This window comes from Psychrosphaera sp. F3M07 (assembly GCF_018860345.1).
GTDB classification, from domain to species: domain Bacteria; phylum Pseudomonadota; class Gammaproteobacteria; order Enterobacterales; family Alteromonadaceae; genus Psychrosphaera; species Psychrosphaera aquimarina.
The window spans coordinates 1-57,671 of sequence record NZ_JAHKPJ010000025.1 but is presented as its reverse complement, the minus strand read 5'-3'; the positions used below and the strand labels follow the sequence as shown (position 1 = coordinate 57,671).

Below are 57,671 nucleotides of genomic sequence, written 5' to 3'. Positions count from 1 at the left end.
TGTCTTTGGAATTGCATTTATGATCCATTCTCTTACTTTAAATAAGCTCAGAAGTAGAAAGATAACCCCAGATAAAAAGACGGCACCTAATGCAGTTTGCCATGAATGCCCCATGCCTAAAACGACGCCATAAGTAAAAAATGCGTTTAAGCCCATACCGGGTGCTAACGCTATTGGGTAGTTAGCGATAAAGCCCATGATAAAACAACCAATGGCTGCAGCTAAGCAGGTTGCAACAAAAACGGCACCTTTGTCCATACCAGCGTCCGCTAATATAGATGGATTAACAAAGATAATGTAGGCCATGGTTAAAAACGTAGTTAACCCCGCCATCATTTCAGTTTTAACCGTTGTTCCATGAGCTGAAAGTTTAAATAATCTTTCTAACATATTGTTATATCTCTATTTTTAAATGAAATGAAAGTGTAATAAATATTGCTGTTTTTTACACCAATAAATTGAAATTAAACTACATTTGTATAGAATCTCGGCGCTTATGCCCCAAATTACATACAGAGAGATAAACATGTTAAAGCGATTAATGGTTACATCCTTATTTTTAATAATCACAGCGTCAGTGAATGCTAAAACAGTTTGGTCTAATTACAGTATTAGTTACCTATTAGGAGATAGTTATGAAGTGGGAGACTCATCGAGGGAAGTCATAACTTTTGAATATGCGGCGGGCACAACTTGGGGTGATACATTTATGTTTTTTGACCGTTTGGAATCAAGTGATGGTTCTGTCGAGACCTACGGTGAGTTTGCCCCACGTTATAAAATTAAAGATTTAGATGGGTTTATTAAAAGTGTGTATATTGCCCCTGCTATTGAAATGGGACCGGGGACAAACTATTTGTTGGGTGTCGGGACTGATTTAGCGGTGCCTAATTTTAACTTTTTTCAATTAAATGCGTATATACGTGACAATGCTGATGGCGATATGAGCTTTCAAACTACAGTCGTTTGGGGATTACCTATCGGTCCTTTGACTTATGGTGGTTTTATAGACTTCGCGACCGGTGTTGATAATACGGTGTTTGGTGATACACAAGCCCAACTTAATTTTACCTCTCAATTAAAATATGACATTGCCGAGTATTTAGGCTCAGATACTAAAGTTTTTATAGGTGTAGAGTATGTGTTTTGGAATAATAAATTTGGTATAGACGGTGTAGATGAAAGAAATATGAATTTATTAATGCAATATCACTTTTAACGGCAGCGCCTTGTGATAGATCTTTGTTATTCACAGCAATTAAAGCTGAATTAATTATGAAATGGGTACGCAAGTTTTTAATTCTATTGCTATTATATAAGTAACGCTGTGTGAGCAGTTAATCAAAGCAGGGTTATTTTTTAGATGAAAATAACTGCAAAAATTGTAAGATGCTTTGAGTCTAGGTAGAATGAGAATCTTCGACCTAGTCGAAAATGGAGCTTTTTATAAAGCTATATATAAGCAAGTGGCATAAAAGGAGCTAATAATGCTTATACTAACTCGTCGTGTTGGTGAAACGTTAATGGTAGGTGATGAAGTTACAGTTACGGTTTTAGGTGTAAAGGGCAACCAAGTAAGAATTGGTGTTAATGCTCCTAAAGAAGTAGCAGTTCATCGCGAAGAGATATACATGCGAATTCAAGCTGAGAAGGGCGGTCAACCCTCTGACGCAGAATAGCGATAAACCGGCTTTAAGCCGGTTTTTTTCTTTTAAGGTCTAAAATAGTAAATCATCTAGGCAAAAAAGTGACAAAAATTGAACGTTAATTTAAATATTGGTTATTTTCGAATCAATCAGTAATTTAATTAAAGTTTTTATTTGACATATATTCTTAGATCATTACTATACACGCCACATTGATGGAGAGGTGGCCGAGTGGCTGAAGGCGCTCCCCTGCTAAGGGAGTATAGGGTTTGTAGCCCTATCGGGGGTTCGAATCCCCCCTTCTCCGCCATTCAATGTATTTTGTGATAATGCGCGCTCGTAGCTCAGCTGGATAGAGTACCTGGCTACGAACCAGGCGGTCGGAGGTTCGAATCCTCCCGAGCGCGCCATCATTACAAAAGAAGACTTATTGCGCGCTCGTAGCTCAGCTGGATAGAGTACCTGGCTACGAACCAGGCGGTCGGAGGTTCGAATCCTCCCGAGCGCGCCATATCTTCTTCTTACCTCAATAGTAAAAATCCACAAATCTAAAAAACATCCCCTTTTATTTTAAAATTTATAGCTATACTCATCTTGGCTTTAATTAATGCTAAATATCTTAATTTTGTTACTTCAAAATTAGAAGTTTTTGACATTTATCCAAATAATTATTCAAATTAAATTATTATTTATTCAATATTAATATACCCTGTAAGTTAAGTGTTTAGCTGACAATTAAGCCATATCATTAAAATTTTTCTTTCAATTAGAAACGTTTTTGTGTTACTTAAGAGCTAATACTCTAAATTTGATTTTCAGATCTGATGATCAAATAAAAATAAAATCATTTTCAAACGATTTGCAAATCAAAGATAAACAATAATAAACGGGTAGTTAAAATTTATGAACGTATCAGAGCTGCTAGCTGAGGCTGGCATACTTATGGCGGTAGGAATGTTAGTTGTATTCCTTTTTTTGTCGGTATTAATTGTTGCTATAAAACTGTTAACCAAATTTGCCGAAGCCTATCCAGATCCAGTGAAACTCACTCGCACACCAATTAACCCAATAAATTCTAATAAAACGTCGCCACAGGTGATTGCAGCTATCACTGCCGCCGTAAAACAACATAAAGCGCGAAATAAATAGAGGACGGAACATGAAAAAGCCATTGTTACTTACTGAGTTGGTGCTGCGTGATGCACATCAGTCATTACTTGCAACTCGAATGCGTCTGGAAGATATGCTTCCAATCGCGGGTAAATTAGATCAAGTTGGTTTTTGGTCAATGGAATCTTGGGGCGGCGCAACATTTGATTCTTGTATCCGATACCTAGGTGAAGATCCTTGGGAACGTATTCGTGCTTTAAAACAAGCTATGCCAAATACAAAACAACAAATGTTACTACGTGGCCAAAACTTACTAGGTTATCGCCATTACGCCGACGATGTTGTTCGTAAATTTGTTGAACGTGCACATACTAATGGTGTAGATGTATTTAGAATTTTTGATGCGATGAATGACATCAGAAACTTAGAAACTGCCGTCAAATCAGCCATCGATGTTGGCGCTCATGCCCAAGGTACTATTTCATATACGGTTAGCCCGGTTCATAACTTACAAATGTGGTTAGACATGGCAAAACGATTAGAAGATATGGGTTGCCACTCTATTTGTATCAAAGATATGGCAGGTTTGTTAAGACCTTATGAATGTGAAGAATTAATCACCAACTTAAAAGCAACAGTTGATTTACCAATTGCAATGCAGTGTCACGCAACTACCGGACTTTCAACGGCAACTTACCAAAAAGCGATAGATGCTGGAATCGATATGCTAGATTCTGCAGTATCGTCAATGAGTATGACTTACGGCCACAGTCCAACAGAGACGATGGTTGCGATCGTTGAAGGAACAGATAGAGATACTGGCTTAGATTTAGTGCTATTAGCTGAAATAGCAGCTTATTTCAGAGAAGTTAGAAAGAAATACGCTAAATTTGAAGGCAGCTTAAAAGGTGTCGACTCTCGAATTTTATTAGCCCAAGTTCCTGGTGGCATGTTAACTAACATGGAAAACCAACTTCGCGAGCAGGGCGCTGAAGATAAAATGGATGAAGTATTAAAAGAGATCCCTAAAGTTCGTAAAGATTTGGGGCAAATTCCTTTAGTAACACCAACGTCACAGATTGTTGGTACTCAAGCGGTATTAAACGTATTAACAGGTGAGCGTTATAAGTCTATCACTAAAGAAACCGCTGGTGTTTTAAAAGGTGAATACGGAGCAACTGCTGCTCCAGTTAATGCTGAATTACAAGCCAGAGTGTTAGATGGTGGTGAAGCAATTACTTGTCGTCCAGCGGATAATATTGAAGATGAATTAGTTAAATTAACTGACGAGCTTGACGGTATTGCCGCGGAAAAAGGGCTGAATCTTGCCGATGAAAAAATTGATGATGTATTAACCTATGCTTTATTCCCACAAATCGGTCTTAAGTTCTTAGAAAATCGTAATAATCCTTCTGCGTTTGAACCAGTCCCAACCGGTGAAATAGAAACTCCTAAACAAGCTTCAACTAATCCAGATGCGCCGGAAGCTTATAGTGTTTCTGTTGATGGTAAAGTATATGAAGTTGTAGTTGCCCCTTCAGGTGAGTTAACCAGTGTTGTACAGGGCGCTCAAAAAGATGAAGCTCACACTCAACATACAACGGTCACCGCAAGTGAAACTCTTAACGCACCTTTAGCGGGTAATATATTTAAAATCTTAGTGTCTCCAGGCAGCGTTGTGGAAGATGGTGAAGTAGTTATCATCATGGAAGCAATGAAAATGGAAACTGAGATTCGAGCTGCCTCTTCAGGCACAATAGCCTCAATCAATATCAAAGAAGGCGACGCTGTTTCAACAGGCGATGTCTTACTTACATTAGGGTAGAGTTCAATGGAAGGTTTACAAATGCTTTGGGCTTCTACAGCCCTTGCAAATTTTGAAATGGGCCAGCTCATCATGATGGTGGTTGGTTTATTATTACTCTTTTTAGCGATAGCAAAAGGGTTTGAACCATTATTATTATTACCAATTGGTTTTGGCGCTATATTAGCCAACATACCGTTAGCGGGCTTTAATGATGAAGGTGGATTACTCTATTATATTTACCATGTGGGTATTGAAACTGGGGTTTTCCCATTATTGATATTTATGGGCGTTGGTGCCATGACGGACTTTGGAGCGTTAATTGCCAATCCTAGAATGTTGTTATTAGGTGCTGCAGCTCAATTTGGTATTTTTGCTACCTTATTTGGCGCCATTTTATTAAACCTTATTCCAGGTTTTGAATTTAGCTTACAAGATGCGTCGGCTATTGCCATCATAGGAGGCGCTGACGGTCCCACCGCGATTTTCTTAGCTTCTAAATTAGCACCTGATTTATTAGGCGCTATTGCGGTTGCTGCATACTCATATATGGCATTGGTTCCAATTATCCAACCCCCAATTATGAAAGCTCTAACAACTGAATCTGAACGTAAAATTAAAATGGTTGAATTACGAACGGTAAGCAAGAAAGAAAAAATTATATTCCCTCTTGCAGTCTTATTCCTAACCGCTTTGTTTTTACCAGCTGCAACGCCACTTGTTGGTATGTTCTGTTTAGGCAACTTAATGAAAGAGTGTGGTGCGGTTGACAGATTAAGCAATACCGCTCAAAACGAGTTGATAAATATTGTTACTATCTTTTTAGGCTTAGCGGTAGGTTCTAAATTAAGTGCAGACAAGTTCTTAACCGTAGATACTTTGGGTATCTTAGGATTGGGAGCAATTGCATTTAGTATTGGTACTGCTGCGGGTGTATTAATGGCTAAGCTAATGGGTAAATTTAGTAAAGATCCAATTAACCCATTATTAGGGGCTGCGGGTGTGTCTGCTGTGCCTATGGCGGCCCGAGTCGTTAACAAAGTTGGTTTGGAAGCAAACCCGCATAACTTCTTGTTAATGCATGCAATGGGCCCAAATGTAGCTGGTGTATTAGGTTCAGCCGTTGCCGCAGGTATATTGTTAGCTTTAGTTGGTTAGACAATCTTAATCAAAGAGCAGGTTACCGCAAATGTAGCCTGCTTTTTTGCTATAATTTAAAGCTAAAATATCAAGAATAAATTGATATTCTGGATTGTTGAATTTGTGTGCGTTTGTTATACTTCCACCCCATCCTGACCACACATCCAAAAGCATTAAAAATTAATCGCAGAATTTCCATTCGTGTGATGTTTTTTTAGTTGTTATTTGTGATGGTACCAAGTTTAGCAGTCTAATTTTTTAAGGTTTGTATGACTACTCGATATATATTCGTTACTGGTGGCGTTGTTTCTTCATTAGGTAAAGGTATAGCTGCAGCTTCTTTGGCTGCAATTCTAGAAGCCCGCGGTTTAAACGTAACTATTTTAAAACTTGATCCGTATATTAATGTTGATCCAGGCACAATGAGCCCAATTCAACACGGTGAAGTATTTGTTACTGAAGATGGTGCAGAAACAGATTTAGATTTAGGTCATTACGAACGTTTTATTCGTAATAAAATGACTAAGAAAAATAACTTCACCCAAGGTCGAGTATATCAAGACGTCTTAGCTCGTGAACGTCGTGGTGACTATTTAGGTGCGACTATTCAGGTTATACCTCATATCACTAATGATATTAAAGCACGTGTTGTTGCTGGTGGTGAAGGCAGAGATATTGCCATTGTTGAAGTAGGTGGCACTGTTGGAGATATTGAATCTCAACCGTTTCTAGAAGCATTACGTCAACTTGGTACTGAAGTTGGACGTGATAATGCTATGTATATGCATTTAACTTTAGTGCCATATTTAGGTGCGGCTGGTGAAATTAAGACTAAACCAACGCAGCATTCAGTTAAAGAATTACGCTCTATTGGTATTCAGCCAGACATTTTAGTTTGTCGTTCAGATCGTGCGATTCCAGCAAATGAAAGAGCGAAGATATCTTTGTTTACAAATGTTGAAGAAAAAGCGGTAATCAGTCTTAAAGACGTCAGTTCTATATACCAAATTCCTGCTTTGTTAAAATCACAAGGTTTGGATGATTTAGTGTGTCGTCGCTTTCATATCGAAGCGCCAGAAGCTGATTTAGTTGAGTGGGAACAAGTACTTTACGCTGAATCAAACCCAACTGGTGAAGTTAATATTGGTATGGTTGGTAAATATGTTGAATTACCAGATGCTTATAAGTCAGTAAACGAAGCGTTGAAACATGCAGGTTTGAAAAAACGTTTAAGCATTAATATTCAATATGTCGACGCTCAAGATGTTGAAGTTAAAGGCGTTGGTATATTAAAAGATTTAGACGCGATCTTAGTTCCTGGTGGATTTGGAGAACGTGGTACTGAAGGCAAAATGTTAGCCGCGCAATATGCTCGTGAAAACAAAGTGCCTTATTTGGGTATATGTTTAGGTATGCAATTAGCGTTAATTGAGTTTGCTCGTAACGTAGCAGGCTTAACGGATGCGCATTCAACAGAGTTTAATCCAGATAGCCCGCATCCAGTGGTTGGTTTAATCACGGAGTGGTTAGACGCTGAAGGGCAAGTTGAAATGCGTAATGCTAAGTCAGACCTAGGTGGTACGATGCGTTTAGGCGCACAAAAATGTTATCTTAAGCCTAACTCAAAAGCCCGTGAAGTATATGGTAATGAGTGGATAGTGGAACGTCATCGTCATCGTTATGAAGTAAATAACAATTACATTGAACAGTTAGAAAAAGCTGGTCTAGTGTTTGGTGGCTTATCGGAAGATAAAAAACTTGTAGAAATGATAGAACTACCAGAACACCCGTTTTATGTGGCTGGTCAGTTCCATCCAGAATTTACGTCAACGCCTCGGGACGGACATCCTTTATTTGAAGGGTTTGTCGGTGCCGCTGGTGAATTTGTAAAAAATAAATAATAAATAATAAAACGCAGCCTAAGCTGCGTTCTTTTTTGATAAGGAATGGGAATGTCTCAAATAGTTAAAGTTATTGGCCGTGAGATCATGGACTCACGTGGTAATCCTACGGTTGAAGCTGATGTATATCTAGAATCTGGTGCGTTTGGTCGTGCAGTTGCTCCATCTGGTGCATCAACAGGTTCTCGTGAAGCGCTTGAATTACGTGATGGTGATAAATCACGTTATTTAGGTAAAGGTGTATTAACAGCCGTTAATAACATAAACGAAAAAATCGCACCTGCTGTTATTGGTAAAGATGCACAACTACAAGTTGCTGTTGACCAAGCTATGTTAGATTTAGATGGAACAGAAAATAAGTCTGTTTTAGGCGCAAACGCAATATTGGCAGTATCATTAGCAAATGCTAAAGCTGCGGCATTAGAAAATGGTATTGCATTGTTTGAGCACATCGCTGACTTAAACGGCACATCTGGTGAGTTTTCAATGCCTGTTCCTATGATGAATATCATCAATGGTGGTGAACACGCTGATAACAACGTAGATATCCAAGAGTTTATGATCCAACCTGTATCTGCGCCTTCATTCCGTGAAGCGTTACGTATGGGTGCTGAAATCTTCCATACGCTTAAGAAAGTATTGTCTGAAAAAGGCTTAAATACAGCGGTTGGCGATGAAGGTGGTTTTGCTCCGAACTTAGCATCTAACGAAGAAGCACTAACAGTTATTGAGTTAGCGGTTGAACGTGCTGGCTACAAATTAAACGAAGACGTTACCCTTGCATTAGATTGTGCATCTTCAGAGTTTTATTCTGATGGTATCTATAACATGAAAGGCGAAGGTAAAACGTTCGACTCTGCTGGTTTCTGTGATTACCTAGCAGATTTAAGTGATAAATACCCAATCCTTTCTATCGAAGATGGCTTAGATGAGTCTGATTGGGATGGTTGGAAATTATTAACGGATAAGATTGGCGGTAAAGTTCAATTAGTGGGCGATGATTTATTTGTTACTAATACTAAGATTTTGCGTGAAGGCATTGAGAAAGGTGTTGGTAACTCAATCCTTATCAAGTTCAACCAAATCGGAACATTAACTGAAACGTTAGAAGCTATTCGTATGGCGAAAGAAGCAGGTTATTCTGTTGTTATTTCTCACCGTAGTGGTGAAACAGAAGATTCTACTATTGCAGATTTAGCTGTTGGTACTGCTGCAGGTCAGATTAAGACTGGTTCATTATGTCGTTCAGACCGTGTCGCTAAATACAACCAATTGTTACGCATTGAAGAGCAACTTAGCAATGTTGCATACCGTGGTCGTTCAGAGATCAAAGGTCAAGCGTAAACCTTGTCCAATTAAAGGAGTGCATTTCGCACTCCTTTTTTATTGGGGCATTTAAAAATTAGGCGCTATAGTTAAATCGATGACAGATTCACGCGAACAAACTTTTTTATGGCAAAATAGAACGGGTCAGCAAATATTTGCTGAGTTATCGAATGCCTTATATGAAAGAGAATTAATGCGTTTATCGCAAGATGCAGATATAAGCGCAGAAGCATTAAAAAAACGATTAGGTTCAATGGCTTTTTACATTAAAAAAGCGGCTGAACATATCAGCGAATTATATACCCCGTTAGATTTAGACAGCCAGAATGGTTCTTGGATCAGCGCGCAGTCAGTGAAACCCCATTCAATAAAAGCCCAACCAGATAAAACACGTATATTTTATCTAGAACATGCCAAGATGGCATTAGTGGTTCCTATATCTGTAAGTCACTATGGAATAGAACAAATAGTATTAGATACGATTGATGAAATAGATTTAGACAATGATCAAATTCATTGTAATGAACACGGCTGGTTTACCCTAAGCGGACATGAACAATCCAAATCAACTATCTATACCAAGTCGTTATTAAAACCAAGTAAAGCAATCATGGCAGCTGCCTGCTGTGGTCATCAATGGTTAAACCAACGTAGGACATCACCAAGGTTATTATCTTTACGTGAAATGTTACTAGCGAGTCGAATTAACTGGCGACAATTTTCCAAATTATTAACCTTAAAAAAATAACCTTTAATCACCATCTATACCTTTCAATCTGGCTATATCCTTTGCATAATACAAAATCAAATCAGTTTTAAGTGATGGCATTGTGCGAATTGTTAATTTAGTTTTAATAATCATTTTTATTCTTATCCAATACCGTTTTTGGTTTGGGCATAATGGCCTGCAATTTTATACTGCCAATCGCACAGAAGTAACCAAACTTAAATCTGGCAATGATGAATTATTAAAGCGAAATATCTTATTAGAAGCCGACGTTAAAGACTTATCGGTTGGTCTTGAAGGTATCGAAGAAAGAGCAAGAAATGAGCTTGGCATGATCAGAGAAAATGAGACGTTTTTCCGCTTAGTACCAAACAATAAAGAGCAAAATTAAATGGTGATAGACCATATGTTTTCTGTGGTGATCCCCGCGTCTGGTATTGGTAAGCGCATGCAAGCTGAAATACCAAAACAGTATTTACCCCTTTTGGATAAGTCAGTGCTTGAACACACTATTGGTTGTTTTACCGATTTACCTTTTGTGGATGAAGTCGTGGTTGTCATTGCCCAGCACGATGAAATGTTTAATACCTTAAAGATAGCAAACCATCCCAAGATACATAAGGTCATTGGAGGAAAGGAACGCGCAAATTCGGTTTTTAATGGTATTCAGTATTTATACGAAAAAGGAACTCAGTGGGTCATGGTGCATGATGCTGCGAGACCATGTGTAGAGCAAGACGATATTGTAAATCTGGCACAGCATTGTTTCACTAATAAACAGGCTGGCATATTAGGTTCACCAGTAAGAGATACAATGAAACGTGCGGGTTCTAATTCCAATTTAATCGAGCATACCGAAGAGCGAAACGGACTATGGCATGCATTTACGCCACAATGCAGCAACGTTAGTCAGTTATTTCAAGCACTCAATAGCCAAATATCCTCACAAGGCGATATCAATCCAAGGGTAACAGATGAAGCATCAGCACTTGAGATGGCCGGTTTTCCTGTTGCATTAGTTAACGGAAGTGCAAAAAATATTAAAATTACTCAGCCTGAAGATTTAGCATTGGCCGAGTATTATATAAAGAGTAAAAAACAATGAGTATAAAAATTGGCTTTGGTTATGACGTACATACATTTGGTGGTGACGGCCCAATAACATTAGCTGGAGTAAAAGTACCTTATTTCCAAGGGTTTATTGCACATTCAGATGGCGATGTTGCTATACATGCTTTATGTGACGCTATCCTAGGGGCACTTGCACTAGGTGATATTGGTAAACATTTCCCTGACACGTCTGATCAATATGAAAATATAGACAGTAGAATATTGTTGCGTCATGTAGTGAATTTGGCACAAGAACAAGGGTTTAAGTTAGGCAACTGTGATTTAACTATAGTTGCTCAAGCACCTAAAATGGCACCGCATATTGAACAAATGAGAAGCGTATTAGCGCAAGATTTAAATGCAGATTTAAGCCAAGTGTCGGTAAAAGCAACGACCACCGAAAAGTTAGGTTTTGAAGGTCGCAAAGAAGGGATCTCTGTTCAAGCAGTTGTCTTAATGGAAACTATATAATGACAGAGACAACGACAAATAAAGCCCAAACGACGGCAGAAGAACCGAATACACCTGCTGAGTTTTTTAAAGATTGGTCCTTTGAGCATTGGGCATATTTGCATGGTAAACCAAAAGCCAGCGCTAAGTTTAAGACTTACCCTGAAGACTTTGTAGTGACTGAAAACTTAGGGTTTGATTTAACCGGTGAAGGCGAAAATGTATTTTTGCTAATCGAAAAAAACCAGTTAAATACGCAACAAGTATGTGAGTACTTAGCTAAATTTTTTGGTCGTCGATTACGTGACATTGGTTATGCTGGGTTAAAAGACAAACAGTCGGTCTCTCGTCAATGGTTTTCCGTTCAGATGAATGTGAAACAAGACGTGGATTTGTCTACATTAGGCACTGAAAACATTAAGTTAATTGAACATTCTCGTCATATTAAAAAATTAAAGGTTGGAGCGTTAAAATCAAATCACTTTGATATTCTTTTACGTGATATTACCGATGTTATAGATACTATTGGCCAGTTAGAGAAAATTATAAAACAAGGTGTACCAAACTATTTTGGTCTACAGCGTTTTGGATTTAAAGGTAATAATCTTAATTGGGCAGACAGAATGTCCAATGGCGAAGATATAAAAAACAAAAAGATCAAAGGCTTTGCGCTGTCAGCTAGCCGTTCTTATATTTTTAACCAAGTGGTTAACGAAAGGTTAAAACAAAATATATTTACTACGCCTATTAATGGTGACGTGTTTATTTTAAATGGATCTAATTCATTTTTTAGCCAAGATGTAGATGACGAAATTAAGCAACGTTTATTAGAAAATGACATTCATATCTCTGCGCCTTTATTTGGTAAAGGTGAATTTGAAACTAAAGGTCAGATATTAGAACTTGAGACTAAGATCGCTAATGAACATGCTAATTGGCAACAAATGTTAATCGAGCAAGGGTTAAAACAAGAGCGACGTAGTATCTTATTGAATCCTGAGAACTTAACTTGGCAAGTTAAAGGGAATGATTTGTTGATCAGTTTTGATTTAGCTACTGGCTGTTTTGCTACTTCTGTGTTGCGTGAGTGTGTTGATTTTATTCAGGAATATTCATGAACATATTATTAAGTAATGATGATGGTGTTTTTGCACCAGGATTAGAAGCCTTATACAAAGAGTTATGTAAGTTGGGTAAGGTTACCGTAGTTGCACCTGACCGGAACTTAAGTGGGGCTAGCAGTTCACTCACTTTAACGAACCCTTTAAGATCACAACAACATCCGAATGGCTTTTATAGTGTTAATGGTACGCCAACCGACTGTGTACATCTGGCAATAAGCCAATTAATGGATGTTACCCCTGATATTGTTGTAGCTGGTGTTAACCATGGCGCTAACTTAGGCGATGACACTTTTTATAGTGGCACTGTTGCAGCAGCAGCAGAAGGGCGTCATCTAGGATTACCGGCTGTTGCGGTATCGTTGACTAGCCACGATGACACTCATTTATCATGTGCAGCAAAAGTTGCTAAACAGGTAGTGGAAAACTTAATGACACACCCAATCCCGTCTGATCAGATATTAAACGTAAATGTACCTGATATCCCGTTTGAACAGCTAGAAGGTTTTGCAGTTACTCGATTGGGTAGTCGTCATAAAGCCGATTTAATGCAAAAACAACAAGACCCATGGGGGCGTGACATTTATTGGTATGGTAAGCTTGGGCAAGAACTCGACGCTACCGAGGGGACTGATTTCCATGCAATTAACAACAATAAAGTATCTATTACGCCATTAAAGATAGATATGACGGCATTTGAAAGTATTGAAAATGTTGCAGACTGGGTAAAGAAGTTAAGTAATTAATATGAATCAATTTGCAAAAAGCGGAGACAAGTTAGCGCAACAACTGAAGTTGTTAGGGATAACCAATCCAACAGTGTTAAATGCCATATCTAGTGTACCTCGTCATTTATTTGTCGATCAGATATTGGCTCATAAAGCTTATGAAAATACAGCCTTGCCTATTGGTCAAGGGCAAACAATTTCTCAACCATACATAGTTGGTAAGATGACCCAAATGTTAGTTGAGCATGGAGTAACCACTAACGTATTGGAAATAGGCACAGGCTCTGGTTATCAGGCTGCAATTTTAGGGCGTGTATTTGATAAAGTGAGTTCGGTTGAACGTATAAGACAACTGCAGTTTAATGCCAAACGAAAGTTACAACAATTAGACATATATAATGTGCAAATGAAACATGGTGATGGTTGGCAAGGGTGGCAATCTAAAGCGCCCTTTGATGCGATTATCGTGACCGCAGCCCCAGTTTCAATTCCTGAACAGTTAAAACTACAGTTAGCCGACGGTGGGATAATGGTCTTGCCTGTTGGAGACAAAACTCAAACCTTAGTTACTGTTGTACGCAAAGGTGATAGTTTTGAAGAAAAACACTGGGAAGCCGTGAAGTTTGTGCCTTTAGTATCAGGAGATACCTTGTAGTGAAAATTTTTACCGTTTTGTATGATAAGTGTATTACCTGGGCCAAACATAAATACGCCAGCACTTATCTAGCTTTATTGACGTTTTGCGAGTCTATATTTTTTCCTATCCCACCAGATGTTATGTTAGCGCCTATGGTGCTAGCTCGACCGCATAAAGCGTGGTGGTTAGCCAGTTTAACCAGTATTAGTTCGGTACTAGGTGGTATTGTTGGTTATTTATTGGGGGCGTACTTATACGAACCTGTAGTATTACCATTTATAGAGATGATGGGATATCAGTCCAAGTTTGCAACAATTACCAGTTATTTTAATGAATATGGTGTGTGGATCGTGTTTTTAGCCGGATTCACGCCGATTCCTTATAAAATATTCACTGTCAGTGCCGGCATGTTATCTATGGCCTTTTTTCCATTCTTAATAGCGTCAGCTGTCGGGCGTTCAATGCGATTTTTCCTTGTCGCTGGGATCTTATATTGGGGTGGTGAGAAAATGGAGCATAAAATTCGCCAGTACGTTGATATTATTGGCTGGATTGTCATTGCGTTAATTGTTACGTTTATTGTGTATAAACAATTTAATTAGATTATGAAATATTATTTAGCCTGTCTAGTTTCGTTAACTTATCTGTTGTCTGGGTGTACTTCTCGGCACACTCCTGCGCCAATTGTTAAGATTGGCAATGCCATGTCTATTTATGACAATTCAGCAAAAGGTAGCTTGAAGAGTTCACAATATGTGGTTCAACCGGGCGAAACTTTATATGCGATTGCATGGCAAGCTGGGATCGATTTTCGACATTTAGCAAGACTAAATAATATTAATGAACCATTTCAAATATTTCCTGGGCAGGTTATCTCTCTGCAGAGCAGTAAAGATAAAGGCTCAGATAATGGTACGAAAAAACAGGTAGTTACATCTGGAATTGGAAATGCAATAAATAATAAAAAAACTATTGCAAATGAAAATTCAGGGGAGTACCGTAAAACTCAACAGGATCGGAAAGTATTAATAACTAAAGAAAAAGATCCTTTCCCTACGAAGGTACGTCAATGGCGTTATCCGAGTAAAGGAAACATAATCGAGAAATACTCAACCAAAGAAAATGGTAATAAGGGTCTCGATTTTGGTGGTAAAATGGGTGATCCAATTATTGCTGCAGCAGATGGCAAAGTGGTTTACTCAGGTGGTGCGCTTAGAGGTTACGGAAATTTAGTTATTGTTAAACACAATAACGATTATTTGAGTGCTTATGCTCATAACCGGTCTATTAATGTCAAAGAACAGGACTGGGTTAAAGCTGGGCAAGTTATTGCAGAGATGGGTGATTCTGGTACGGATTCAGTGAAATTACACTTTGAAATCCGACACCGAGGTCGTTCAGTTAATCCTCTTAAATACTTACCTAGGAGATAAGAACTTATCGTTAAGCTAAGTGAACTATTAAGGTTAACTTAATAGCTCCAAATTGGAGTCGCCCATGAATCAAGATATCGTTGTAGAAATCACCCTTGATGCTGAAGATATTGATAATGAAATCAACGCTGCCGTTGAAAAAGAAATTATTAAAGCCGCAAAAAAGTCCACGAAAAAGGTACCATCAGCTGCCAAAGCTGAAACGATTGCAAGTGCCGAACAACCCAAAAACTTAGATGCCACACAAATATATTTAAGTGAAATTGGATTTTCCCCATTACTTTCCGCTGAAGAAGAAGTGTTCTTTTCCCGCAAATCATTAAAAGGCTGCGAAGCTTCTCGTAAACGAATGATCGAAAGTAACTTACGTTTGGTTGTAAAAATAGCCCGCCGTTATAACAATCGTGGTTTAGCATTATTAGATTTAATTGAAGAAGGTAACTTAGGTCTAATCAGAGCAGTAGAAAAATTTGACCCAGAACGTGGTTTTAGATTTTCAACTTACGCAACATGGTGGATACGTCAAACCATCGAACGTGCCATTATGAATCAAACCCGAACCATACGTTTACCTATACATGTAGTTAAAGAATTAAATGTATATTTAAGAACGGCTAGAGAACTAGCACAAGTTTTAGATCATGAACCGACAGCAGAGGACATTGCCGCTAAGTTAGATAAACCCGTTGAAGACGTGACAAAAATGTTACGACTTAACGAAAAAATTAGCTCAGTAGACACGCCTATCGGTGGTGATTCTGACAAAGTGTTGTTAGATATCATTGCAGATGATGTTGGAAAAGGGCCAGAAACAAAGATCACAGATAATGACATTAATAACAATATCGTGCATTGGTTAGAACAACTAAATCCTAAACAAAGAGAAGTATTGGCTCGCAGATTTGGTTTGTTGGGATATGAACCATCTACCTTAGAAAATGTAGGTGCTGAAATAGGTTTAACCCGTGAACGTGTTCGTCAAATTCAAGTAGAGGCGTTACGTCGTTTAAAAGATATGGCAACGCACGACGGTCTAAACATGGCGGCACTGTTTGAAGTAGAAGTGTAGTTTGTTTAATAAATCGTTCATTTTAAAAACCTGCTAATTAGCAGGTTTTTTTTAATTCATTTTTATACTGTACGTAGTGTGTGGGGTAGATAATGTTAGTGAGAGAGAATACCGGACTGATCGTGGTTGATATACAAGGAAAACTTGCCCGTCTAGTTCACGATAGTGATGTATTAATTTCAAACTGTGAAAAGTTAATTAAAGGCGCTAACGCGCTTGAATTACCAATCATATTACTGGAACAAAACCCGCAAAAGTTAGGGCGCACTACAACTAAACTAAGTGCTCTACTAGAAGATATCGATCCCATCACCAAGTTTACATTTAATGCCTGTGAGACACCTGATTTTATAGATTTTGCTAAAACCAAAAATGTAGATACTTGGCTTATTTGTGGTATTGAGGCACATATTTGTGTGTATCAAACGGCAAGCGGGTTAATTGAACATGAATTTAACGTTGAACTAGTTAGTGATTGTATTTCTTCTCGTACCTTATCTAATAAACAGCTTGCTATTACTCGATTACAAAACAGTGGGGTTGGAATCACAGGTTTAGAGATGTGTTTATATGAGTTGGTAAAAGATTGTCGTGTACCTGAATTTAAACAAATTTTAGAGTTAATTCGTTAACCATTGAATAAAGAGCAACTCAATATTAACTTAGTGTCAGCCGTGTTGTTGTTGTTGGAGATTCGTTGTAACACAGAGTAGGATTAATAGATTATATTAGCGATAGATAGATAAAAGCCGATGACATCTTAACTGTCATCGGCTTATTATTTACATGAGTATTTAAATGAGTCTAGTTTGAAGGCAAAACTATTTGAACTCTTGTTCAACTTGGTCAAACAATTCTAAAACTTCCTGTTCTTCTTGTGGGTTCATTATTGTCACAACATAGATAGCAATTGATGAACAAATAAAGCCAGGCACTATTTCATAAATCCAGCTGCTTAATGATTTACCGTCAATTGTTAGTGGTGCGTATATCCATATTAAGACCGTAGCTGCACCAACAACCATACCTGCAAGGGCTGCTTGTTTAGTCATTTTTTTCCAGTACAAACTAAAGATGACCAGTGGACCAAATGCCGCACCAAATCCTGCCCATGCATTACTTACTAAACTAAGTACTGAGCTGTTTCTGTCTAAAGCTAATAAACCAGCAACTACAGCAACCATGAATACTGAAATACGACCAACCAACACTAATTCTTTATCTGAAGCATCGCGGTTTAAAAAGGTTTTGTAAAAATCGTCAGTTAACGAACTAGAAGACACTAATAATTGTGAACTTATGGTACTCATTATGGCTGCTAAAATTGCCGCTAATAAGAAGCCTGTAATTAATGGATGGAATAATAAATTAGAGAATACTAAGAAGATAGTTTCAGGATCGATTGCCCCTAAGTTAAATTTATTAACGTAAGCAACACCAGTGAAACCAACGGCTAAAGCTCCAACTAATGCAACAAACATCCAGCCCATACCAATATTACGCATCGTTGGCATATCTTTCACTGAACGAAGCGCCATAAAACGCACAATAATATGAGGTTGACCAAAATATCCAACCCCCCACGCCATGCTCGACATTATGGCAATAAAACTTAATCCTTCGAACCAGTCAAAATAGGTTGGATTAATAGCAGATATAATAGAGGTCAATTCAGCTAAACTATCAAACTGAGTAAAAGCAATAATAGGCACCAAGATCACGGCGACAAACATAATGCAGCCTTGTACAAAGTCTGTAAGACTTACCGCTAAAAACCCACCAAATAAGGTATAAGCTACAACGACACTCGCGGTAACAACAAGTCCCATTGAATAATCTAAGCCAAATGAAGTTTCAAATAATTTACCACCGGCCACTAAGCCAGAAGATGTATATAAAGTGAAGAAAATAACGATAACGGTAGAGGCAACTAGACGAAGAGTTAAACTCGAGTCATTAAAACGTTTAGCAAAATAATCTGGAACGGTAAGGGCATCTTTGGCTTTCTCAGTGTAAACCCGTAATCTTGGCGCCACGACAATATAGTTAATAAAAGCACCGATAAATAAGCCTAATCCAATCCAGCTACTACTTAAACCAGAAACAAACATAGCTCCAGGTAAACCCATTAGTATCCAACCACTCATATCAGATGCGCCTGCAGACAATGCTGCAACCGATGGTGGTAATGAACGACCACCTAACATATAACCTGACAGATCAGATGTGGACTTGCGATAAGAGTATAATCCAATCGCTAACATGACTAAAAAATAAAGGCCGAGAGTGATGTAAGTTGAATAATGCATAAAGATCCTCGTAATTAATTTGTTACAAGGGTATCACAGTAAAAAATATTCTTCAGGTCTGGGCTACAATTTGATTTTATTAGCTTTTTTAAAAACTATGGGTTTAACTTTTTAATTTACTTTTAAGTTCACTCAGTAATTGCCATGCTTGTCTTGGCGATAATTCGTCTAGATCTGTGTTGTTGATAATATCCATCACGTCAGATTGTCCGGTATTAACTAAAGACAACTGTTGGCTTGGTATTTCTGGTGATGCAGTATTAACAGTTTGCGGGCTTGAAGATGGCACGGTTGTTAATTCAAGTTGTTGCAATTTGGATTTAGCAAAGGAAAGTACTTCAATTGGTAAACCAGCTAATTTAGCCACTTGAATACCAAAACTTTTGCTTGCGGCTCCGTCATGGACTGAGTGCATAAACACGATATCATCACCATGTTCGTGCGCATCTAAATGTATATTAACCACCCCAGCTTGCTGATCGGCAAACTCAGTTAATTCAAAATAGTGAGTTGCAAATAAGGTGAGGGCATTTATCTTAGTTGATAAATAATGGGCACTGGCCCAAGCCAAACTTAGACCATCGTAAGTACTGGTACCTCGGCCTATTTCATCCATTAACACTAAGCTGTTTTCTGACGCGTTGTGCATTATGTTTGCTGTTTCTGTCATTTCTACCATAAAAGTAGAGCGACCAGAGGCTAAATCGTCGGATGCTCCAATACGAGTAAAGATACGGTCTATCTCACCAATTTGTGCAGCTTGCGCTGGAACAAAACAACCAATATTCGCCATTAACGTTATTAATGCAATTTGGCGCATAAAGGTAGATTTACCACCCATGTTAGGTCCAGTAATGACTGCAAGTTTACGTTCTGAATGTAAGTGCACCGGATTCGCAATAAACGGTGTTTGCATGACCTGCTCAACCACAGGGTGACGACCTGCTTCAATCTTTACAATACGGCCTGATACTAATTCAGGTTTGCTGTAATTTAAGCTTTCAGCTCGTTCAGCAAAGTTAGTGAGAACATCTATCTGCGCAATGGCGTCCGAGGTCATTTGTAATGCTTCAATAACTTCAACTAATTGATCTAATACTTTTTCGTATAAACGCTTTTCTAATGCTAACGCTTTGCTTTGACTTGATAACACTTTTTCTTCGTGTTTTTTCAGTTCAGGAATGATGTATCGTTCATTGTTTTTTAATGTTTGGCGTCTTACGTATTCTTCAGGTACTCGGTCAGAATATGCTTTACTAATGTCGATATAGAAGCCGTGTACTTTATTAAAGCCAACTTTTAATGTGTTTATGCCGGTTCTTTCTCTTTCCGATATCTCTAACTGATCGATAAAACTGGTAGCACCGGCACTTAACTCACGCCATTCATCTAATTCAGCATGATAACCAGCTGCAATGACACCACCGTCACGAATAAGCACAGGTGGGTTCTCTATAATGGCGCTTTCTAATAAATCTAGGATCTCTGGGTATAACTGTATTTTGTTATTTAATGAGGCTAAGCGCACCGACTTATTATTTTCTAGCTCAGCTTTTAACTCTGGTAATACTCGTAACGCATTACGTAAGCGAGCTAAATCTCTAGGTCTGGCTGAACGTAAAGCTAAGCGCGCAACAATACGCTCAATATCACCTATTTGTTTAAGTGGTTCTTGTAAATTAACATCGTTACCCACCGTTAAAATATCTTCTACCGCATCTAATCTGGCGTTAACTTCTAATTGATTACGTCTTGGTAAATGGATCCAACGTTTTAATAAACGACTGCCCATCGCGGTAGAGGTTTTGTCTAATACTTGCGCTAAGGTATTGTCTTGTCCACCAGAGAGGTTTTGAGTTAACTCTAAATTACGACGAGTAGAAGCATCTAAAATAATGGTGGAATCAATAGCTTCTAGGGTTACTGAGCGAATATGTGGCAGTGCCGTTCTTTGTGTGTCTCGTACATATTGCATTAAGCAGCCTGCTGCGCAGATGGCTACGGGCGCTTTGGTAATACCAAACCCTTGTAAATCTTTGGTTTCAAATTGCTGTACTAATACTCGTTCACAGGTTTCTAAATCAAACTCCCAAATAGGTCTACGTCTTATACCTTTAAAGCCGTTTAATACCTGCATTTGTGAAAAGTCTTCTGGGTATAATAATTCTGCCGGTTGCAAGCGCGTTAATGTTGCCGATAAATCGCCAATTTGTTCAAATTGGTTAATTAGAAACCGGCCACTATTAATGTCTAAATAAGCAATGCCATAAGTTTCTACAGAAGTAGCACGAGGTTTATTGGCAAATACGGCACAAATTAAGTTATCAAAACGTTCATTTAATAAGTTTTCGTCACTGACGGTTCCAGGAGTAACAATGCGGACTACTTTTCTAGCAACTGGCCCTTTGCTGGTGGCAGGGTCTCCAACTTGTTCACAGATGGCAACCGATTCGCCTAATTGAACTAATTTAGCCAAATAGTTATCAACCGCATGATAAGGCACGCCAGCCATGGGAATAGGTTCGCCCGCGGAAGCACCTCGTTTGGTTAAGGAAATGTCTAATAACTCAGAGGCTCTTTTGGCATCGTCGTAAAATAATTCGTAAAAGTCACCCATGCGATAAAAAAGCAAAATGTCTTTGTGTTCTTTTTTCATATTTAAGAACTGCTGCATCATTGGAGTGTGGCTTGCTATATTTTCAGGGCTAAATAAATTCGACATTTGGCTTAATGATATCTGTGACTAATGTTGTATATTGTCACAGATCATCGGCATAGTGTCTCGTAAAATGTAGAAGGAATCGGGCAATTGGTTGAAATTGAATCTTTAAGTAAACAACTTGGTGATGCTTTATTACAAAAAGGCTGGACAGTTACCACCGCTGAGTCTTGTACTGGTGGTGGTATTAGCCAAGCGATAACCGCAATTGCCGGTAGTTCAAGCTATTTTAATTGTGCATTTGTTACTTACAGTAATGACGCAAAACAAAAATTAGTGGATGTGCAACAAACAACATTAGAAAAATACGGTGCAGTTTCACAGCAAACCGTCGATGAAATGGCGCATGGGGCACTAATCAATGCCGGAGCTCAAGTCGGTATTTCAGTCAGTGGAATTGCAGGACCTGGTGGTGGTTCAGAATCAAAGCCTGTAGGCACTGTTTGGATAGCTGTTTGTATACAGTACTTACTGGATGGAAATGCAAAAACAATCAACAATAGTCAAAGGTTTTGTTTTTCAGGGGGCCGAGAAGATGTTAGATTGTCGGCCATCAAAGCGGCATTAAATATGGCGTTGACCTGTATTAATGAAATAAAATAAAAAATAATATAAATTTTCATTGATACTGTTTAATTATACAGTATACTTTGTCGCATAGTTAAGTTGAAGCATCAACGACAAGTAATGTTTGGAGAAAATAATGGACGCAAATAAAGAAAAAGCATTAGACGCAGCACTACAACAAATTGAAAGACAGTTTGGTAAAGGCTCAATAATGAAATTGGGCGATAGTAATGCATTGGATATTGATTCCATTTCTACAGGTTCATTAGGACTGGATATTGCGTTAGGTATAGGCGGTTTGCCATGTGGTCGTATCGTTGAAATTTACGGTCCAGAATCTTCAGGTAAAACAACCCTAACATTACAAGTAATTGCTCAAGCGCAAAAAGAAGGTAAGACTTGTGCGTTTGTTGATGCAGAACATGCATTAGACCCTATTTATGCATCAGCATTGGGTGTTAACGTTGATGACTTATTAGTATCGCAACCAGACACTGGTGAACAAGCTTTAGAAATTACTGATATGTTAGTTCGTTCTGGTGCTGTAGATGTATTAGTTGTCGACTCGGTAGCAGCATTAACACCAAAAGCAGAGATTGAAGGTGACATGGGTGATTCACACATGGGTCTTCAAGCTCGTCTAATGTCACAAGCGTTACGTAAATTAACGGGTAACATTAAACGTTCAAATACGTTATGTATTTTCATTAACCAAATTCGTATGAAGATTGGTGTAATGTTTGGTAACCCTGAGACAACCACAGGTGGTAATGCACTTAAGTTCTATGCCTCTGTACGTTTAGATATTCGTCGTATCGGCTCTGTTAAAGAAGGTGATGAAGTCATAGGGAATGAAACCCGGGTTAAAGTGGTTAAGAACAAAGTCGCTCCTCCATTTAAACAAACAGAATTCATTATCATGTATGGTAAAGGCATTTCTAAAGAAGGCGAGTTAATTGACCTTGGTGTTAAACATGGTGTGGTTGATAAAGCTGGTGCTTGGTATGCCTATAATGGTGACAAGGTTGGTCAAGGTAAGGCAAACTGCATTAAGTATTTAAAAGAGAATGTTGATATTGCAGAAGAAATCGAGAAAAAATTACGTGATATGTTGTTGTTAAAAGCAACAATAAAAGAAGATGATTTGGAAGTAGCTGACCCTAGCTAAATTAAATATAACTAAATAAAAGCCGCATTAAGCGGCTTTTTTCGTTAATACGGGTAAATTATTGGTAATCTGAAAAAGTGGTGATAATCTAGCCGCCATAAATGCATTTATACCAAGCTTTATAAAGGTTTAGTCAATTCACCGTTGTGACTGCGGTGGGATAATGAGCGAAATTTGTTAGTGTCTAGTGTCTAGTGTCTAGTGGCTTTGGCTTTTTCACTTGAGTCGACCGATCTTTTGCAACCATGAGCGTACATTAACTCGCTGAATGACCGGCTCTTTGTAAGGATAGGTAGTACTGTTAATGGAGCCATTATGAATGCACATTTGTTAGAAACGCTTAAACATAATTTTGATATTGAAATGGACGAAAGTTCATTATTAAATTTATTAATCGCAATTATTGATTTATCGCCGAGTATTATTTTTGTTAAGGATGATGAGGGGCGATATTTGATTGTTAACCAAGAGTTTGAGAAATACTTTTGTTTACGCCAAAGTGACATAGTTGGTAAAACTGATTTTGATATAATGTCCAAAGATGACGCACAAGATTGTGTAGATAGTGATCAACCCGCTAAAAGCTTTATTGGTGATATTCATTCCGCGATTGAACTAAAAGAAACCGAAGGTGGCGATATTCAAAGTTATCTATCTGTTAATAAACGCGTGATCACAACGGCCCTTGGTAATTTATTAATTGGTATAGTCGCAGAAGTAAAAATTTAATAGACGGTAATGAGTTAGAACAAATTTAAAGGTAAAAACTGTAACATGGACATGGAAAAAACAAAGTCTTTTGAAGCGGCATATTTAAAACACCAAGTTGAAGATAACTATGATCGATTTATGATCATCCCTTATATTTTAATTGTTATCTGCTTATTGTTTTTATGGCGCAATTTATACAGTAGAGTAACTGACTCATATCACACCCATGCTGATGCATATTTAGTATTATGGCTGGCGCTCATTGTAGCGTCAATTGCATTTAGAGTTGCCTTACCTAAAGTAAAAGCAATGGGTAATGTAACACGATTAGATCACTTAATTTTTAGCTTTGCTATTACTATGTGTATCTCAGCGGCAACGTTAACTTCTTTAGATTTAGCGATCACAAGCAACTATACGGCGTATGCCTTTACCTTATTAGGCGCCGCTACAGCATACAGAACCAGCATAGCTAAATATCTTGTGATGGTCATTGTCACCTTCGTTTATTTTAATCTGTTCTACTTCTTTGTTTTAGATAACAACTATAGTTTTTCATTGATTATCCCTGTGCTCGCATTTAGTACTATTGCTACTTTTATTGCCGTGTCACTGGAAAATAATCGAGAACAGTTGGTTCATTTATCTAGCCAACTAGAATACATAAACCTTAAGTTACAAGAAGAGTCGATCAAAGACCCACTGACCACGTTATACAATCGCCGTTACTTAAATGATTTTTTACAAAGAGAAATTGATGACTACAAAAGAACCGCTGCACCATTGTGTTTGGCTATTTGCGATCTGGATTACTTTAAAAAAATTAATGACAATTTAGGCCACCTAACAGGAGATGATTGTTTAATTGCTTTTGCCAATATACTAAAAGCGAACAGTCGAACTTCTGACGTGCAAATTAGGTTTGGTGGTGAAGAATTTGTGATTGTCATGCCTAGAACTAACTTAGACGCTGCGATCCAAGTTGTAGAAAGAATTAGAAGGGCGACAGAATCTCATCAATTTGACTCAATTCCATGGCCTATTACCGTCAGTTTCGGTGTCACTAATATTACCAGCCAAGACGACTTTGATAGTTTGCTTGATAGAGCCGATAGCTTTTTATATAAGGCTAAACGTTCTGGGAGAAACTGCGTGGTAAGTCAATTATAATGTGCTAACAGTTAGCAAAACAGCGATCTCTGTTGCAAAAAAAACGCATCAATAGATGCGTTTTTTGTATGTAATGTCAGTAATCAGGGCGGTTAAACTTCTAACATATCCAATATGCCTTCAGCCGCTTTTCTGCCTTCTGCTATGGCTGTAACCACTAGATCCGCGCCACGTACGATATCACCACCGGCGAAGATCTTAGGATTGGTTGTCTGATAAGGATATTGCGAATCTTCGTTGGCCTTAATTGTATTCCAATCCGTTAATTCAACTTCGTATGGGGTTAACCATTCTAAGTTTAATGGTTGGAAACCAAATGCTTGAATAACGGCATCTGCTTCAACTATATATTCAGAGCCTTCGATGGCTTCCGGTCGACGACGACCATTTTCATCTGGCTGACCAAGTTGTGTTTTTACAAATTTAACGCCACACGCTTTACCATCAGCATCAACTTCAATAGAAATAGGTTGGGCATTCCATTCGAAATTAACCCCTTCTTCTTTGGCGTTTTGTACTTCACGAGCGGAACCAGGCATGTTTGCTTCGTCACGACGATACGCACACATAACTTCTTCTGCATCTTGTCTTATGGCAGTTCTTACACAATCCATTGCCGTGTCACCACCGCCTAATACGACTACTTTTTTACCTTTAAAGTCGATACAAGTATCAGCAGAACCCATGACTTTACGAGTATTTGAAATCAAATAAGGTAAAGAGTCATAAACACCTTGGGCTTCTTCATTTGGTAATCCACCACGTATGTATTTATAAGTACCTACACCTAAGAAAACAGAGTCGTAATCATCTAACAAACTTTGGAAGTCGATATCTTTACCAACTTCAGTGTTTAGAACAAACTCAACACCAAGTTCTTCGAAAATTTCGCGGCGGCGTGTCATCACGTCTTTTTCTAATTTAAAAGAAGGAATACCAAAGGTTAATAGGCCACCAATTTCTTCATATTTGTCATATACAACCGGTTTAACACCGTTACGAACTAATACGTCAGCACAAGCAAGACCTGCGGGACCTGCGCCTATAATCGCCACTCTTTTATCCGTTAACTCAACACCTTCAATGCTTGGACGCCAGCCCATTTCAAACGCTTTGTCATTAATGTATTTTTCAATACTACCAATGGTTACGGCGCCAAAATCATTATTGAGGGTACACGCACCTTCACATAAACGATCTTGTGGACAAACTCGACCACAAACTTCAGGTAAGCTATTGGTTTTATGGGATAACTCTGCCGCTTCAATTATCTTGCCTTCATTAGCCAGTTGTAGCCATTGAGGGATATAATTGTGCACTGGGCATTTCCATTCACAATATGGGTTACCACAGTCTAAACAACGATCTGCTTGACCTTTAGCCTGTGCTTCTTGCATAGGCTGATAAATTTCAATGAATTCTTCTTTACGTACTTTAACCGGATGTTTAGTCGGGTCAATGCGTTCCACGTCTATAAACTGATATACATTTTGACTCATAAATTTTTCCTCGCTCTACATTGCTTGAACACGTAGCTCTGCAGAAGAGCGGTGACGATGACCTAACAGCTGATTTACATCAGATGTTTTAGGTTTAACCAATTTAAACTTAGGTAACCAAGTATCAAACTCAGCTAAGATTTGTTGCGAACGTTCACTTTGAGTTTCTTCAAAATGTTGGTTGATTAACCCACGTAGATTCTCAATATGAATAGTCATATCAATATCTAGAGCTTCAATTAATTCACCATTCATACGTTCATTTAGGTCGCCAGATTCATCTAATAAATAAGCGAATCCACCAGTCATACCGGCACCGAAGTTAACCCCGATATCACCTAAAATAACAACAACACCACCTGTCATATATTCACAAACGTTGTCGCCTGCACCCTCAATTACTGCTACAGCACCTGAGTTACGAACAGCAAATCGTTCACCTGCACAACCAGCCGCTAATAACTTACCGCCTGTTGCACCATATAAACATGTGTTACCCATGATCACAGACTTGTGACTCACGTAACTAACGCCTTTTGGCGGGTTAATGGTAATTTTACCACCTGTCATGCCTTTACCAACGTAGTCGTTTGCATCACCAATTAGGTGTAAATACACACCGCCAGCGTTCCAAACCCCAAAGCTTTGACCCGCAGTGCCGGTAAACGTAAGCTGGATAGGGTCAGTTGCCATGCCTTGGTTACCATGAACATCTGCCACTTCACCAGATAAGGTCGCACCAACAGAACGGTCAGTATTACGGATGTCGTAAAAATGTTGTCCACCTGTTTTATTGGCAACTTGTTCGGCGGTATCAGCTACTAACTTAACGTTTAAATCACCGTTATCAAGCGGCTCATTCTTAGCAACACAATAACTAGGGAACTCGGTAGTTACACCACTAGAGGCTAATATGCCATTTAATTCCAAACGACTTTGCTTTTGGGTTTGGCCATCTAATAATTCTAATAAGTCGGTACGACCAATTAAATCTTCAAACTTACTAATACCAATTGCGGCCATCGTTTCGCGAACTTCTTGGGCAATGAAAGTAAAGTAGTTTTCAACCATAGACGGTAAACCAGCAAAGTATTCTTTACGTAACGTTTCGTCTTGAGTTGCAACACCTGTCGCACAGTTATTTAAGTGGCAGATTCGTAAGAACTTACAACCTAAAGCAACCATAGGGCCTGTACCAAAACCAAAACTTTCCGCACCTAAAATAGCGGCTTTTATAACGTCAATACCAGTTTTTAAACCACCGTCAACTTGCACTCGTACTTTATGACGTAAGCCATTTTCAACAAGTGCTTGATGCGTTTCTGATAAACCAAGTTCCCAAGGACTACCCGCATACTTAACAGAAGTCAGTGGACTTGCCGCTGTACCGCCGTCAAAACCAGAGATGGTAATTAAATCCGCATTTGCTTTTGCAACACCTGTGGCAATTGTGCCAACACCTGGTTCAGAAACTAATTTTACGGATACTAATGCTTTTGGATTAACTTGTTTTAAGTCAAAGATCAGCTGAGCTAAATCTTCAATTGAATAAATGTCGTGATGTGGTGGAGGTGAAATAAGTGTAACACCTTGTACTGAGTATCTAAGTTGTGCAATTTCTGCAGTCACTTTATCACCCGGTAATTGGCCACCTTCACCTGGTTTTGCACCTTGCGCTACTTTAATTTGCAATACATCTGCATTTCTTAAGTAGTGCGGTGTTACACCAAAACGGCCTGACGCTATTTGTTTAATACGTGAATTCTTATTCGTCCCAAAACGGCGCGGGTCTTCACCACCTTCGCCAGAGTTTGAGAATCCACCAAGTTTATTCATCGCTTGAGCTAACGCTTCATGCGCTTCTGGGCTCAATGCTCCAATAGACATAGCTGCAGAGTCAAAACGAGGATATAACTCGGTTGGTTTAACCACATCGTCTATCGAAATAGGCGTCTGAGATTTAAGTGCCATTAAATCGCGGAAATGAGCCGGTGGGCGGTTATTCACTAAATTAGCGTACTTTTGATAGTCAGAATAGTTTCCTGACTTAACGGCAACTTGTAACGTTTGCACAACATCTGGGTTATAAGCATGGTATTCACCACCGTGAACATACTTAAGCAACCCACCATGGTTAATCGGTTTACGTTTTAACCATGCTACTTTGGCATTGTGCATTTGCTCTTGATGAATATCATCAAAATTAGCGCCTTCAATACGACTTGTGATGTTAGGGAAACAAAGTTCCATAATTTCAGAGGCAAGCCCCACGGCTTCAAACAAGTTTGAACAACGATAACTCGCAATAGTTGAGATACCCATTTTAGACATGATCTTAAATAGACCTTTATTAATGCCTTTACGGTAATTAATAACAGCGTCTTTTACTGGGATATCTATGCTGCCATTTTCAACAAATTGTTCAACGGTTTCATAAGCCATATATGGGTATACAGCAGTAGCCCCTAGACCTAATAATACAGCAAAGTGATGCGAATCACGGGCTGAAGCAGTTTCTACTATGATATTAGAGTCACAACGAAGTTGATTAACAACTAATGTTTGTTGTACGGCACCAACCGCCATTGCTGCAGGGATTGGCGCTAAGCCTTTTTCTACTGCTCGGTCTGACAATATAAGGATAACCGTATTGCGCTCTTTAACCGCCGTTACAGCGTCAGCACATAAGGTTTCGATGGCCGTTTTTAAATCAGTTTCTTCAGGGTTATATAATATTGATAACGACTCAGTGTGATAATGCTCGTCATTAAACGCTTTTAGTTGGTCTAAATCGGTATACATTAATACTGGTGATTCAAATAATACGCGATTTGCGTACCCTGATGTTTCATTAAATACGTTTTGCTCACGACCAATACAAGTGGCTAACGACATAACGTGATTTTCACGTAATGGATCGATAGGTGGATTGGTTACTTGGGCAAACAATTGACGGAAATAATCATAGAAGTTACGTTTTTGTTTAGACATAACTGCCATAGGTGCATCATCACCCATAGAGCCCGTTGCTTCTTGACCGTCTTTTGCTAGAACTTTGATTACTTGTTCAATTTCTTCAAACGAATAATTAAATAACTTATGGTACACCGCTTGGGTTTCGTCATTAAATAATCGTTGACCAATTTCATCACCGTCACATTCAGAGAATGGTTTTAAGTGTTGAATGTTTTTATCTAACCATTCTTTATATGGGTGGCGTTCTTTTAAGTCCTGATCAATTTCATCAGAATGCCAAACTTTACCAGTATAAGTATCTACCGCTAACATTTGACCTGGACCTACACGGCCTTGTTCAATCACTTCATCAGGGGTGTAATCCCAAATACCAGATTCAGACGCTAAGGTTAAAATTTTGCCTTTAGTAATGGTATAACGAGCAGGACGAAGACCATTACGGTCCAAGTTACAGGCTACGTGTCTACCATTAGTCATTACGATACCGGCTGGGCCATCCCATGGTTCCATGTGCATAGAGTTAAATTCATAGAATGCTTTTAACTGATCATCCATTTGGGGATGATTTTGATATGCAGGCGGCACTAATAAACGCATTGAACGGAATAAATCTAAGCCACCGGCTAAGAACAATTCAAGCATGTTATCTAATGAAGCTGAGTCACTTCCTGTTTTACTTACAAACGGAGAAGCGTCTTTTAAATCAGGGATTAATGGTGAACGGAATTTGTATTCGCGGGCTTGTGCCCATTGGCGATTACCTTTAATGGTATTAATTTCACCATTGTGAGCTAAGAATCTAAATGGTTGCGCTAAACGCCACTGAGGAGTTGTATTAGTGGAGAAACGCTGATGGAACACACATATTGCGGTTTCCATTCTAATATCTGCAAGGTCTTTATAAAACTTAGGTAAGTCTTTAGGCATAACTAAGCCTTTATAGACAGTTACCAAACAACTTAAACTTGGAATATAAAAGTCTTCATCGTCTTCAAGTTGCTTTTCGATACGACGACGCGCCATATATAAGCGGCGTTCAAAATCTTTTTTGCGCCACCCCGACTGAGCATTAACAAATATTTGCTCAATTTGAGGCACAGAGGAAGAGGCAATTTCACCTAATACTTCTGGATTAGTAGGAACAACACGCCAACCAACTGTTTCTAAGGTTTCGTTTTCGATTTCCTGTTCAATGATCTTTTTCGCTCTAGCCGCCTTGATCGGATCTTGGCTTAAAAATATGGTGCCGACACCGTATTTTTTGCCTAAATGCCAACCATTTTCCTCAGCAATTGCTCGGAAAAAAGCTTCAGGTTTCTGTATTAGTAGACCACACCCATCACCGGTTTTACCGTCGGCTGAAATACCGCCACGATGTTGCATTCTATCTAAGCTAGTAATAGCCGTGCGCACTATCTTATGGCTGGCTTCACCTTCAAGGTGAGCGATAAGACCAAAGCCGCAGTTCTCGCGAACATCTTGACTGTTGTGCATCAATTGTAATTTTTTAGAACCAGTGTTGTTCAATCTGGCGTCCTCCTCTAAACCTAGCAACCATTAGACGTTTTTTATCGCCTTTTATTAAGTATATATGAAATATGGATGCAGTTAATATGAATATACATTCACAATTGGGGTTTTTTAAAATGCATTCGGCCGAACAACATAGCTAGATTTTTAAACTAGGTCAACAGTAAAATAGGTTAATTACTCTAGAATAATTAGAAATTAAATTTCATAAAAAGGAATAAGAAGAGGGAAATTGTCTGTATATGATTGATTTTTTGTAATTAAATTACATGATTTTGGCGGGTAAAATAAAAAAACACCCCGAAGGGTGTTTGAATATATATGTATTTTATTTTGAAGAGTAACCGTTTGGAATACCCTTACTTGCAACAGATACCGCGTCGTGTGCATGCAATGATTCATAGTGGTTAACTCGTAACCAAAAGTCACGATAACCTGAAATAAGGTTTAAGGCGTGTTTAATTCTACGGCCCGCGTCTTCACAAAACATTAAGTTTTGACCATTTAATCTTGCAAATTCTTGTTCATCTTCACGTTTTACGGCTGCTTGCACTGGCGTTTGAAGTGCATTTTCAATGGCATCAACTAAATCAACAATTGGGAACTCTGTAATTTCATCAGCAAGTTTTACTTTAACTTCTGCAATAGAGCGTTGGCTGTGTGGTGTTGCCACAATACCTTCGGTAGACCCTAACCATTGATGCACATCTTCAGCACTAACGTCACCGCTAAATTTATCGTTAAACGCATTTTGTATTAATTGTCGTGCTAATGCGGCCGAACAAGGACATGTTGAAGAGTAAGGTACTTTAACCGCAAGTTCGATATCTAATACACCTTGAGTTAAATTGCCCGTGATAACAACAGGGTATGCTTTCCAACCACGTTTACCACTGATCAACGATTTTCTACGCATATGGTAATCAAATTCAAACTTAACATGCGCACTGTCACTTAAATCTTCGTGGCTGTGAATAAAGTTATTTAATAATTCCGTTAATGTTGTTTTATTAAGGCTGCTTTCTACAGACAATTCATCCAACATTAAGTATAAGCGAGACATGTGAATGCCTTTTGCTTTAGGTTGATTCAAGTTCACGAATGCTTCAACTAAAGCAGAAACCTGACGAGTCTCACCTTGCATATCTACCATTACTGGCATTTCTATATTACTCATACCTACCCAATCTAGAACACCCTCTGTTTGGGCTTGGGCTTGGTTTGCTATATCAGGCATTTTGGTTGGCATGGATTCTCCATTTTTGACAATTAAGTCATATCTTTAGTCAGCATTAAATGCCCTCGTGTGTCAAAGAGAGGGCTGAATAAATCTTTCATAGTGTTAAATAAGCATTTAGTCGAGACACTATCTCATTGTGCGTTTACTAAATGACAGGCGCGTTTATAACATATATTAAGCAGTAAATTAAGTAATTCAGGTGAAATACCTTATTAATTTAGTCGGGTATTTTAGGAAGGAATTTTGTACACAATTTTTAGCAGGGTTATTCCACTACATTAACAACCGATAAGAAGCGTGCATCGATAACAATATTGGTTTTTTGTAGGTTACTTTTACTTAAGGTTAATTGCGGTTTATTCTGATCAAGTTCAATACTGACAACGAATCCTTCAGCTAATAATTCTTTATCATTGGTAATAGTAAACGTTGATTTTGCTAATTGATTAAATACTTGTCTGTCCCAGTTGGTACTTTTATCAACGTACAACAAATCACAAATGGCATTGTTAGAATCCACTAAATTGGTGAAGTTACGTAATGTGATGTGATAAGGCAATCGTCCTATGTTTTTTTGTGATGTTAAAAAGTCACCCACGGTATGGCTGTTGTTACCAACAAAACAATAAGTTAATTCTTTGTTAGACTTTTTATTCCAATTTAAATATGTCGCGATTTTATGAATGAGAACACCGGTTAATTGAGTTTCGGTATTAGCATTGGCTGCATTGCTCAATGTTGGTAGTGTGAATAAGCTAAAACCTAGAGAAATTAAGCTAAGGCGCTTGAATAAAGTAGAAAAGTTAAAAGGTGATATATATGAAATCATATTAATTCTGTACATATATATTGTTGACTGGAAATTGGATTGTGAAATTTGCGCCATGGCCTAATTCACTTTCAACTTCAATACTGCCGTTTAACGCTTGAGTGACTAGGTTATAAACCAAGTGCATACCTAAGCCCGAACCACCTTCGCCACGTTTGGTCGTCACAAAAGGATCAAAAATCTTTTGTTTTATTTTCTCTTCTATGCCTTTGCCATTATCGGTCAGCTTAATTTGGCATTGATTACGGGTAAGAGTTACTGAAATGTTAATTACACCCGCTTCCATCTTCTCAAAACCGTGGATAATGGCATTCATAATCAAATTGATAATAATCTGATTAATAGGACCCGGCTTTGTATCGGCTTCTAAAGATTCATCACAATTGATAATAACTTGGTGTTTGGATTTTTTTAATGTTGGATGCAGTGACATAACGATTTCGTGTAAAAATTCATTAAATTTAACATGCCTAATCGTATCTGCAGTTTGGTCAACCGCAACTTGTTTAAAGGAGCTGATTAAGTCTGCCGCCCTGCTTAAATTACGATAAATGATCTGCGTGTTTTCTTTACTCTCATCTAAAAATTTACCTAACTTTTTTGCACTTAGTGTTTTAGATTCAAGCTCTGACTTCATGTCATCAATTCTATCTGACATCATAGTTGAAGCTGTTACACCTAAGCCAATAGGCGTGTTAACTTCATGGGCAACACCGGCAACCATTTGTCCTAACGAGGCCATTTTTTCAGACTGAATAACTTGTGATTGATATTGATGAACTTGCTCTAGGGCGTCTAACAATTCTTGATTCGAGTCTCGCAACGCTTGAGTACGCATTACCACCTTTTCTTCCAAGTTTTGGTTTAATTCGGTGATCTCTTTTTCTGCGTCTGTGTATTTATTAATTTGTTTATAGATTCGGGTCAGCATAGCGTTAACAGAATTAGCTAACGGCACCATCTCTGTCAGTTGTGGGCTACTTACTTGAGTATTAAAGTTTTTGTTGTAACTAAGATCTTTAATATCTTTTATAAAGGTATTGATCGGGGACAGAATACGTCTTCTGAGTATCAAGGATGTAAAAAAGGCGATAAAGGAAATAAGTATACCCACGGCAATATTATAAGTGGCTAAGCTTAAAAAATTGTCGTTGTAGCTGGCTAATTGCATTCTTAAATAAACAAAACCAATATGTTTTGAAGTCGATGGATCTAATACTGGTACGCCATATTCCACTACATTGTCGGTAAATACGGCATTAGATAATTGTTTGATTTTATCGAACTGAGGTGAAATAGGGGGAACACCTTTTTGATTAAAACTAACAAAATATTCTAAATTTTTAGTTTCTTCATTAACACGATACACATGGATATTACTGACTTCATCTATCTTTTGTAAGGTAGTTAAAAAATCGTTAAGCCCATTACGTTGATTAAATGCGAGTGGCAGTTGTGCATTAAATGAAATGATATTAGCAATGGTTTTAATAAAACGTGTGGCATCAGCACTGTTTTTATCATTACTGTATAAAGTGGTCGATAGAATTGAAAACAGCAATGACAATAGACTTATAGATACAAGTGCTGTTGTAATTGATGCTTTTAGAGATACGTTTGACTTAAATTTTGCCACACCAACTCTTCTTTAATAACAATTTGGTCAAGGGAAATGCCAATAAATTTTTGACTAACAATAAACTTAACCTGTGTTTAGGTGTTATGCAATAAATTCTCCCCAGATAATCAGCATTTATTAGAATGAATTTAACGGCTTACCATTTTTATCAATTGCAGTTTGGTTAAACCCGTTTCAGCTGTGATTTGTTTTAATTCCATCTTATTTAATATTGCTTGTTGTTTGGTCACATCTTTGTTGAATAACAAATCAAAGTCTCGTTTACAAAAACAGATCATTTTATTTTTTTGCGTTACGTCATCCAATACAGACCGATAGATCATGTTAGGACAAGCAGCCACACGAGATGGTGACTGCAAACAACGAAGCGTTTGTTGTTCAGCTGAAGCAGGTAAACTGAAAAAGCTGAACATAAATCCATATATAATGGTAAGTAATTTACCGAAGCAAGGTTTCATACAATTCCAAATATTGGTTTGCACTGTCATGCCATAAAAACTTGGTATCCATAGCTCTAACTTGTAAGTTTTTATAACGTTCTGGATATTCCCGATAAAATAATAAACCGCGTCTAATCGCCGCAATTAAATGGGAACAATCAGGTTGTGAAAATACCACCCCCGTTGCATCATCAAACGCCAAGTCAATGACCGTATCTTTTAATCCACCTACTTCACGCACAATTGGCAATGTACCATAAGCTAATGCGTACATTTGTGTTAAACCACAAGGTTCAAAAAGAGAAGGAACTAAGAAATAATCAGCACCCGCCATATAACTATGAGCTAATTTTTCACTATAACCGTGATGAAAATGCAACTTGTCTGGGTGTTTTTGCGCTAAGAATTCAAGCTGATCTACATAAATAGGGTCGCCAGTTCCAGCTACTAATATTTGAACTTTATGTTGAACCAACTCGCGTAAAGCAGGAATTAAATAATCTAATCCCTTTTGATCCGTCAAACGGCAGACTTGAGCCACAATTGGAATATTAGCATCTACCGTTAATCCGGCTTGTTGTTGCAGGTCTTTTTTGTTTTCTAATTTTTTCTCAAGACTGTTTGGCCCATAAGGGGTATGAATTAATTGATCTTGCTCCGGTGACCAATCTTTATAATCACAGCCATTTAGAATACCGCTGGTTTTATGTTTCACTTGTTGGAAAATATCAAACAAGTGATGTGAACCTAGTTCGGTTAATAGCTCTTGGGCATAATTAGGACTAACCGCAACAACTCTGCCAGCAAACACAATGCCTAGTTTTAAAAAGTTAACCACATCGTGTTCATAATTGGGGTGACTGGTCCCCAGTTTACTGATCAAAGACGGTACTGATTTTTTGCTAAATATGCCTTGAAATGCGCCATTATGAATAGTCAAAATAGTATCGCAGTTGGCCTGTTTCCAATAATCATCATGTTTAAATAACATAGGAATTAGGGCGGTGTGCCAATCATTGCAGTGGATGATATTCGGACTGAATGATAATTGAGTCGCAAAGTGCTGAAAGAAGTACAGTATGGCAATAGAGAAAACGGAAAAACGCTCACCGTTGTCTTCAAATGCATGATAATCATCACCATAAATGCCAGAACGATCAAACAAGGTGGCAATATCTACACAGTAAATTGTTAATCCAGTGTGCTCAAAAACATGCACATTCACTTGATATGTGATATTTAAATTAAGTGGGAAAGCGTAACTTTTTATCGCATTGTCTTTTGGTAATATTTTAGCTATTTGCTGATAATAAGGGATAACAATTCTCGCATTATGACCCAATTTATTGAGCGCTAATGGCAATGCTTTAGCGACGTCGGCTAATCCCCCTGTTTTCACTAAGCCTTCAATTTCAGAAACTGCAAAAAGAATGTTTTTCATATTGTTATTCAATTACCTTGGTATTTTGTGGCACGACAGTTATGCCATTTGGCGAAATCGTAAATCCACGTTTTCGGTCATGTTCGTGATTGATGCCAATTTTTACATCATCTGCAACATGTACGTGTTTGTCTAATACACATTTATTAAGTACAACACCTTTGCCAATACGGTTATGCCCCATGAGTACCGTTTCAAAGATGTCGGCGTTGGTTTTTACTTTTACGTCGTAACCTAAAACACTGTGATCAATGGTCGCACCAAAAATCTCACAGCCGGCCGAAATAGCGCAATTTTTGATCACACTTTCTTTGCCTTCTCTGGACGACCTAATTTGCGCGGGAGGCATTGGTGGGTGATAAGTACGCATAGGCCAACGAGGATTGTATAAGTCTAATTCAGGTTCTTTTACTAACAGCTCCATATTGGTTTTCCAATAACTATCAATGGTACCTACATCGCGCCAGTACATTTGATTGCCATTGTCTTTTTCAATTTGATTTCGGGTGAAATCATACACAAAAACATCACCGTTTTTACAAAGGTTAGGAATGATATTTTTGCCAAAGTCATGATTACTTTCCGTGACTTTCGCATCACGTTCTAGCTCTTTATATAAAGTTTCTGCTTCAAATACATAGTTGCCCATACTTACTAATGCAAAATCAGGCTCGCCAGGGATAGGTGTTGGATGTAATGGCTTTTCTACAAAGCCAGTCATCTTCCAATCTTCATTAATTTCAATAACGCCAAATTCAGTGGCTTCGGCAATAGGCACTTTAATCGCGGCGACTGAACACTTGGCATTGCGCTTTTTATGTAAGTCGACCATTTGTCTAACGTCCATCTTATAAATATGGTCGCTGCCAAATACACATACATGATCAGGGTCATGCAGCTGGATAATGCGCATGTTTTGATAAATGGCGTCTGCAGTACCTTCATACCAACGTTTTCCCATTCTCATTTGAGCGGGGACAGGATCAATGAAACGATCAGTGATACCAGACATATGCCAAGCTTGACGCAAGTGAACATTAAGAGATTGAGATTTAAATTGGGTGAGGATAAATATTTTTAATAGGTCGGAATTTACAAAGTTATTGAGGACAAAATCAATGAGTCTATATTGTCCAGCAAAAGGAACGGCGGGTTTACTTCGACTCTGAGTTAGGGGAAACAGTCGGGTTCCTTCCCCACCGGCTAAAATTAACGAAATTACACCTGGCATAACTTATCCTTTTTCAAAAAATAAATAGTTGCCTGCGACGACTTACTGCAGGTAGATGGCTCACGCCAATTGCTTAGCGTAAGACTCTACTCAGATACTAGTCCCTGTGTAATAAATGTTAAAGCGTTTATTTTTGTTTTTTATTTCAACTACTTTTAAGTGGCGCTTTATTAATTCTGGGTAAGGTAAAAATGAATTTGCTACCATCCAAAATTGATATTTACGTTTAAGTAATTTAGGCGCTTGACTGATCAGTTGTTCGGTGATGGTGTAATCGGTTTTTGTACCAGTATGGAAAGGTGGGTTGGTTACAATGAAGTTGTACTTATCACCCGAACTGATAATAGCCGATAGTCCGTTGGAACTAATTGCGTTGGCCTTTACATCATTTTCAACAAAGGTCTTGTTGCTACTGGCAACCGCTAAGGCATCAACATCTACCGCCGTAAATGAACAATCATAACGTTTTGCTAATGCGGCACTGATCACTCCACAACCACAACCAAAGTCTAAGCCATGACCAGTTACTTCAGTCATTGTATTTAACAATAACTGCGTGCCATTATCTAACGTGTTGGCACTAAATACGCCAGGTAAAGCAAGGAGTTTTAATGAAACCGATTGTTGTTCAATTTCAATAGTTACGTCTGTTTTACTAAACCAGTCATCCAGAGTTTTATTACAAACATAGTCATTATAACTCGCAGCAAACAACATGCAGTGGCGTGCTGAATCTAGTTTTGCGGTGTCACTACAATAAGTTTCAAGTACTTTTGCACAGCCTTTCACACCACCTTTTTTCTCGCCTACAACGTAAATTACCGCACCCGAATTTAGGTGCTTTGACACCATAGACAGATAGTAATCAAAACGTAATTTTGTTTTTGGAAAGTAAATAACAACGGCATCAAACTTTGTATTGTTCGTTTGCTCTTGAGTTAACCAAGCCCCAAAGGAAATATTGTGTTTTTTATGCATTTGGTGCGTATCAAAGTAAGGCGTATATCCAAACCAATTAATGTCTGTACGTTGGACACTAAACTCTGAAATGGCATTGTCATTGACTAAATCTAATAACAACACATTGCCCGCAGGTAAATGCTCAATATTACGTTCTAAAACTTGGTTCTCTGCAAATAACATATTTACTCACTGTTTTGCTTAAATGGCGTTGTGTATAACAGATATTCTTATTTGATCCGTTTGAACATGATGTCCCAAACGCCATGACCTAAACGATGACCTCGTTGTTCAAATTTAGTTAATGGCCTATGTTCTGGACGTTCAACAAAATCGCCATTGGTTGCAATGTTTTCAAAACAATCCGCAGCGTTCATGACCTCTATCATATGTTCAGCGTAGTTTTCCCAATCTGTGGCCATATGAAATACACCGCCAATTTTCAACTTAGTACGTAATGACTCTACAAAAGCGGGTTGTACGATACGACGTTTATGGTGACGTGTTTTGTGCCAAGGGTCTGGGAAAAATAATTGCACGGTATCTAAACTTTCGTCCGGCACACAGTCACGTAAAACTTCGATAGCGTCGTGCTCATACACTTTTAAATTTGTTACTTCAGCTTCATTTGCTGAGGACAAACAAGCACCTACACCAGGTAGATGAACTTCAATGCCGATGAAGTTGGTTTCAGGTGCGTTTTTCGCCATTTCTACTAACGAGGCGCCCATACCAAAACCAATTTCTAATACCAGTTGACCATCATTGTTAAAAAGCGCTTTAGGATCGATTAGTCCATTTTTATGCTCTAAGCCCATGGTTGGCCAATGTGCATCAAGTGCGGCTTGTTGACCTTTTGTTAGGCGACCTTCACGTTTTACAAAGCTTTTAATAGTGCGGATGTATTTACCGTCCGCCTTGGCTTGTTCAACAGAAGTATGTTTTTGTTCAGTCATTTTTATGGTCACCTAAATATTCAGTCAATTAACCGCGGCATTATCTTACACCCTGCGGTTTGGCTCAAGCGCTTTATCCATCTCAATGGCTTTATCTATCTTAAGTACAAGGAAAGGTGAGATTGAATTTAAAGGATTTGTTTTAGGAGTCTGATATCATCGGTAGATAAGTTTGTCTTTTCACGTGTAAAAAGGTCTGAATGTCTGCAGTAAATAAACAACTCTCAACTTGGTTTTCAAAGTCAGTATTAACTTGGTACGACAACAAGGGGAGAAAACACTTACCTTGGCAGCAAGATGTGACGCCTTATAAGGTTTGGGTTTCAGAGATAATGCTGCAACAAACCCAAGTAACCACGGTTATTCCGTATTTTGAACGTTTTATGAGTTTGTTTCCAACAGTGTCTGATTTGGCCAATGCCAAACAGGATGAAGTGTTGCACTTGTGGACTGGGTTAGGGTATTACGCCCGAGCCAGAAATTTACATAAAAGTGCGCAAATTATTGCAAAAGATTATAACGGTGAATTCCCCACTGAGTTTGAGCAAGTGTTGGCTTTACCCGGAATAGGGCGTTCCACCGCAGGGGCTATATTGTCGTTATCGTTGGGACAACATCATGCGATTTTAGACGGAAATGTTAAGCGCGTATTAACGCGTTTTATGGCTGTTGAAGGTTGGCCTGGGATTAAAACAGTCGAAAATCAACTTTGGCAAATTGCTGAGCAGTTTTCGCCGGTTAAGCGTATTGATAACTTTAATCAAGTGATGATGGACTTAGGGGCAATTATTTGTACTCGATCTAAACCTAAATGTGAACAATGCCCGTTACAAACTAAGTGTCGAGCGTATGCATTAAACCGTACTACCGATTTTCCATATTCCAAACCTAAAAAAGACAAACCGGTTAAGTTTGTTTATATGTTGTTACTACTAAGCCATGAAAATAAATCTCATCAAGTTTACATGTACCAAAGACCTCAGTCAGGCATTTGGGGCGGTTTATATTCTTATCCAGAGTTTTCTGATTTAGCTGAATTAGAACTATACCTTCAGCAACAGTCGTTAGACTCGTCAGTGGCCGATTTAGAATTTAATGAAGCTCTGTTATTCCGTCATACTTTTAGCCATTACCATTTGGATATTCAGCCTGTGATCTTGCCAATCCAATCTAAACCTAATGTGATCAATGACGGTAATGATATTTGGTATTTGTTGAATGATGATGCAGAAGAAATGTCTAAAATTGGCAAATCTGCAGTGACAGAAAAGTTATTAAACGTATTGAAAGCTGGTGCTTATTAAAAATTTGATTACAATATTGCCAATTAAAATTTATAGAAGTTATTAAATCATGGCTAGAACGGTTTTTTGCGAATATTTAAAACAAGACGCTGATGGGTTGGATTTTCAATTGTACCCGGGTGAAGTAGGCACACGAATTTTTAATGGCATTTCAAAACAAGCGTGGGCGGAATGGCAAAAAAAACAAGTTATGTTAATTAACGAACATAAGCTGTCTATGTTGAAAGTAGAAGACCGTCAATTATTAGAAGACGCGATGATAGGCTTTTTGTTTGAAGGAAAAGACGTAACCGTAGAAGGCTACGTACCAAAAAAATAAACCTGAAGATATTGGGATTAGAATTAAACAGAAGCCAGCGAAAGCTGGCTTTTTATTAGTTATTTTTTATTAGCTAAGGCATTACTTCATCGCTAATGAAAATAAATGAGTAAAACATTAAAGGTAAGCCTTATTTACAAACTCATTTTAAAATGAGATTTAACATTAAACTATCCAATACAGCGTAAATGTTTGATAGTTAACCTCTGTTTTTACCTTAAATATGCGATTTAGTGTAAAAACTGTTCGTTTAGTTAAAAATATGTAAAAAATAGGTTGACTTGAAAACCCAAAATCCGTTTAATACACGCCCTCGACAAGGTACCACTTGTTGAGTTGGTAATAATTAACACCGATTACAATTAATTGTAATAAAGTTAATTGCACTAAAACATTCATATATACCAAGTATGATTGTCATGTGCCTCGATAGCTCAGTCGGTAGAGCAGAGGATTGAAAATCCTCGTGTCCCTGGTTCGATTCCGGGTCGAGGCACCATTTTTTACTAGCATTTATTTGTAACAATAACGCTGCTAAAAAATGCTCTTGTATAGAGATTATGTGCCGACTTAGCTCAGTTGGTAGAGCAACTGACTTGTAATCAGTAGGTCGCCAGTTCGACTCCGGCAGTCGGCACCATTTTCTATATCAAAGCGCTTCCAAATACTATCCCCATATTTACATTGTTTCCTTTAAATCAAATAGTTTAAATCTCACTTAAAAATCTATGACTTTGTGCATTTATAGGTGTTAATACGTTAATTTCTTATGTAAAAACATATTTTCAATATTTGGTGTAAGCTTATTTGACATTCGTAAAGCTGTAGTAAGTCTGCTGATTGAACAATAATAATTCCAATTTAAATAAGTATATGCAACGTGACGCCGCTGTGCTTCTGTATCGCAACGCGATAGCGGGCATATTAATCACCCTAATAGCCTCTAGTTTTTTAGTTTTTGCATTTACTTACCCAGAGGTGGATCCGTTTAAGAAAGCGTGGTGGATTGGCATGACAGCGCTCCTTACTATACGTTTTTTAGACGTGATGTGGTGGAAACATAAAGTTGAAAAAACCGAGTTTAACGGTGAAAAATCAATAATGTATTTTGTCGTTGGTGCCAATGTGACCGCCGTCATGTGGTCTGTGTATCTAGTTTACACCACGACCCAAGCCCACAGTATTGAACTGACGACAACGATTATTACAATTTCCGCTATGGCTGGTGGATCGGCCACCGTTCTTGCTGCTCATAAATTTACAGCCATGTTTTATCCCTTTATTTTGTTAGCCCCAGGCTCAATTGGTTTATTAGTTTCTGACAATTACCCATTGCAGTTATTAGGCGTTTTAGGATTAGCGTTTAGTATTGTAATGTTGATTATTTCAAGGCAATCGGCCGATTTCACTCGTCACACTCTGTTCTTAAAAAATGAAAATTCAGTATTGATCCATAGCATGGAAGAAAAAGTAGAACAACGAACACGTAAGATTTACGAATTATCTAATTTAGACCCGTTAACTAAGTTGTATAACCGAACCGCTTTTTTGAAACAATTAAAACTGGTCACTGCCGCCTCACAAAAACCCTTTGCACTATTGTTTATTGACCTTGATGGTTTTAAAAAAATAAATGATTCTATAGGTCATAAAGCTGGCGATAAAATTTTAAGTAAAACAGCAGATCGCCTTAAAGATTTTGCCTTAGATAAACAATTATTGTGTCGTTGGGGAGGCGATGAATTCTTAATTGCACTAGAAGATACTGATGAAACAAGTGCTGTAGCGCAATCAACCGCCTTGATTGAAGTCATCTCTAAAAATCATACTGTTGAAAACAGTATCTTATCGGTTGGTGCGACCATAGGTATCGCCCTTTATCCGCAACATGCAACCAGTGAAGATCGTTTGATTCAATTAGCCGATATGGCGATGTATTATCAGAAAAAACTAATGCGTTCTACGGTTGGTGTTTTCTCTGAACAAATGGAAAAGCTGTATTCTTATGAATTAAGATTAAAGAATAGTCTTACTACTGCAATTGAAAAAAACCAGCTCAGATTAGTATTCCAACCAATATTAGGTTCTGGAGATATTAAAATATCAGCCTTTGAAGCCCTCCTTAGATGGCAACTTGATGATGACAATATCCCACCGGATGAGTTTATTCCTATCGCTGAACAGTATGGCTTAATCCATGAAATAGGCGCTTGGGTGTTACAACAAGCATGTGAACAAGCCGTATTATGGGATGTTCAACAAAAGGTGGCGGTCTGTGTCAATGTTTCAGTGATTCAATTGCAAGACGAACACTTTATCGACATTGTCAGTGACACACTTTCAAGCAGCCAACTGCCGGCAGAGTTATTACATATTGAGATCACGGAATCTGTGTTCGCATCTGATCCTACTGTGATATCAAATCAGATTAAAAACTTACAAGTTATGGGTGTCAAAGTGTCCATTGATGATTTTGGTACTGGGTATTCGTCATTGTCGGTGATGCAAGATTTAGCGGTAAATACCGTTAAAATAGATCGTTCATTTATTAACAAAATTAATAACCAGGGCAATGGGGACGCTATTATTTCTGCAGTGATGCATATAGCCTCGTCGTTAAACTTTTTAGTGGTGGCTGAAGGGGTTGAAAATGAAATGCAGGCGGACGAATTAATTAAGTTAGGTGTTGATTACCTTCAAGGTTTTTATTATTCCAAACCAATAGAAGTGGAAGACATCGCCAGCTATTTAGCGCAGAAATACGACAATTAATAATGCTGTTACCTTTCATCCGCGCCTAAAACGTCATTAATGACAGCAAATGCATTTTGGATCTTTAGTGACGGCAAAACGCTTAAACGCCATCCCCCAGGCATCAAATAAACTCAAGGTATTTAAGTTATTGGTTTTGCCTAAAATTAATCTTAAAGCCTCTGTCGCTTGAAGGCTACCTAACACGCCTAATACCGGACTGAATACACCTGAGGTTGAACAGTTCAAATCTTGGTTATCTGCACTTGGGAATACACATTGGTAACAAGGGGAGTCAGGCGAGGCAAAGTCAAAACTGATCAATTGCCCTTGGCTTTGAATTGCGGAGGCTGACACTAATTTCACTTTGTTTTTTACACAGGTTGCGTTTATAAAATGCCTTGTGGTTGCATTATCAGTGCAGTCTAAGACCACGTCGACATCATTGAGTAATTCGCTTAAGTTTATATTTAATATCGATTTGGTTATGCCGTTGACTTTAATTAAGGGGTTTAAACTTTGTAATCTTAACTGGGCGATATCTACTTTTTGCTCACCTATGTCTTGCTCTGTGAATAACACTTGTCGTTGTAAGTTACTGCTTTCAATGATGTCATGATCAATTAAAGTAATAGTACCCACACCCGATGCCGTTAAATATTGACTGGCTGGGCAACCTAAACCGCCCAGGCCAATAATTAAAACATGGGAACTTTTGATTGCTAGCTGGCCTTCTTCTCCTATGCCATTGGTCATGACATGACGGTTGTAACGAACAAATTCTTTATAATCCAAATGCATGTCGGGGTTTAAATGATGTTCAGGCATGGTGCTCTCGATTTTTTCTAGTTTGAATGAGTTGTTGGAATTGTTGTATTACAGATTCTGGATCCGGCGCTTCAGTGATAGCCGTGACCACCGCAATCGAATTTACTTGGCTTGTTAATACTGCACTTGCACGATTTAATGAGATCCCGCCAATAGCGACCGTTGGTATATCAGGCGTTAATTTAACTAAATCGGTTAAGGTTTTTACACCTTGTATTTGGCCTGTCATGTCTTTAGTTTTTGTTGGGAAAATGGCACCTATGGCAAGATAAGACGGTTTATATTGTTTTATTTTCAACAATTCATAATGGCCATGGGTACTAATACCTAAACGAAGGCCAGCCTGTTTGATGTTGGTTAACTCGGCTTGCTCAATATCTTCTTGTCCTAAATGCACACCGTAGGCTTTATGTTTTATGGCAAGTTGCCAATGATCATTAATAAACAACATGGCGTTATACTGGTTGCCAAGGGCTATGGCTTTGACAATAGATTGTTCTAAGTCATCGCCTACTAATTTCTTCTCTCGGTATTGGATAAGTTTAACGCCAGTTTTTAACAACCTTTCTAACCAATCTAATGAATTGACGACCGGATATAATCCAAAATTATTTATGTCCACGCCGGAAAAATCTGAATCAAAGTCATTTACTTTGTGACTACTTTCTTCCTGTGAGGTTTCTGCAAACCAGTCGATATCGGTGGCTAATGTTGAACCTTTAACCAACACCTCTGGGTAATGGTTAATGTTATTAGGCCAAGCACCTTGCCAAATGGCATCTTGACAATGTTGATGCGATTTAACCTTGTCTAGTCCTTGGTTTATATAAGCTTTAGCGATAACAAACGCATCTTTTAACGCATAACCTTGGGCAATTAACGCCGCTAACGCAGAGGCAAAAGTACAGCCTGTGCCATGACTGTTTTCAGTATTAATTCTATTGCTGCTTAACCAATAACTGTGCTGTCCGTTGGTACAGAAATCGATACTTTTATTGTCCGCTATTTTAATATGCCCCCCTTTGATAATGGTGGCAGTGACACCTAGGGCGAGGATTTTTTGTGCTGCCGTTGTCAAACAATCCCATGAAAAAGCAAATACACCGGTGAGTTTTTGTAGTTCTTTTCCGTTTGGCGTTATCAAATCAACTAAAGGTAATAACCTCTTTTTGATTGTTGGTAATATGTCATCTTCTGTTAAGTCTCCACCGTTTGAGGCAACGGCGACAGGGTCGTAAATGATATAGGGTTTGGCCGTCCATTCTTGATTAAATCGAGTGATCTGAGCGGCAACCAATTCAACTTGTTGGTTATTTGCTAACAAGCCAATTTTAATAACGCTTGCTGGTTTCGCTTGTTCTAACGCTTTTATCTGCGACAAGATCACGTCTTCTGGCATTGGATTAATCGCTTCCACGCCAAATGAGTTCTGTGCGGTAACGGCGGTGATGACAGAGCAAACTTCTGCTCCTAAATTATGTATGGTTTTTGTATCCGCTTGAATACCTGCACCGCCAGAGCAGTCGCTGCCTGCAATTGTCCAAACAATAGCTTGATTATGTGTTTGTTCCACGCGTTTATCCTGTTAACTTTGGTGCCAAAAAGGCGTATCTAATGTAGGAGTGCTTGGATGCGCGGTTTGTCTTGGTTGCATGATGCCCGCTCGATAAGCTTGTTCACCAGAGTTGAGGGAATTAGCAAAGGCGCGAGCCATTAAAACCGGATCGTCCGCTAGTGCTACTGCGCTATTCAATAAAATACCGTCGTAGCCCATTTCCATTGCCAAACAAGCGTCTGAAGGCTTGCCTATACCTGCATCTAAAATTAATGTGGCGTTAGGCAACCGAGTACGGATCGTTTCTAGATTGTAAGGATTCATTAACCCTTTGCCTGTGCCTATTGGTGATGCCCAAGGCATGATGACTTCACAGCCTAAATCGTATAAACGTTGGCACAAGACTAAATCGTCGGTGCAGTAAGGTAATACGTTAAAACCCGCTTTTATTAACATATCTGTGGCTTTGAGTAGCTCAATCGGATCAGGTTGCAAGTTATAATCATCGCCAATGACTTCAAGTTTTAACCACGAAGTTTGAAACAATTCACGGCTCATTTGGGCCAAGGTATAAACCTCTTTTGCGGTTTTACAGCCCGCTGTATTTGGCAATAAAAAACCGTTAGTTTGTTTAACTATGTCTTGTATATATTGCCAAATTTGCTGACCTGATTGTTCTTGCGGATTTTGGCGTTTTAATGACAAAGTCACCACTTGAGAGCCGCTGGCCAAAATAGCTTGTTTCATAATATCTGGCGACGGATACAAGGCAGTACCAATTAACAGTCGGCTGTTAAGTTTCTCACCGTAGATGGTCAAACTCATGATTAACCTCCATGAATTGGGAATAAAACATCAATTGAATCGCCATCGTTTAGTCGAGTAGATGCATATTGGCTTTTATTAACAAAATCACTATTAAGTGCCAAAGCAAAGCTCATTTCTTGCTGCTTTGGTGATAAATACTGTCGTAGCGCGTCAGTAATATTAGGAGCAAGGTCTTTGTTATTGGTTTGTTGTAAATTAAGCGGTTCACCGTTTATATGTATTTTCATATTATTTCTCTTTTGTCTAATCGTGCGACAGCCAATTCCACTTGTTTCAGCACTACAGGGGAAATGAGAAAACCGTGGCGGTACAAACCATTGACTTGAATTAAACGTTGTTTGACCAAAACCTGTGGTTGGTTGTCACTAAATGCAGGTCTTAATTGACTGATGTGTTGACGAATGTTTGCTTCTGCAAAACCCGAGTGAACACTATAAGCTGCACTGAGTAACTCCATCGCTGATCGCACAGTCATTGGCGATAAGTCATCACTTTCAATTTCGGTCGCGCCGACTAGATAAACATGATTAGGTTTAGGGGCAATATAAAGCTGATACCTTGGATGCATTAATCTGACGGGGCGAGTTAAATTAACCTCAGGTGCATACAAGTGGAACAATTCACCTCTTACGGCGCGTAAATCGTCAAGAGGTGAAGCTTGATGGTTTGGATCTAAACTCGCTCTAGCCCCAGTCCCTCGACAATCAATAACCAAATCAAAGTGTTGAACTTGATCATTCACCGTTAACTGGCAATGCGTTGTTTGGTTGGTTATTTGACTTACTTCAGCCTCGGTTACCCAATTAACTTGTTCCAACTCGAGTTGGTGTTGTAAGGCTGTTAATAACATGCGGTTATCAATTTGCCCTTCGTCGGGTAAAAACAAACCTTGGTTAAAGTGTTGGGCTAACTCGGGTTCGAGCGAATACAATTGCTGTTTGTTTAATGATGTTACGGTATGTTGTGCATAGTTACGGGCGATATGTTGAACAAAACGTTGGTGATCTCCTTTGTCCTGTTCATGACTGACCATGATTGCGCCTCGTTGTTGAAAATAGACATTAACATCTAATGTGGACAGTAATTCAGGCCACATTGTTAATGACGTAAACCCCATTTTAACAATGTTAGGTTCACAACTCATGGACTCACCCAGCGGCGTTAATAATCCCCCTGCCGCATAAGCTGCACTCTGTTTGGCTTGTTTGTCGTCCTTGTCAAACAGGTTCACCTGATAACCTTGTCTGGTTAAAGACAAGGCGGTGAGTCGACCCATTAAACCCGCTCCAACTACCGCAATATTCATTGTGTATTTCGTTCCTTGATGTACTTTGTAACTCATATTTATAAGGTATGTATTACAAACGGCTTCTACTTTGCAGGGTGATAAATTTCACTACCCGACGCTTTAAATTCCGCTGACTTTTCAGCCATACCTTGTTCAGAAACTTTAGCGACTGCCTTTTCTAACGCAGCATTGTCGGTGCTGACGGTTTCATCCAGCAGTTTAATCGCGATAGATTGTCCTTTACTTTGAGCATCAGCTTCTAAGTCAGCAGCATAATCTCTCACTTCTTGGCTAATTTTCATTGAGCAGAATTTTGGGCCGCACATAGAACAGAAGTGCGCAACTTTGCCTGATTCTTGTGGTAGTGTTTCGTCGTGATACTCAAGTGCACGCTCAGGATCTAATCCTAAGTTAAATTGATCGTGCCAACGGAATTCAAAACGGGCTTTAGATAATGCATTATCTCGAATTTGCGCGCCAGGATGCCCTTTGGCTAAATCACCCGCGTGTGCCGCTATTTTGTAAGTGATCAATCCTTCTTTAACATCTTCTTTATTGGGTAAACCTAAGTGCTCTTTAGGTGTTACGTAACACAACATGGCACAACCATACCAGCCAATATTAGCGGCACCAATACCAGAGGTTATATGATCGTAACCCGGAGCAATGTCTGTGGTTAATGGCCCCAAAGTATAAAAAGGCGCTTCGCCACAATGTTCTAATTGTTGTTCCATGTTTTCTTTTATCATGTGTAAAGGTACATGTCCTGGACCTTCGATGATGGTTTGCACATCATGTTTCCACGCAATTTTAGTTAATTCACCTAAGGTGCGTAATTCACTAAATTGCGCTTCATCGTTGGCATCAGCAACCGAGCCAGGTCTTAAACCATCACCTAATGAGAAAGATACATCGTACTTTTTACATATCTCACAAATGTCTTCAAAATGCGTGTATAAGAAGTTTTCTTTGTGGTGTGATAAACACCATTTAGCCATAATAGAACCTCCACGGGAGACAATTCCGGTCACACGTTTTGCGGTCATAGGCACATACCTAAGCAAGACACCGGCGTGGATAGTAAAGTAATCCACCCCTTGTTCAGCTTGTTCTATTAAGGTGTCACGGAAAATTTCCCACGTTAAATCTTCGGCAACGCCATTTACTTTTTCTAGTGCTTGGTAAATAGGGACTGTGCCAATTGGCACAGGAGAATTACGAATGATCCATTCACGGGTTTCATGAATATAACGTCCCGTCGATAAATCCATTACGGTGTCGGCACCCCACTTGGTAGACCAAACTAGTTTTTCTACTTCTTCTTCAATAGACGATGTAACCGCTGAGTTACCTATGTTGGCGTTTACTTTGATTAAAAAGTTACGGCCAATGATCATAGGTTCAGCTTCTGGATGATTAATGTTTGATGGAATGATGGCGCGACCTCGAGCCACTTCATCTCTTACAAATTCAGCAGTGATTTCATTTGGAATGCTAGCCCCAAAGCTTTGGCCTGGGTGTTGTTGGGTTAACATCTCGTCATTAAGTTGTTGTCGTTTTAGGTTCTCACGAATGGCAATGTATTCCATTTCTGGCGTGATAATACCTTTACGAGCGTAATGCATTTGAGTCACGTTTTTACCCGGTAAGGCACGGCGTACTTTAGGTAGATTTTCAAAACGAATATGATCTAAGCCTTCGTCAGCCAAACGTTGTTGACTATAACCCGAGGTTGCCCCTTCTAATACTTCGGTATCGTCTCTGGCTTCAATCCAACTAGCACGTAATTTAGCTAACCCTTTATGTACGTCAATTTGCGTATCTTCGTCGGTATAAGGGCCGGATGTGTCATATACACGAATAGGTTGATTAGGTTCTAAAATAGGGTTGTCTTGGCTACCGCCTAAGAGTGAATCGGCTAAGGATATTTCACGCATACCTACTTTAATCGGGTAGGTGCTTCCTTCGATATAGACTTTTTTTGAGTTTGGGAAACGTTGGTTGGAACAGTTTGTTAAAAATTGTTCGGCTTGTGCGCGACGTTCGCGGCGAGTAAGTTTAGTCATGGTTTCTGCCTTTTGGTTAATTCGCTCAAAATATTGAGCACAAAAGACGGAGTGTAGATTTACAGGAGCTTTGTAATACCTATTTTACTATGATTCACCCAGGGCGGGTGAAATACTAAAACGGGTGTTATTTCCCTTGTTTCCTTCGCAGATATTAGTCTGAATCAGGTTCTACGGATCCCGCTTTCGCGATCTCAGCCAACACAAAAATGTAATTGGCACTCCGACAAGTCGAGGCGATACTAAGCTATTCAATTTTTCAGCGCAACGTTTTGTTGCAGGAAAAGTTGAGATTTTAATTAACTAGAGGGATAAATGAGAAGCGCATTAACAATCATTAATGCACTTCTTATTAGGTTGGGTACGTCACGGATAACGCCGAGTTACTTATTTATAAACAGTAAGTTACAGATAATACCAATTCTTTTAAGTATTCAGTCTCTCAGTACTTACTGATCACAACAGCTTTACTTTTTATTTTTTGTTTGGCTTTTGTTGCAAGTTCGCTAGCATAAACAATGGGTTTGTTCCTTACGCAAGTTAACTGCTGTTTAAAAGATTGGCATGTGCCTATAAAGAGATCGCCAACACCGTTGTGATACGCGCATTGTTGAGCTTTTTGTTTTTGTTCACAGGCTTGCCAAGGTGCTTTATGTGTATGTGAGTCATGAGCATTTACTACAGAAATGTTTGACAGCAAGGCGATCAAAACAATAGCTAATTTAATCTTCATACGTATTACTCCGCTGTCTCACCAGTAAAACAACCAATGAACATGTTTTCACCAGCGCCTGCAGAGTGGTAATGATAACCCCGGATATCGTCTGTGTGTCCACGGCATGAGTCTAAGTCGGTTTCTTCCTCGCCGTTTTCATCTAACATACTGTATATGGCATATCCGTCCATTGCATATCCAAATGCACCGGCGTGACCATCTTCTTCATATTCAACGCCTGGACATGTACCTTCACCGTGGTTGGCTCCGTGGTAATGATAACCCGCAAAAGGGTTTACATGGCCAACACAATCATCGAACGCTGCAATTGTGTAAGCACTTAATATTGCTTCAGTCGGGGCGGCAGCATCTAAAGTAACACCATTAAACGCAACACCAACACTGTTGTGATTTATCGATCCTGAGTTTGAACGAGGTACAGGAGTCACGGGAATTAAGTAAGTTGAGGAAACGCCACGACCGGTTTCTTCACTGTAATAATTAATATCACATTCAACACAATGGTTATAATAAGCCGCATCAACATCGGGCCTTGCTGCAGCTTCACATGACTCTTGCGTGTTAGTGATACTCACCTTGCCATTTTCATCATATAGTTGCCAAAAACTATCGCCATAAAATGTGTCTAAATTACTAATGAATTCCCCAGTTAAATCATATAATACACCGTCATCAAACCACTTACCTGTGTCTGCCGCTTCGGTAGAGGTACTTGGAGGACAAAATGGTCCAAGTTCGTCTCTGTCTGATGGGAACCCAGTAATTGTAATTTGATAACAAGTTGATGAGATTCCGTTCGATAATGTACAGGATACTTCTTCAATTTCTTGTGCTGCTGAGAACTTTGTTATATCAACGGCATAGCTTGATGAATCATCAACAATTACCTCATCGTCACTGTCATCATTACCACAAGAAATTAGTAAAAATATACTTAATATGGGGGCACTAAAAGCTATAACTTTATTCATGAAAATACTCTTCTATTATTTGCGCATTAACTTATAACCTAGTAGTAATGAAAAATTGTGCAAGAAGTATGGAAATGCATAAAATATTTAGAAATTGCCGGAAGGAGAGTTAAATATATTAAGTTGTCGACGTAACATATTGAAGTGACTTTTTAACTGCTTGTTTGTTATTCGAGCAGGCAGTATGAGTAAGTTGGTTATTTGTTAAATATCAGTTGCTATCTGACCTTATTTTATTTATCCTCCCTGCCGTTAAATTTGCCTCGATAGCTCAGTCGGTAGAGCAGAGGATTGAAAATCCTCGTGTCCCTGGTTCGATTCCGGGTCGAGGCACCATTTCTTTATAGATACGGCAATTTAACGGTGTTCTTGTTAAAAGATCATGTGCCGACTTAGCTCAGTTGGTAGAGCAACTGACTTGTAATCAGTAGGTCGCCAGTTCGACTCCGGCAGTCGGCACCACTCTTTTAAACAGTACCAAAAGTAAAAAGCACACTATGTGCCTCGATAGCTCAGTCGGTAGAGCAGAGGATTGAAAATCCTCGTGTCCCTGGTTCGATTCCGGGTCGAGGCACCATCTTAATATTCCCCCAATTATTTAACGCCAATTTCAAATGTGATTCAGTCTGAATGTTTTTCGCACGCTTATCGTTTGCACAATATGCATTGGCGGATATTAAAATTAAGCCCGACACAATCGAACGCTCGCTGCGCGAGGTTAGATTATGAAATACGTCCATGTATTTCACCGCAAGCGGCCAGCCTACGGCTGTTAAAATTTGTTCCCGGCAAATTTTTCCGGGGCGAGGCACCATCTTAATATTCCCCATTCTTATATTATTAAATTTAATATTTTATATATTCTGGATATTTTTCGTATGCCTATCGTCCGCACAATATGCCGTGGGGAATTCTAAGATAGTTTCTCGACACATCGAACGTTCGCTTCGCTCAGTTCGATGACTCAGCACATACATGAATATGTTGTTACGCTTGTTTATTTGCGAATTCAGTAGGAATTAAAAATTGTTTAGTCGAGATAAATTGTTGTAGGCATAGCTGTCTACGTCAAATCAATTTAGCGAAGCATAAACGATTTTTAAACCTATCGTAGACATGACAAAACATGTTTAAGAAATTAAATGGATGTAGGTACTAACTATTTCAACCAGTGACCTTTGCATAAAAACCGGAGTAGAGAGTCAAACATGTTTTGGTTTGCTGATTGTGTAAATAAGCAAATGGAACAACATCAAGCCCTACGGGCCAGCTAAAGCTGTTGATGAATGTTCCAGACATTCATGCTCCGGGTCGAGGCACCATCTTAATATTCCCTCAATTATTTAACGCCAATTTCAAATGTTATTCAGTCTGAATGTTTTTCGCACGCTTATCGTTTGCACAATATGCATTGGCGGATATTAAAATTAAGCCCGACACAATCGAACGCTCGCTGCGCGAGGTTAGATTATGAAATACGTCCATGTATTTCACCGCAAGCGGCCAGCCTACGGCTGTTAAAATTTGTTCCCGACAAATTTTTCCGGGGGAGGCACCTTATTTATATTCCCCCTAATTAACGGCAATATAAAGTATCATTTAAATATCAGGCGTTGCGTTTTTTGGGTGGTTCATTTGGCTAAGTAATCTCAATTATTAAGCTTAAATGTTGAATATATTGAGGATTATTCTATTCTTCTGATTTGGAACTGATTTCACACATTAAATTAATGTGTTGAGAACTCAGCTTGTAACGCCCTTTAGCTTAGAAAACCAAAAGGTTTTTCCACTGGTATTTATAGTGCTATTACGGTTAAATACGCGATTAATTAATAGCACTTAGTGCACTTGGATCTGTGTGAAAAAACAAAAGTATTATAAAAATCCTAAGAAGAAGTTTACCCTTAGTATCGTTTTTGCCTCTTTTCTTATCTTTAGTTTTTTAGCTTTTTTTGAGTATTCGAAATTTACACATGATCGTCAAGAGCAAGTTGTTATGGTTACTCGTGCGCTTTCTGACTTTCGAGCTCGCCTTGAATTTCTGATTAATGAAAATTTGAAGTTACCTCAAGGATTGATAACTTACGCTTCGTTAAATCCAGACCTTACGCAGCAGCAATTTGAATTGTTCGCACGCGAGACATTAATTAGTGATAACCGAATACGTAATATCGCCTTAGCAAAAGATCTCGTTATTTCTCACATGTACCCTATGGCAGGCAATGAAAAAGCAATTGGTTTAGATTACAAAAAAAATCTGGAGCAAAAACTCGCCGCCATTCAATCCGTAAATTTAAATAAAATCATAGTCGCAGGGCCCTTAAATTTAGTCCAAGGTGGAGTTGGACTCATTGCCAGACAACCCATATTTGTGTCGTCTACTGGTGAGTTATGGGGCATTGCTTCCATTGTTTTAGATTATAAAAGTATATTATCAGATAGTGGGATAACGTCTCAAAATCACCTTAGGATTGGGTTAAGAGGCAAGAACGCCAGTGGGACCAATGGAGAAATATTTTTTGGTGACCTTGGTATCTTTGATACTTCGCCAGCACAACTCGACATTAATTTACCTTATGGCAGTTGGCGCATAGCGGCAGAACCTATAGAAGGTTGGCTAACATATTCCATTACCATAGTGGTTTGGTCTCTAGCGTTAGTTATCTTTATGATTACATTTTTGATCCTTCGTCAAAAACAAAATATTGAATTACTACACAGGGATGCGATTAAAAAGCTATTAGAGTCTGAGCAGCGTTTCCGTACTTTCTTTAAAGATCATGATTCGGTAATGTTTCTTATCGAACAAACTTCCGGAAAAATTATCGATGCTAACGATTCTGCAATTGAATTCTATGGTTACAGCCACCAGCAACTGCGTAAAAAACGCATACAAGATTTGAGCGGTTTTCCAATGGATAAAGCGGAGTCTGAACATGCAAGATCGCTTGATATTGAACAAAAATTTTCCGTATTTCCGCATAAATTAGCAGACGGTACAATTAGGCAAGTTGAGGTCCACACTTCGCCAATGATGGTCGATGACACACCTATATTATTTTCAATCATTCATGACATCACAAAACGAGTTGAAATCGAGAAGAAGTTACAGCTAGATGCAAAAGTATTTGAAAACTCACAGGAAGGCGTATTAATAACGGATCCAAATCAAATAATAATTGCTGTTAACCATGGTTTTACGGCGATAACCGGTTATGAAGAAGCGGACTCTATCGGTAAGACGCCTGCAATATTGAGCTCAAATCGACATGGTCCTGAATTTTTTGCTGAGATGTTTTCTCAGGTGGATACCTTAGGTTTTTGGCGTGGCGAAATTTGGAATAGACGTAAAAATGGCGATGTTTACCCTGAATTATTGTCAATCAGTAAAGTGGAAGATGAATACGGTGAGCTGATTAATTATGTGGGGGTTTTCTCTGATATAACACGCCTAAAACAATCAGAGCAAAGGTTAGAGAGATTAGCACATTATGATGCATTAACGGGGTTACCAAATCGATTGATGCTTAAGTCTCGGTTGAAACATGCCATTGGACTAGCGAAAAGACAAGAAAGTAAGTTAGCGGTTTTATTTATTGATTTAGATAAGTTTAAAATTGTGAACGACAGTTTAGGTCATGTTGCAGGGGACGAATTACTTAAACAAGTAGCAAATAGAATGTCAGACCGAATGCGTCAGTCAGATACCGTTTCCAGAATAGGTGGTGATGAATTTGTTCTTTTAGTTGAAGGCGTTGCTCACTTAGATGATTTGATCTTGGTGGCTCAAGATATAATTAACGACATCAATAAACCATTTATGCTCAGTGGTGAGAATGAGGTGTTTATTGGTACGAGTATAGGTATATCTATTTTCCCTAACGATGCAAAAGACGCAGAGAATTTAGTCACTTTCGCCGATGCGGCAATGTACAGAGCAAAACAAAATGGCCGTAATACCTATTCATTTTATACCGAATCTTTGTTGCAACAAGCAGACGTGAAGTTGAAATTGTCTGTGCAGCTCAAACATGCGATTGAACAAAATGAGCTCGAACTGTTTTACCAACCCCAAGTTGATTTATTAACTGGGGCTTTAACTGGCGTTGAAGCATTAATTCGTTGGAATCATCCTGAAAAAGGCTTGTTGGCTGCAAGTGAATTTATAGAGTTAGCAGAAGAACGTGGAATCATCCATGACATTTCAAAGTGGGTGTTAGAACAAGGCTGTAAACAGTTGAAAGTTTGGCAGGGCCGTGGTTTTACCGGTTGTTTGTCATTGAATATTTCACCGCGTGATTTTGGTTTTGGTGACTTTTTTAATGACATTAAACAACAGATTGAAAAGAGTGGAATTGACCCTAAAGGATTGGAGTTAGAAATAACTGAAAATGCAATCATGAAACGGGCTGATGCAATTATGGATTTGTTTAAACAACTAAAAGAACTCGGTGTAAGCATTGCTATTGATGACTTTGGAACTGGTTATTCATCGTTGTCATATTTAAAACACTTCCCAATTGATAAATTAAAAATTGATCAGGCATTTGTTAAAGAAATGCATACAGATTTGTCTGATAGTGCGTTAATTGAAACGATTATAAATATGGCAAGAGGGTTCAACTTAACCGTTATCGCTGAAGGGATCGAGTTATCCGAACACGCTAGTTTGTTAATTGAGTTAGGTTGTGATCAAGGGCAGGGTTACTTATACGCCAGACCTTTACCTCTTGGTGACGTTGAAGCCTTGAGCAAAACAAACCATTGGGCGTTAGATTAATTAAAAAAATCGGGAAGACGTTATTTACTTCTTCCCCGAGTCCCTCTTAACTGATTTTTCTGCATTTTGGCGTGGATCTCCTTTTCAAGATCTATCCCTTGCCAGTGCGCAATGTCTAATACTCTTAATACTATATCGGCAAGTTCTTCACCAAAGGCATCGGTTGGCTTTTCATTTCTGCATTCGTTAATAGCTTCGCCAACTTCAGATGCAACGAGTGCCAAAGCTTCTAGGGTGGTTTTATTATGCCATCCCATTTTTTCAACCCATTCATAGTTCTGTTTTGCAATGTCGTTGATTTTCATTTATTTGCCTAACTGGAATTAATTAAAGTATGTCGCTCACCATACCTAGCTTGGGCAAATAATCCAACAATGTTAACTTTGTTAGTGCTGACTTATCACATTAATACTAATTTTTAACGGTTTTTGATAATAAGATCACAGGAACACTTTGCCGCTTATTTGGTTTTACTATATGGTAACCACATTGGTTAACTCCTACTTTAAAGCGAATTATTAGGTCCGTTAAAATGACATCACGTAAAAATACAATACCTGAATTACAAACACATCACTCAAGGCTAGGGAATCGATTAACTCGATGGTTCGGTCGAAGCATGTTGGGTTTATTAGGTTTGTCTCGTCCTAAAATACGT

At 38.6% G+C, this 57,671-nt stretch carries 48 protein-coding genes, 8 tRNA genes and 1 riboswitch (1 of these 57 running past the window's edge); of the genes, 34 read left to right on the top strand and 22 right to left on the bottom strand.

Going from position 1 to position 57,671, the window contains the following annotated elements; all coding sequences use genetic code 11:
- Positions 1–390: the 5' end (the start) of an NCS2 family permease gene (locus KO505_RS14280; RefSeq protein WP_216056144.1), read on the bottom strand. 903 nt of this gene lie to the left of the window's left edge; the window shows 390 of its 1,293 coding nt (coding positions 1–390); it begins with the start codon at positions 388–390; its stop codon lies beyond the left edge, outside the window.
- A gap of 136 nt (positions 391–526) precedes the next feature.
- Here KO505_RS14280 and KO505_RS14275 point away from each other — a divergent pair, with 136 nt between their 5' ends.
- From KO505_RS14275 to KO505_RS14175, 21 genes are all read left to right on the top strand, one after another.
- Positions 527–1,219 carry a nucleoside-binding protein gene (locus tag KO505_RS14275; protein ID WP_216056143.1) on the top strand — a complete coding sequence of 231 codons (693 nt, stop codon included), beginning with the start codon at positions 527–529 and terminating at the stop codon, positions 1,217–1,219.
- A gap of 268 nt (positions 1,220–1,487) precedes the next feature.
- Entirely contained in the window at positions 1,488–1,679 is a 192-nt protein-coding gene (gene csrA / locus KO505_RS14270; protein ID WP_216056142.1) for a carbon storage regulator CsrA, read from the top strand.
- Positions 1,680–1,863: 184 nt separating this feature from the next.
- Positions 1,864–1,956, top strand: a tRNA-Ser gene (locus KO505_RS14265).
- Positions 1,957–1,979: 23 nt separating this feature from the next.
- A tRNA-Arg gene (locus tag KO505_RS14260) sits at positions 1,980–2,056 on the top strand.
- Positions 2,057–2,080: 24 nt separating this feature from the next.
- A tRNA-Arg gene (locus tag KO505_RS14255) sits at positions 2,081–2,157 on the top strand.
- 392 nt (positions 2,158–2,549) lie between these two features.
- Positions 2,550–2,795 carry an OadG family protein gene (locus tag KO505_RS14250; RefSeq protein WP_216056141.1) on the top strand — a complete coding sequence of 82 codons (246 nt, stop codon included), beginning with the start codon at positions 2,550–2,552 and terminating at the stop codon, positions 2,793–2,795.
- A 10-nt stretch (positions 2,796–2,805) separates the two neighbouring features.
- Positions 2,806–4,581 (top strand): sodium-extruding oxaloacetate decarboxylase subunit alpha, encoded by a 1,776-nt coding sequence (gene oadA, locus KO505_RS14245; protein ID WP_216056140.1) that lies wholly within the window; start codon positions 2,806–2,808, stop codon positions 4,579–4,581.
- Between the two features lie 6 nt (positions 4,582–4,587).
- Positions 4,588–5,718 carry a sodium ion-translocating decarboxylase subunit beta gene (locus KO505_RS14240; protein WP_216056139.1) on the top strand — a complete coding sequence of 377 codons (1,131 nt, stop codon included), beginning with the start codon at positions 4,588–4,590 and terminating at the stop codon, positions 5,716–5,718.
- Between the two features lie 251 nt (positions 5,719–5,969).
- Positions 5,970–7,601 (top strand): CTP synthase, encoded by a 1,632-nt coding sequence (locus KO505_RS14235; RefSeq protein WP_216056138.1) that lies wholly within the window; start codon positions 5,970–5,972, stop codon positions 7,599–7,601.
- A gap of 51 nt (positions 7,602–7,652) precedes the next feature.
- A complete protein-coding gene (gene eno, locus KO505_RS14230; RefSeq protein WP_216056137.1) occupies positions 7,653–8,945 on the top strand; it encodes a phosphopyruvate hydratase in 1,293 nt (430 codons plus the stop codon).
- A gap of 79 nt (positions 8,946–9,024) precedes the next feature.
- Positions 9,025–9,675 carry a hypothetical protein gene (locus tag KO505_RS14225; protein ID WP_216056136.1) on the top strand — a complete coding sequence of 217 codons (651 nt, stop codon included), beginning with the start codon at positions 9,025–9,027 and terminating at the stop codon, positions 9,673–9,675.
- Positions 9,676–9,757: 82 nt separating this feature from the next.
- A complete protein-coding gene (gene ftsB, locus KO505_RS14220; protein WP_216056135.1) occupies positions 9,758–10,045 on the top strand; it encodes a cell division protein FtsB in 288 nt (95 codons plus the stop codon).
- Positions 10,046–10,759, top strand: a complete 714-nt coding sequence (gene ispD, locus KO505_RS14215; protein ID WP_216056134.1) for a 2-C-methyl-D-erythritol 4-phosphate cytidylyltransferase — start codon at positions 10,046–10,048, stop codon at positions 10,757–10,759.
- Entirely contained in the window at positions 10,756–11,235 is a 480-nt protein-coding gene (gene ispF, locus KO505_RS14210) for a 2-C-methyl-D-erythritol 2,4-cyclodiphosphate synthase (RefSeq protein ID WP_216056133.1), read from the top strand. Before ispD ends, ispF begins: the two co-directional genes overlap by 4 nt.
- On the top strand, positions 11,235–12,332 hold the full coding sequence (gene truD, locus KO505_RS14205) for a tRNA pseudouridine(13) synthase TruD (RefSeq protein ID WP_216056132.1): 1,098 nt from the start codon (positions 11,235–11,237) through the stop codon (positions 12,330–12,332). The genes ispF and truD overlap by 1 nt, the downstream gene beginning before the upstream one ends.
- Positions 12,329–13,081: a 5'/3'-nucleotidase SurE gene (gene surE, locus KO505_RS14200; RefSeq protein WP_216056131.1), complete on the top strand. Its 753-nt coding sequence runs from the start codon at positions 12,329–12,331 to the stop codon at positions 13,079–13,081. Before truD ends, surE begins: the two co-directional genes overlap by 4 nt.
- A 1-nt stretch (position 13,082) precedes the next feature.
- Positions 13,083–13,718, top strand: a complete 636-nt coding sequence (locus tag KO505_RS14195) for a protein-L-isoaspartate(D-aspartate) O-methyltransferase (protein WP_216056130.1) — start codon at positions 13,083–13,085, stop codon at positions 13,716–13,718.
- Positions 13,718–14,302: a YqaA family protein gene (locus tag KO505_RS14190; RefSeq protein WP_216056129.1), complete on the top strand. Its 585-nt coding sequence runs from the start codon at positions 13,718–13,720 to the stop codon at positions 14,300–14,302. Before KO505_RS14195 ends, KO505_RS14190 begins: the two co-directional genes overlap by 1 nt.
- Positions 14,303–14,404: 102 nt before the next feature.
- Positions 14,405–15,133, top strand: a complete 729-nt coding sequence (locus KO505_RS14185; protein WP_216056128.1) for a peptidoglycan DD-metalloendopeptidase family protein — start codon at positions 14,405–14,407, stop codon at positions 15,131–15,133.
- Between the two features lie 64 nt (positions 15,134–15,197).
- A complete protein-coding gene (gene rpoS, locus KO505_RS14180; protein WP_216056127.1) occupies positions 15,198–16,202 on the top strand; it encodes an RNA polymerase sigma factor RpoS in 1,005 nt (334 codons plus the stop codon).
- A 92-nt stretch (positions 16,203–16,294) separates the two neighbouring features.
- Positions 16,295–16,834 (top strand): isochorismatase family protein, encoded by a 540-nt coding sequence (locus KO505_RS14175; protein ID WP_216056126.1) that lies wholly within the window; start codon positions 16,295–16,297, stop codon positions 16,832–16,834.
- Positions 16,835–17,023: 189 nt separating this feature from the next.
- On the opposite strand, the gene putP is transcribed toward KO505_RS14175, so the two are convergent.
- Positions 17,024–18,511, bottom strand: a complete 1,488-nt coding sequence (gene putP, locus KO505_RS14170) for a sodium/proline symporter PutP (RefSeq protein ID WP_216056125.1) — start codon at positions 18,509–18,511, stop codon at positions 17,024–17,026.
- Positions 18,512–18,614: 103 nt separating this feature from the next.
- A complete protein-coding gene (mutS, locus tag KO505_RS14165) occupies positions 18,615–21,233 on the bottom strand; it encodes a DNA mismatch repair protein MutS (protein ID WP_216056124.1) in 2,619 nt (872 codons plus the stop codon).
- Between the two features lie 87 nt (positions 21,234–21,320).
- Here mutS and KO505_RS14160 point away from each other — a divergent pair, with 87 nt between their 5' ends.
- The 4 genes from KO505_RS14160 to KO505_RS14145 all read left to right on the top strand — a co-directional run bounded on the left by KO505_RS14160 (position 21,321) and on the right by KO505_RS14145 (position 24,846).
- On the top strand, positions 21,321–21,833 hold the full coding sequence (locus KO505_RS14160; protein ID WP_216056123.1) for a CinA family protein: 513 nt from the start codon (positions 21,321–21,323) through the stop codon (positions 21,831–21,833).
- 100 nt (positions 21,834–21,933) lie between these two features.
- Complete coding sequence (gene recA, locus KO505_RS14155) at positions 21,934–22,965, top strand: recombinase RecA (RefSeq protein ID WP_216056122.1); 1,032 nt, start codon at positions 21,934–21,936, stop codon at positions 22,963–22,965.
- Between the two features lie 315 nt (positions 22,966–23,280).
- Positions 23,281–23,694: a PAS domain-containing protein gene (locus tag KO505_RS14150; protein ID WP_216056121.1), complete on the top strand. Its 414-nt coding sequence runs from the start codon at positions 23,281–23,283 to the stop codon at positions 23,692–23,694.
- Positions 23,695–23,745: 51 nt separating this feature from the next.
- On the top strand, positions 23,746–24,846 hold the full coding sequence (locus tag KO505_RS14145) for a GGDEF domain-containing protein (protein ID WP_216056120.1): 1,101 nt from the start codon (positions 23,746–23,748) through the stop codon (positions 24,844–24,846).
- A gap of 92 nt (positions 24,847–24,938) precedes the next feature.
- Here the strand turns inward: KO505_RS14145 and KO505_RS14140 are convergent, their stop codons facing one another.
- From KO505_RS14140 to trmB, 10 genes are all read right to left on the bottom strand, one after another.
- Complete coding sequence (locus KO505_RS14140; RefSeq protein WP_216056119.1) at positions 24,939–26,345, bottom strand: FAD-dependent oxidoreductase; 1,407 nt, start codon at positions 26,343–26,345, stop codon at positions 24,939–24,941.
- Positions 26,346–26,360: 15 nt separating this feature from the next.
- On the bottom strand, positions 26,361–30,815 hold the full coding sequence (gltB, locus tag KO505_RS14135; RefSeq protein WP_216056484.1) for a glutamate synthase large subunit: 4,455 nt from the start codon (positions 30,813–30,815) through the stop codon (positions 26,361–26,363).
- A gap of 364 nt (positions 30,816–31,179) precedes the next feature.
- Positions 31,180–32,100, bottom strand: coding sequence for a GTP cyclohydrolase FolE2 (folE2, locus tag KO505_RS14130; protein ID WP_216056118.1), 921 nt, complete (start codon positions 32,098–32,100; stop codon positions 31,180–31,182).
- Positions 32,101–32,356: 256 nt separating this feature from the next.
- Entirely contained in the window at positions 32,357–32,920 is a 564-nt protein-coding gene (locus KO505_RS14125; protein ID WP_216056117.1) for a YfiR/HmsC family protein, read from the bottom strand.
- 1 nt (position 32,921) lies between these two features.
- Complete coding sequence (locus tag KO505_RS17595; RefSeq protein WP_216056116.1) at positions 32,922–34,556, bottom strand: HAMP domain-containing sensor histidine kinase; 1,635 nt, start codon at positions 34,554–34,556, stop codon at positions 32,922–32,924.
- Between the two features lie 131 nt (positions 34,557–34,687).
- On the bottom strand, positions 34,688–35,017 hold the full coding sequence (locus KO505_RS14115; RefSeq protein WP_216056115.1) for a hypothetical protein: 330 nt from the start codon (positions 35,015–35,017) through the stop codon (positions 34,688–34,690).
- Positions 34,998–36,440 (bottom strand): glycogen synthase, encoded by a 1,443-nt coding sequence (locus KO505_RS14110; protein WP_216056114.1) that lies wholly within the window; start codon positions 36,438–36,440, stop codon positions 34,998–35,000. Before KO505_RS14110 ends, KO505_RS14115 begins: the two co-directional genes overlap by 20 nt.
- Before the next feature lie 4 nt (positions 36,441–36,444).
- Complete coding sequence (glgC, locus tag KO505_RS14105; protein ID WP_216056113.1) at positions 36,445–37,671, bottom strand: glucose-1-phosphate adenylyltransferase; 1,227 nt, start codon at positions 37,669–37,671, stop codon at positions 36,445–36,447.
- A 90-nt stretch (positions 37,672–37,761) separates the two neighbouring features.
- Entirely contained in the window at positions 37,762–38,814 is a 1,053-nt protein-coding gene (locus KO505_RS14100; protein ID WP_216056112.1) for a methyltransferase, read from the bottom strand.
- Between the two features lie 47 nt (positions 38,815–38,861).
- Entirely contained in the window at positions 38,862–39,587 is a 726-nt protein-coding gene (gene trmB, locus KO505_RS14095; protein ID WP_216056111.1) for a tRNA (guanosine(46)-N7)-methyltransferase TrmB, read from the bottom strand.
- A gap of 200 nt (positions 39,588–39,787) precedes the next feature.
- Between trmB and mutY the strand changes: the two genes are divergently transcribed.
- The 5 genes from mutY to KO505_RS14070 all read left to right on the top strand — a co-directional run bounded on the left by mutY (position 39,788) and on the right by KO505_RS14070 (position 43,982).
- Entirely contained in the window at positions 39,788–40,891 is a 1,104-nt protein-coding gene (gene mutY / locus KO505_RS14090; RefSeq protein ID WP_216056110.1) for an A/G-specific adenine glycosylase, read from the top strand.
- 49 nt (positions 40,892–40,940) lie between these two features.
- Entirely contained in the window at positions 40,941–41,210 is a 270-nt protein-coding gene (locus KO505_RS14085) for an oxidative damage protection protein (protein WP_216056109.1), read from the top strand.
- 423 nt (positions 41,211–41,633) lie between these two features.
- Positions 41,634–41,709: transfer RNA gene (locus tag KO505_RS14080), tRNA-Phe, on the top strand.
- A 65-nt stretch (positions 41,710–41,774) separates the two neighbouring features.
- Positions 41,775–41,850, top strand: a tRNA-Thr gene (locus tag KO505_RS14075).
- 200 nt (positions 41,851–42,050) lie between these two features.
- Positions 42,051–43,982, top strand: a complete 1,932-nt coding sequence (locus KO505_RS14070; protein ID WP_252731815.1) for a bifunctional diguanylate cyclase/phosphodiesterase — start codon at positions 42,051–42,053, stop codon at positions 43,980–43,982.
- Between the two features lie 36 nt (positions 43,983–44,018).
- Here the strand turns inward: KO505_RS14070 and KO505_RS14065 are convergent, their stop codons facing one another.
- From KO505_RS14065 to KO505_RS14030, 8 genes are all read right to left on the bottom strand, one after another.
- Entirely contained in the window at positions 44,019–44,789 is a 771-nt protein-coding gene (locus KO505_RS14065; RefSeq protein WP_252731814.1) for a HesA/MoeB/ThiF family protein, read from the bottom strand.
- On the bottom strand, positions 44,782–46,362 hold the full coding sequence (gene thiE, locus KO505_RS14060; protein ID WP_216056108.1) for a thiamine phosphate synthase: 1,581 nt from the start codon (positions 46,360–46,362) through the stop codon (positions 44,782–44,784). The genes KO505_RS14065 and thiE overlap by 8 nt, the downstream gene beginning before the upstream one ends.
- Positions 46,363–46,374: 12 nt before the next feature.
- On the bottom strand, positions 46,375–47,169 hold the full coding sequence (locus tag KO505_RS14055; RefSeq protein WP_216056107.1) for a thiazole synthase: 795 nt from the start codon (positions 47,167–47,169) through the stop codon (positions 46,375–46,377).
- A 2-nt stretch (positions 47,170–47,171) separates the two neighbouring features.
- Positions 47,172–47,399 carry a sulfur carrier protein ThiS gene (gene thiS / locus KO505_RS14050; RefSeq protein WP_216056106.1) on the bottom strand — a complete coding sequence of 76 codons (228 nt, stop codon included), beginning with the start codon at positions 47,397–47,399 and terminating at the stop codon, positions 47,172–47,174.
- On the bottom strand, positions 47,396–48,478 hold the full coding sequence (thiO, locus tag KO505_RS14045) for a glycine oxidase ThiO (protein WP_216056105.1): 1,083 nt from the start codon (positions 48,476–48,478) through the stop codon (positions 47,396–47,398). Before thiO ends, thiS begins: the two co-directional genes overlap by 4 nt.
- A 65-nt stretch (positions 48,479–48,543) precedes the next feature.
- Entirely contained in the window at positions 48,544–50,526 is a 1,983-nt protein-coding gene (gene thiC / locus KO505_RS14040) for a phosphomethylpyrimidine synthase ThiC (protein WP_216056104.1), read from the bottom strand.
- Between the two features lie 123 nt (positions 50,527–50,649).
- Positions 50,650–50,762, bottom strand: a riboswitch (TPP riboswitch).
- 206 nt (positions 50,763–50,968) lie between these two features.
- Positions 50,969–51,259 carry a hypothetical protein gene (locus KO505_RS14035; protein WP_216056103.1) on the bottom strand — a complete coding sequence of 97 codons (291 nt, stop codon included), beginning with the start codon at positions 51,257–51,259 and terminating at the stop codon, positions 50,969–50,971.
- Between the two features lie 5 nt (positions 51,260–51,264).
- A complete protein-coding gene (locus KO505_RS14030) occupies positions 51,265–52,233 on the bottom strand; it encodes a YHYH protein (RefSeq protein WP_216056102.1) in 969 nt (322 codons plus the stop codon).
- Positions 52,234–52,493: 260 nt separating this feature from the next.
- Here KO505_RS14030 and KO505_RS14025 point away from each other — a divergent pair.
- The 4 genes from KO505_RS14025 to KO505_RS14010 all read left to right on the top strand — a co-directional run bounded on the left by KO505_RS14025 (position 52,494) and on the right by KO505_RS14010 (position 57,013).
- Positions 52,494–52,569: transfer RNA gene (locus tag KO505_RS14025), tRNA-Phe, on the top strand.
- Between the two features lie 50 nt (positions 52,570–52,619).
- Positions 52,620–52,695: transfer RNA gene (locus tag KO505_RS14020), tRNA-Thr, on the top strand.
- Positions 52,696–52,734: 39 nt separating this feature from the next.
- Positions 52,735–52,810: transfer RNA gene (locus tag KO505_RS14015), tRNA-Phe, on the top strand.
- Between the two features lie 1,281 nt (positions 52,811–54,091).
- Positions 54,092–57,013, top strand: coding sequence for an EAL domain-containing protein (locus tag KO505_RS14010; protein ID WP_216056101.1), 2,922 nt, complete (start codon positions 54,092–54,094; stop codon positions 57,011–57,013).
- Between the two features lie 20 nt (positions 57,014–57,033).
- Here KO505_RS14010 and KO505_RS14005 read toward each other — a convergent pair whose 3' ends face one another.
- Positions 57,034–57,318 carry a MazG nucleotide pyrophosphohydrolase domain-containing protein gene (locus KO505_RS14005; protein ID WP_216056100.1) on the bottom strand — a complete coding sequence of 95 codons (285 nt, stop codon included), beginning with the start codon at positions 57,316–57,318 and terminating at the stop codon, positions 57,034–57,036.
- Positions 57,319–57,671: the final 353 nt, after the last annotated feature.

Bases quoted from the DNA above. Each gene is read 5' to 3' on its own strand.
- KO505_RS14250 (WP_216056141.1), top strand. From the start codon at position 2,550: ATGAACGTATCAGAGCTGCTAGCTGAGGCTGGCATACTTATGGCGGTA.
- KO505_RS14225 (WP_216056136.1), top strand. From the start codon at position 9,025: ATGACAGATTCACGCGAACAAACTTTTTTATGGCAAAATAGAACGGGT.
- KO505_RS14150 (WP_216056121.1), top strand. From the start codon at position 23,281: ATGAATGCACATTTGTTAGAAACGCTTAAACATAATTTTGATATTGAA.
- thiO (WP_216056105.1), bottom strand. From the start codon at position 48,478: ATGAATATTGCGGTAGTTGGAGCGGGTTTAATGGGTCGACTCACCGCC.
- mutY (WP_216056110.1), top strand. From the start codon at position 39,788: ATGTCTGCAGTAAATAAACAACTCTCAACTTGGTTTTCAAAGTCAGTA.
- ispD (WP_216056134.1), top strand. From the start codon at position 10,046: ATGGTGATAGACCATATGTTTTCTGTGGTGATCCCCGCGTCTGGTATT.
- folE2 (WP_216056118.1), bottom strand. From the start codon at position 32,100: ATGCCAACCAAAATGCCTGATATAGCAAACCAAGCCCAAGCCCAAACA.
- rpoS (WP_216056127.1), top strand. From the start codon at position 15,198: ATGAATCAAGATATCGTTGTAGAAATCACCCTTGATGCTGAAGATATT.
- KO505_RS14195 (WP_216056130.1), top strand. From the start codon at position 13,083: ATGAATCAATTTGCAAAAAGCGGAGACAAGTTAGCGCAACAACTGAAG.
- ispF (WP_216056133.1), top strand. From the start codon at position 10,756: ATGAGTATAAAAATTGGCTTTGGTTATGACGTACATACATTTGGTGGT.
- putP (WP_216056125.1), bottom strand. From the start codon at position 18,511: ATGCATTATTCAACTTACATCACTCTCGGCCTTTATTTTTTAGTCATG.
- trmB (WP_216056111.1), bottom strand. From the start codon at position 39,587: ATGACTGAACAAAAACATACTTCTGTTGAACAAGCCAAGGCGGACGGT.
- KO505_RS14145 (WP_216056120.1), top strand. From the start codon at position 23,746: ATGGAAAAAACAAAGTCTTTTGAAGCGGCATATTTAAAACACCAAGTT.
- KO505_RS14035 (WP_216056103.1), bottom strand. From the start codon at position 51,259: ATGAAGATTAAATTAGCTATTGTTTTGATCGCCTTGCTGTCAAACATT.
- csrA (WP_216056142.1), top strand. From the start codon at position 1,488: ATGCTTATACTAACTCGTCGTGTTGGTGAAACGTTAATGGTAGGTGAT.
- thiS (WP_216056106.1), bottom strand. From the start codon at position 47,399: ATGAAAATACATATAAACGGTGAACCGCTTAATTTACAACAAACCAAT.
- oadA (WP_216056140.1), top strand. From the start codon at position 2,806: ATGAAAAAGCCATTGTTACTTACTGAGTTGGTGCTGCGTGATGCACAT.
- thiC (WP_216056104.1), bottom strand. From the start codon at position 50,526: ATGACTAAACTTACTCGCCGCGAACGTCGCGCACAAGCCGAACAATTT.
- KO505_RS14115 (WP_216056115.1), bottom strand. From the start codon at position 35,017: ATGAAACCTTGCTTCGGTAAATTACTTACCATTATATATGGATTTATG.
- KO505_RS14055 (WP_216056107.1), bottom strand. From the start codon at position 47,169: ATGAGTTTGACCATCTACGGTGAGAAACTTAACAGCCGACTGTTAATT.
- KO505_RS14100 (WP_216056112.1), bottom strand. From the start codon at position 38,814: ATGTTATTTGCAGAGAACCAAGTTTTAGAACGTAATATTGAGCATTTA.
- mutS (WP_216056124.1), bottom strand. From the start codon at position 21,233: ATGTCGAATTTATTTAGCCCTGAAAATATAGCAAGCCACACTCCAATG.
- KO505_RS14175 (WP_216056126.1), top strand. From the start codon at position 16,295: ATGTTAGTGAGAGAGAATACCGGACTGATCGTGGTTGATATACAAGGA.
- KO505_RS14235 (WP_216056138.1), top strand. From the start codon at position 5,970: ATGACTACTCGATATATATTCGTTACTGGTGGCGTTGTTTCTTCATTA.
- KO505_RS14110 (WP_216056114.1), bottom strand. From the start codon at position 36,440: ATGAAAAACATTCTTTTTGCAGTTTCTGAAATTGAAGGCTTAGTGAAA.
- eno (WP_216056137.1), top strand. From the start codon at position 7,653: ATGTCTCAAATAGTTAAAGTTATTGGCCGTGAGATCATGGACTCACGT.
- KO505_RS14065 (WP_252731814.1), bottom strand. From the start codon at position 44,789: ATGCCTGAACATCATTTAAACCCCGACATGCATTTGGATTATAAAGAA.
- recA (WP_216056122.1), top strand. From the start codon at position 21,934: ATGGACGCAAATAAAGAAAAAGCATTAGACGCAGCACTACAACAAATT.
- KO505_RS14030 (WP_216056102.1), bottom strand. From the start codon at position 52,233: ATGAATAAAGTTATAGCTTTTAGTGCCCCCATATTAAGTATATTTTTA.
- KO505_RS14085 (WP_216056109.1), top strand. From the start codon at position 40,941: ATGGCTAGAACGGTTTTTTGCGAATATTTAAAACAAGACGCTGATGGG.
- KO505_RS14240 (WP_216056139.1), top strand. From the start codon at position 4,588: ATGGAAGGTTTACAAATGCTTTGGGCTTCTACAGCCCTTGCAAATTTT.
- glgC (WP_216056113.1), bottom strand. From the start codon at position 37,671: ATGCCAGGTGTAATTTCGTTAATTTTAGCCGGTGGGGAAGGAACCCGA.
- KO505_RS14125 (WP_216056117.1), bottom strand. From the start codon at position 32,920: ATGATTTCATATATATCACCTTTTAACTTTTCTACTTTATTCAAGCGC.
- KO505_RS14005 (WP_216056100.1), bottom strand. From the start codon at position 57,318: ATGAAAATCAACGACATTGCAAAACAGAACTATGAATGGGTTGAAAAA.
- KO505_RS14140 (WP_216056119.1), bottom strand. From the start codon at position 26,345: ATGAGTCAAAATGTATATCAGTTTATAGACGTGGAACGCATTGACCCG.
- KO505_RS14185 (WP_216056128.1), top strand. From the start codon at position 14,405: ATGTCTATTTATGACAATTCAGCAAAAGGTAGCTTGAAGAGTTCACAA.
- truD (WP_216056132.1), top strand. From the start codon at position 11,235: ATGACAGAGACAACGACAAATAAAGCCCAAACGACGGCAGAAGAACCG.
- gltB (WP_216056484.1), bottom strand. From the start codon at position 30,815: ATGCACAACAGTCAAGATGTTCGCGAGAACTGCGGCTTTGGTCTTATC.
- surE (WP_216056131.1), top strand. From the start codon at position 12,329: ATGAACATATTATTAAGTAATGATGATGGTGTTTTTGCACCAGGATTA.
- KO505_RS14275 (WP_216056143.1), top strand. From the start codon at position 527: ATGTTAAAGCGATTAATGGTTACATCCTTATTTTTAATAATCACAGCG.